Below are 57671 nucleotides of genomic sequence, written 5' to 3'. Positions count from 1 at the left end.
AACTTTTTCAATAAGTTTAATATTTCTAATTGGTGGGCCATATCTAAGTACGTTGTCGGTTCATCTAATACGAGTAATTCTGTCCCTTGTGCAAGGGCCATCGCAATCCATACACGTTGACGTTGCCCGCCTGATAACGCTTCTGCTGAACGATTTGCGAATTCTGTCATTCCCGTCACTTCAAGTGCCCAATGAATGTAACGATAATCCTCTTCTTTCAACGTTCCAAATCCTTTTTGATGAGGAAAACGTCCATATGAAACAAGTTCAAACACAGTAAGGCCAGTTGGCACTTCTGCAGTCTGTGGTAAAATTGCCATTTTCTTTGCGATTTCTTTCGTTGGCTGTTTCTCAATTGCTTTTCCGTCAAGATAAACAGTACCTTTTTTCGCCTTCAAAATACGAGAAGCTGTTTTTAATAATGTGGACTTCCCACAACCATTTGGTCCAATAATTGTTGTAATTTTCCCTTCCGGAATTTCAACTGTTAATCCATCAATAATTAACCCTTCATTATAGCCAACAGATACCGCATCAACTGCTAAAGTTGCCATACAAAAAGCCTCCCTTTATTTTGTCCTCATAAGTAAGTATATAAAATATGGTGCACCAATTACAGAAATAACAAGACCGACCGGTATTTCTGAAGTTGGTAACACACTTCTTGAAATTACGTCTGCGAATAAAAGTAAAAACGTCCCTATTAGTGCAGCAGTAGGCAGCATAATTTGATGTTTACCACCAACAAGGCGCCTCGCTAAATGTGGAGCCATTAAACCGATAAAACCAATTCCTCCAGCAACAGCGACAGATGCACCCGCTAAACAAACTGCAATAAATAATAATTTACGTCTTTCTTTTTCTACATTTACGCCAAGGCCAACAGCTGTAGAGTCGCCTAGGTTCATTACATTTAATATGTGCGCCTTACTAATAGCAAGTGGCAAGAATATAACCATCCATGGAAGTACACTTAGCACGAACTTCCAATCTGTACCCCACAGACTTCCTGCTAACCAAATCGTCGCAAAACGGAAATCGTTAGATGTCATCTTCATAGAAAAAATTAAACTAACAGCACCAAACCCAGCTGCAACAGCGATACCAACAAGTATCAATCGAGTAGATGAAACGCCGTCTTTCCATGCTAGTAAATAAATAATAACCGCTGCTAATATCGCACCAACTAACGCGAAGAATGGAAGGATAAATACAGATAAAAATGTACCAGTCCCAACTTTCCCGAAGAAAAAGTAGACGAATATAACAACTGTTAATCCCGCTCCAGCGTTAATACCGATAATACCTGGATCAGCAAGTGGGTTTCGCGATAATCCTTGCAAAATCGCACCTGACATCGCCAAAGCGGATCCAACTAATATAGCAATAACCATACGTGGCATACGGAATTCAAATAAAATAACAGACTGATCTTCAGCCCCAAGTCCAACCAATGATTTTAATACATCCATTGGTGGTATTTTAAATGTTCCTGTATTTAAACTTACTAAAAATACAGTGACGATTAATCCTACCAAAATTGTTAAAATAGAAACGTTCTTTTTTGTTAAGACACTTGTCCTCACATTTTTCCTCTCCCTTCGTTACGTGCTAAGTAGAGGAAGAATGGAACCCCAATTAGTGCTGTAATTGCTCCAATTGGCGTTTCAAACGGTGGGTTAATAACGCGAGATAACATATCTGCACATTCAATTAACAGCCCGCCTAAGACTGCAGAACATGGAATAACCCATCTATAGTCTGAGCCTACAAGGAAACGAGTCATATGTGGAATGACAAGTCCAACGAATCCAACCGATCCTGCCATAGAAACTGCAGAACCTGTTAACACAAGAACAAGTACTGTTCCGATAAATTTAATTAGTGTCGTATTTTGACCAAGTCCAATCGCAATTTCTTCACCAAAGCTCAAAATTGTAATATACCTTGACATCATAATTGCAATAAAAAGACACACAAGCCCAATCGGCACTAACATATTAATACTTTCCCACTTCACTCCAGCAACTCCGCCAGCATTCCACATGCTCACCTCTTGAGCAAGATTGAAATACAGCGCAATTCCAGATGAGATGGCCCCTAATAAAGCACTAATTGCTGCACCTGCTAAAGCTAATTTCACAGGTGTTAATCCACCTGGTGAAGAAGATCCAATTCCATATACAATGCTCGCCCCAAACGCAGCTCCAATAAAAGATGCGATGACAAACATTAAATAAGGTGAATTAGGAAAAAATGCATACATAATTGCAATCCCAAATACAGCCCCATCTGTAATTCCCATTAACGATGGAGAAGCAAGTGGATTTCGCGTCATACCTTGCATAATTGCTCCCGATACCGCTAAAAAGGCACCTGCTACTACGCCCCCTATTGCCCTAGGCATGCGAAGTTCTTGAATTACGTTATGATGCGTAATAGAACCGTCAAACTGAAACACAGCTTGCCATACAGTCTTTAAACTAATATCTGCAGCACCAAACGAAATAGACAATGCCATGCTTAAAGCTAACAAGACTGTACCTGCTACTAAAATAATAGAAGCAATGAGCGGCCTACTCTTAATCTCTTTAACATTCTCTTCTTGTTGTCCTATACTCCTTGCGCTCGCTTCCATCCCTCAACCATCCTAACCAACAACATATATTTAATAAAATGAAATTTATTCTCAAATAGTAATAAAAAAATTAGGTGAATTGACCTTCCCTGATAATGATTCTCAGAATCAGACACCTTCTATTCTACCTATCGCTTCCAAAGACTGTCAACTATTATTTTGAAATACAAATTTATCTAAATTGAAACCTTAATGAACAGGTAATGCCTATGTATCACTTACCATTATCCCTCAACAATTAAGCTTCCAAAGAATAATTCTTTCCTCTTATGGGCATAAAAAAAGAAGAGTAATCTGTTCACTCTTCTTTTTCTTATTTATTTAACTTTACTTCAATCTTTGTAATTAATTCATCTTCTGTTGGAGCCGCAACTGGACGATTATTTACAAATGCGAATGATTTTTTACGACCAGGGCCACAGTAAGACTGACATCCAACTTCAATCGTTGCACATGAATCTACTTTTTTTAACTTCGGAATCAACGTTTTAACGTTCGTTGCCTGACAATCATCACACACACGAAATTCGTTTCCCATTATACAACACTTCCTCTATTTTAAACTTTTCTCAAGTACATTTAAAAATAAACACTAAATGGTATTTTACCGCTCTTTGAAGCTCGTTGCAAGTTTCCTTACGACGCTCTTTCTTCATATAATGCTATATATTTATATGCTCTCCTACAGAAGCTCTCATCATTCATCGCAAAATTTTCACCTTTCATCGAAATCTACCATATTTTTAAAAGCTTTGTATAAAAGCTCATTTTTTTGCCCATTATAAAAATAGGAAGTTCATAAAAAGAAAGGGAGTTGAATCTATGAAAGTAAGACAAGATGCTTGGACGGATGAGGACGATTTATTACTTGCTGAAACTGTACTTCGTCACGTTCGAGAAGGAAGCACTCAATTAAATGCATTTGAAGAAGTAGGAGATCAATTAAATCGTACATCTGCTGCCTGTGGTTTCCGTTGGAATGCTGTTGTTCGCTATAGCTATGAACAAGCTCTTCAACTAGCAAAAAAACATCGTAAAGATAAAATGCGTGCTGCAAGCGGTGAACAAGCGAAAAAACGTTTACTTTATACACCACCAGCTTCAGATTCGATAACTGATTATGAAGAACTAGTACAAGAGGAATCAATTGTACAATATAAAGAAGCTATTCCCTATCAGGAATCTACTGTTCCTGCTGCGAAAGGCTCTATGACAATGCAAGATGTTATTTATTTTTTACAAACAGTCGGCTCTTCAAATATAAAAGTGACAGCTCTTGAAAACGAGAATACGAGATTGAAACAAGAAATTAGAGCACAAATCCTTCGAAATGAAGAACTAGAAAAGAAACTAGAAAAATTAGAACAACAATCTCATACTGTACAAGAAGATTACGAAACACTTATGAACATCATGAACCGAGCTCGTAAGTTAGCAGTCATGGATGACGAAGAACGTTCTCAAACATCTTTCCGAATGGATCGAAATGGTAACTTAGAAAAAATTGCAGAATAAAAAGGATGCATTACATGCATCCTTTTTATTATTTCACTTCCACCATATGTGCTTCTTCTACGTTAGAACCTCTCTTTATATCTGGGAAAATCTTTTCCTTTGGATTCTCTTTAAAAGCTGCTAATCCAATCGTTTTTACCGGTTCACTTATTTTTGCATATTCCGTATCACTAACAACCGCATACATATCTGTATATTTACGCGCATCACCAATTACTACATTACCTTCATACTTCATTTTCTTTCCATCAATTACTACATCTTTTTGTTCCTCTTTAGCAAATACAATTCCAGCTTCATCAGAAATAGCCGGCAATGCTTTAATTGGTTCTACATCTTCTTTCACTACTTTTTTCAGCATGTTTTCTTTTACCATCTTTTCAGCTGTTGTTTTATTCATAATTAAAACCTTTTTCTCATTAACAGTACCTAGTTTTGCTTCAAATTTATTTTGAGATTCAATTTTATCTTTATATTGATCCATTGTTTTTTGAACGCCTGTTTCATCTCCGTACATAACAACGCCCTTTGCTTGTGGTGCAATCATATCCATAATAGAACAGCCACTAAATACGGCAGCCGACATAATCGCTACGAGTCCTAATTTAACTTTTTTCATCTGTATTCCTCCTAAAATCATCATTGCATCTCTTAGTTTAACTGTCGCAGCTCGTTTAACCAATTCACTTTCCTTACGATAACCTTACAATTCAGTAAGATTCCCTCTTAAAAACTACTTTCATTATTTTTTGCTATAATAGAGATTGTCATTTTAAAGATAAGGGGTTAGTTATATGAGCAATTCCCGTTCCATTTTATCTCAGCCAGAGTGGCGTATTGTAGATCAGTCTAGCTTGGGACCAACATTCCATGCATTGCAGTCATTTGCAATGGACGACACATTATGCACAAGTATCGGAAAGGGCGAATCAGCTGCAACAATGCGCTCTTGGGTTCATCACAATACAATTGTCCTTGGCATTCAAGATTCACGCCTACCACACTTGGAAGAAGGTATTTCCTTTTTAAAAGAAAACAATTTCAATGTTATCGTTCGTAATTCTGGTGGACTTGCAGTTGCGCTTGATGAAGGTGTGTTAAACGTATCACTTTTATTCCAAGAAACAGAAAAAGGTATCGATATTGATCTTGGATACGATACAATGTGGCATTTAATTCAGGAAATGTTAAAAGATTACGACGTTACAATCGAGGCAAAAGAAATTGTTGGCTCTTACTGTCCTGGTAGCTATGACTTGAGTATTCGCGATCAAAAATTCGCTGGTATTTCACAGCGCCGTATTCGCGGTGGTGTCGCTGTCCAAATTTATCTCTGTGCTACAGGAAGTGGCTCTGAGCGTGCCGCACTCGTTCGTGATTTCTACAACCTAGCCATTCAAGGAGAAGAAACACGCTTTACGTACCCTGAAATTGTACCGAGTACGATGGCTTCACTTTCAGAACTACTTGGCGAAACCATTACAGTACAAGATTTAATGATGCGCCTTTTAAAAACACTGCAGCAATTCGCTCCAAAGTTAACACCATCTCCATTAACAGTAGATGAAATTCCTTTATATGAGACGAATTTACAACGTATCATTGATCGTAACAATAAAGCACTTGGCTTAGAAAAATAAAGACCGTCGCTATTATAGCGACGGTCTTTATTTCAATTCATTATAGAATTAAAGTGCTTGAGCTGCTGTAATTAAAGCTAACTTGTACACTTCTTCTTCGTTACATCCACGAGATAGGTCATTTACAGGCATGTTTAAACCTTGTAAGATTGGTCCTACTGCTTCGAAGTTACCTAAACGTTGAGCGATTTTGTAGCCAATATTACCAGCTTCTAAGCTTGGGAATACGAATACGTTAGCATCACCTTGAATTGTAGAACCTGGAGCTTTTTTCTCAGCTACAGATGGTACGAATGCAGCATCGAATTGGAATTCTCCATCTAAAGTTAGTTCTGGAGCCATTTCTTTTGCAATGCGAGTTGCTTCTACAACTTTTTCTGTTTCTGGAGATTTCGCAGAACCTTTTGTAGAGAAGCTTAACATAGCAACGCGTGGATCAATACCGAATAGTTCAGCAGTTTTCGCACTCTCGATACCAATTTCAGCTAAGTCTTGGCTGTTTGGTGCAATGTTAATTGCGCAATCAGCGAATACATATTTCTCTTCTTCACGTACCATAATGAATACGCCCGAAGTTTTTGTAACGCCTGGTTTTGTTTTAATGATTTGAAGTGCTGGACGAACTGTATCAGCTGTAGAGTGAGCTGCACCACTTACTAAACCGTGTGCTTTGCCCATGTATACAAGCATTGTACCGAAGTAGTTTTCGTCTTTAAGGATTTTGCGAGCGTCTTCTTCAGTTGCTTTACCTTTACGGCGTTCAACGAAAGATGCTACCATCGCATCCATTTCTTCGTATGTAGCTGGGTCATAAATATCAACGCCTGCTAATGTTAAATTCAAGCTAGCAGCTTTTGCGCTAATTTCTTCTTTATTACCAACTAAGATTGGTTTTACTAACTCTTCTTTTGCTAAACGCTCTGCAGCGCCTAAAATTCTTTCATCAGTTCCTTCAGGAAGTACGATAGAAATGCCTTTTCCTTGAACTTTTTCTTTTACTGTTGTAAATAAGTTGCTCACGAATAAACCCTCCTACATATGTTAAAAAAACTCTATCTTTAAGAATACTGCTTTTCCTCTATATTTTAAACTTATAGCTCCCAAAAAATAGATAAAATGAAAATGATTATATTTTCATAAAATTCAGCCTAGAAATAAAGCCCCTTTAATCCTTATCTTCTCCTATTTTCACATAAATTTAAATGTGACAATTTTATGCGCCAAGGTTTTATATAGATGATTTTAAAACTATATATGCTATAGTTAACGTGTAAAACTATCATTAACTGAGGTGAATAGAATGAGTGAAGCAACAACAACGTTAGATGGCTGGTATTGTTTACATGATTTACGTTCTATTGATTGGGCTGCATGGAAAACATTATCTAGCGACGAACGCGGACAGGCAGTGTCTGAATTTTTAAATGTCGTTGAAAAATGGAACGAAGTAGCTGCTGCAAAAAAAGGCAGTCATGCAATGTATACAGTTGTTGGCCAAAAAGCTGATATTATGCTTATGATTTTACGTCCAACAATGGAAGAGTTAAATGAAATTGAGACAGAATTGAATAAAACAACATTAGCTGAATATATGGTTCCTGCATACTCTTACGTATCTGTTGTTGAACTAAGCAACTACCTTCCAGCTGATGAAGATCCATACCAAAATCCACAAATCTTAGCTCGCTTATATCCAGAACTACCAAAAGCAAATCACATTTGCTTCTACCCAATGGACAAGCGTCGCCAAGGTGATGACAACTGGTACATGCTTCCTATGGAAGAGCGTAAAAAAATGATGTACAGTCATAGCAAAATTGGTCGTCAATACGCAGGTAAGGTACGTCAAGTCATTTCAGGATCTGTTGGATTCGACGATTTCGAATGGGGCGTAACATTATTTGCTGACGATGTTCTTCAATTTAAAAAACTTATATATGAAATGCGCTTCGATGAAGTAAGTGCTCGTTATGGTGAATTTGGAACATTCTTCGTTGGAAACATTTTACCAGATGAAAAAGTAGAGAAATTTTTACACATATAAATGGTGAAAAGGAACGAAATTCGTTCCTTTTTTTATTCTTCTCTATATTTATCCCCAAAAACCTCCTTTTCCCTGCAATTTTGAACAAAAATCGACAAATTCTTTTCAAATTTCGTGTGAAATTGTAACCTTTTCATATCCAAATTTATGCTAAAATGGGACAAGCTACATGCTAATAACGATGCGAAGGTGATAATCTATATGAAGAAAATCTTGTCTATTTTACTAGCACTTTTATTGTCAATTTCTTCCTTAGGAGTAACAACATCCCATGCGGAAGAAAAAATACATATTGAGGCAGCAGCTGCACTTCTATTTGATGCAGATACAGGAAAAATACTGCATGAACAAAATCCAGATGAATTACTAGCTATCGCTAGTATGTCAAAATTAATTATTGTTTATGCCGTATTAGAAGCAATTAAAGAGGGTAAAATCACTTGGGATACAAAGGTAAACATTTCTGATTACGCTTATGAAGTTTCACGTAATAATGAATTCTCTAACGTTCCATTCGAAAAGGGACGTCAATATACTGTAAGAGAATTATATCATTCTATCGTTATCTTCTCTGCAAACGGATCTAGTATTGCCTTAGCAGAACTTCTTGCAGGAAGTGAGAAAAACTTCTTAAATCTTGCAAATGAACATGCAAAAAAACTAGGGTTAAAGAAATATAAATTTGTAAACGCTACTGGGTTAAACAACGCTGACTTAAAGGGAAAACATCCTGAAGGAACTGATCCGAATGGAGAAAATTCCATGTCAGCTCGCGATATGGGTATGCTTTCAAAAGCAATGATTACAAAGTATCCAGAAATGCTAGAGGATACAAAACAAAGATTTAGAAACTTCCCAGATAATCATCCGAAACCAATTCGTATGGAAAACTGGAACTGGATGTTACCAGGTGCCGCTTTCTCTTATGAAGGAACAGACGGTTTAAAAACTGGTAGTTCTGATACTGCTGGATACGGATTCACTATTACAGCAAAACGTGGTGAATTACGCCTTATTTCAGTTATTATTAAAACAAAATCAATGGACGAGCGTTTCACTGAATCTCGTGCATTAATTGAATATGGATTTAATAACTTTGAAAAACAAAAATTAAAAATTGATAAAAACAATACAATCCCTGTAGTACAGGGGAAAGAAGATCAAGTAACAGTTGCACCCGAGAAAGAAATAACGGTGATTACGAAAAAAGGGAGCAAACCCACTTACAAAATTGGGACGGAAGCAAGTAAATCACTTGCTGAAGATGGCCATTTAGTTGCTCCTATTAAGAAAGATGCCAAAGTAGGCTCAATTACTTTAGAATCAACTGATAAATATGGTTTCTTAGACGGTAGTAAAAGTATGAAAGTTACTGCAAAAACGACAGAAGATGTTGAAAAAGCAAATTGGTTCGTATTAACAATGCGCTCTATCGGTGATTTCTTCTCAAACTTATGGTCTAAAGTATTTTAATGATGAAAAGCTAGCTCATGCTAGCTTTTTTTATTTTCCTCTCTCAATGTAAAACTTCGTTTGGTTGTCATATCTGAGTCCTTTTCCTCATACGTATGAACTAGTAATTGTTCCACACTTCATCTAGAAATAACCTCTTTCCAAAAGGTATTCCAAAAAGAGAGGTGACACATAATGGGTGTTATTGCTTATAACGAAGAAGATGTAAAGTTATTAGCTAGACTGATGCGTGCTGAAGCCGAAGGAGAAGGGCAACAAGGAATGTTAATGGTCGGAAACGTAGGTGTAAATCGTGTCCGCGGAAATTGTTTAGATTTTAAAAAAATACGTAATTTACGTCAAATGGTTTATCAAAATCCTGGCGGTTTTGAGGCAACGCAAAAAGGGTATTTTTATCAGCGTGCAAGAGAACAAGATATCGCATTAGCAAGGCGAACGATTCAAGGACAACGTTTTTGGCCTGCTAACTTTTCCTTGTGGTTTTTTAGACCTGAAGGCCCTTGTCCACCAACTTGGTATAATCAACAAAACTCTGGTCGCTTCAAAAAGCACTGCTTCTTCCAGCCATCTGGCGAGGATTGTCCTGGCGTATATTAAGGATTGATAATGAGGAGGGATTTTTGAATGGCACAGCAACAAAACCCGTATTACGGAACAGGTTTCTATCAACCATCTGGAACTTACGTACAACCGCAACAAATGACCCCACAGCAACAGCAACAACAGCAAGCGATGCAACAACAAGCTGCGCAAGCTCAATATGCTGTTTCTCAAGGCATGTTACCATTAGAACAGTCGTATATTGAAAATATTCTTCGTTTGAACAAGGGCAAGCAAGCCACAGTTGTAATGACTTATGAGCGTGGTAGCTCACTCGGTACACAATCGTATACAGGTATTATCGAAGCAGCTGGTCGTGATCATATCGTAATTAGTGAGCCACAATCAGGAAAACGTTATTTACTACTAATGATTTACTTAGATTATGTAGAATTCCCAGAAGAAATTATGTATTTACCTAGTCAACAAGCAACTTATGCTCCAAGACCATAAAAAAAAGCTGGCGTATGCCAGCTTTTGTTTTTTATAACCCTTTTACAACTGCAGTTCCGACTAAGATCCATGCCACGATAAACGCTACACCACCAAGAGGTGTAATTGGGCCAAAGAACTTAATACCTGTCGTACTTAATGCATACAAACTACCTGAAAACATAATAATCCCAGCTACCATAAGCCAGCCAGCAGTAGTTAAAAGTGATGATTGAATCTTATCCATTAATAAAGCAACTACGAATAGTCCACCTGCATGAAACATTTGATATGTAACACCAGTTTTCCAAACTTCTAACATTTTTGCAGAAACTTTATTTTCTAAACCGTGTGCTCCAAAAGCCCCTAACGCAACAGATAATCCCGCTGCAATACAACCTAGTAAAAAGAAAATTTTCATCTTAATTCCCCTTTTTTACCTTTATCATAAGCAATTTTTTCATATAAGCCAAACGATTTAATCATTAAAAATCAAATAATGAATTACCATTTGCACCTTCTTCTTTTATATACACAGGTTCTCCAGAAACTGGCATAACCGGTTGAACTGTCGTTATAGGCTGCGTTCCAATTACTTGCGATTGAATTTGCGGCTCTCTATACGTAGGAGATTCAGCCTGTTCATCTAATAGTAAATCACATAAAGCACGCACAACTAATAAATGATCTTTTGATTTTTGCCCTTCACTACTTTTTGCCTTTGCAATTTCATTCGCCATTTTATTTAAAATCTTATCGCTCGATATTTGCATTCCTTATCACCTCGTACTTTGTAGTTCTTTCTCAAATTGCCCCAGCTTCTCTACTGAACCAAATACTATTATCATATCATGTTCTTGCAATTTTTCCTGCCCCGTCGGATTATGTATAACATTCCCATTTCTCAAAATCGCTAAAATTGTTACATCAAATTGATTTCTCACATCACTCTCTAGTAACGATTTACTAGCTAACATAGAGCCTTTTCCGACTGCAATTTCTTCAATTACAAATGACTGATCCACGCCATACAATACTGTATCAATATAATGAACTGTTAGCGGATTCGCAATACCTTTTGCAATATGAATTCCTGCCATGCTAGATGGATTAATCACCTTATTTGCCCCAGCACGCCGTAATTTGTCTTCGGTTTCAGGTTTTTCCGCTCTTGCCACAATTTTAATTGCATCGTTTATTCCTCTTGCCGTTAATGTAATAAATACATTTTCGGCGTCATTGGCTACAATGGCAACTAGACCGGCTGCCTTTGAAATTCCAGCATGATGTAACACTTGGTCTTCCGTTGCATCCCCATGTACATACAAAAGTTTTTCCTTCTCCAATATACTTTCATCTTTATCCACGACGACAAATGGAATTTTCTTTTCTTGCAATTCATGTACAACTTGATGCCCCACTCTACCGCAACCACATACGATAATATGATTTTGTAACTGTGCTATTTGTTTATCCATCTTCTTCCTCCGTACTGCATGAAATAAATTCCCTTCAATAATCATAGCTGCCACTACACCAATTGCATACGTAACGATACCGACGCCAACCGGTATAATAAGAAGCGCAAAAACTTTTCCTGCATGTGTTACAGGAACGGCATCTCCATATCCAACAGTTAATACGGTAATCATCGTCATCCAAAATGCTTGAAACAAACTAATCTCTTCAATTGTCATAAATCCTAATGTTCCTAGAATTACAACAAAAGTCATGCATATAACTGCTATCCATAATTGCTTACGTGCATTCATATCGTGTTTCAACTCTTTTCTCTATCTACAATCTTTGCCAGTGGAAATGAAATACATATATACTAGATACGGAATCTATGAAAGAGGTTGATATAATGAAAACATTTCTTTCCGCCTTACAATGGGCGCTATTTATTTTAGCTGGGAGCCTTATTGTACCAATTAGCGTCGCAACTAGTTATGGCCTCGATGGAGCTGAAGCTATTGCATTCGTACAAAGAACATTATTTGTTCTTGGCTTTGCTGGTCTACTGCAAGCTATTTTTGGACATAAACTTCCTATTCAAGAAGGTCCTGCAGGCCTTTGGTGGGGGATTTTCTCCCTTTATGCAAGTTTAGGTGTCGTATTATTTGGATCAAGCAATGAAACGCTTAAAGTCCTTCAATACGCCTTCCTATTAAGTGGTATCATTTGTATTATTCTTAGTGTTTTCGGACTCATCGATAAGCTAGTTCGCTATTTTACACCGACAGTCATTGGAACATATTTATTTCTTCTTGTCGCACAACTTAGTGGTTCCTTCTTAAAGGGAATGTTTGGCCTTGACGGACAACATACAGAAGTACAAGCTGACGTATTTATTCTTTCACTCATTGTTATTTTACTATCCTTTTTCATTATGAAGCTACCTATTATTGGACAATATTCCGTTCTTTTCAGTATTGTCTGCGGCTGGATATTATTTGCATGCTTCGGATTATCTAATCCAGTAACGCCTGTGACAGATGTAATCCGTTTTCCATCCCTATTTGTTTTCGGAATGCCTCGCATTGAATGGAACATGGCAATTACGGTAGTTTTCGTTACACTATTACTTCTAACAAATATGTTAGCAAGTATTCGCGTTGTGCAAAAGATTGTCTCTAAGTATGAAGAAGGTGCCGCACCAGATCGTTTCAAACAAGCCGGCATTATAACAGGAATCAATCAATTACTAGGTGGTCTATTCTCAGCTATTGGACCTGTCGCCATTTCTGGATCAGCAGGGTTTATTGCAACGACTAATATTTATAAGCGACTCCCATTTATGTTAGGATCAAGCTTTATTATTGCTGTTAGTATATTCCCAAAGATTACTTCATTCTTTGCAGCAATCCCTGTTGCAGTCGGATATGCTGCTATCTATCCTGTATTTGCAAGTATGATTGGTCTAGCTTTCCGTGAATACGACACAGTACAAGATAAAGAACGATTATTTAAAGTAGCGGGTCTTTCCATCTTTACAGGAGTCGGAGTTATGTTCGTTCCAGCTGGAGCATTTTCTACGCTCCCACCATTTCTAGCATCATTTTTAAGTAACGGTCTCGTTCTTGGATCTGTAATGGCAATTTTGCTCGAAATACTATTTTCTCGTTCTACAGAAAAACAACTATCGTAAATTGGAAAACTTCCATTATTGCACTCTACCTTTAGAGTTGTTACGATAAATTATCATGGGCAATACGCTCATGGTAATTTATCTATTTCTTTCCGAAGAAGTTCGATGTCTTACTATTATTTCTTAATATCTTCATGAACATGTATTTCTATTTAAATAAAGAAGGGAATTTTCAATATGACTTATAAAATGATTGTTTTAGATTTAGATGATACTTTATTACGTGACGACCATACCATTTCACCTCGTACGAAAGAGGCTCTAATGACTGCACAAGAGCAAGGTGTAAAGGTTGTACTTGCTTCTGGACGTCCAACATTTGGTATGCGCAATGTAGCGAAAGAACTTCGTTTAGAAGAATACGGCAGTTTCATTCTATCTTTTAATGGTGCAAAAATTATTAACTGTAAAACAAACGAAGAAATCTTTAGTAGTACGCTATCTCCTGAAATCGTTCACAACCTATTTGAAATTAGTAAAACTGAAGATGTATGGATTCATACTTACATTGGCGATGATATCGTAACAGAAGAAAATAATCCTTATACTGAAATTGAGGGCGATATTACTGGTATGCCAATTGTTGTAGTAGATGACTTTAAAGCTGCTGTTAAAGAGCCTGTAGTAAAAGTATTAATGAATAAAGAAGCTGAACGCCTTGTTGTAGTAGAAAAGAAACTACAACAGCAACTAGAAGGCCAATTAAGCGTGATGCGTTCAAAACCATTCTTCTTAGAATTTACTGAAGCTGGTGTTACAAAAGGAACAAGCTTAAACCAACTAATCCAAAAGCTAGGCATTAAGCGTGAAGAAGTTATCGCAATGGGCGATAGCTATAATGATCAGGCGATGATCGAATTCGCTGGTCTTGGTGTTGCAATGGGCAATGCACCAGATGATATTAAAGAAATTGCAAACTACGTAACAGATACAAATATGAATGATGGCGTTGCAAAGGTTGTAGAGAAGTTCGTATTAAAAAGAGAAGCGCTTGTTTAATATTTTCACTCATAAAACCTATTTGAAGTCAAACACTTCAAATAGGTTTTTATTTAAATTGTCCTGCTTTTGTGAATATATTTTGAACTTTGCACTATTCTCGTAGTGTAAAGTTTCTTTTTGTATATAATGAAACAAACTAGACTATTTTATTTTGAAAAAGAATACAAATTTACTATAAACAAGCATACGTTTAAGGAGGCTACTTTACATGTTATCTACACCAATCGGACGATTAAGAGCAATCGGACTCATTGAGGGGATTTCTTTCCTACTACTATTATTTGTAGCAATGCCATTAAAATATTTCGCAGGATTTGCAACAGCTGTTAAAATCACAGGCATGGCTCATGGCGTTTTATTTATTCTATTCATCTTTGCAGTAATTCAAGTAACAATCGTACACCGTAAATCAATTTTATGGGCACTTGGGGCATTTGTTTCATCAATTATCCCATTCGGTACGTTTGTACTAGATGCAAAATTAAAGAACGAGCAACAATAGTAAAAAGGTAGTTAACGACTGTTAACTACCTTTTTTATTTACCCCGCATTAACGGGCAGTAAAACTCCCACTGATTAAAGTTTCACTTTACAAATTTGGAATTTCCCAATCAATTTCTCTCTCGCCCATATTTGCTAAAATCGTATTCACTTTAGAGTATGGCTTACTACCAAAGAAACCGCGTCTTGCTGACAATGGGCTTGGATGTACAGATTCAATAATGTGGTGCTTCGTATTCGTAATTAACTTTTTCTTCGCCTGTGCATGACGTCCCCACAATATGAAAATAACCGGTTTTTCACGTTCATTTAATAGCTCAATTACGCGATCTGTGAAGTGCTCCCATCCTTTTCCTTTATGAGAATTTGCTTCACCTTGTCGAACTGTTAATACAGTATTTAATAGTAGCACTCCTTGCTCTGCCCACTTTACTAAATAACCGTTATTTGGGATTTCACATCCATATTCATCTCGAAGCTCTTTATACATATTTAACAATGATGGTGGTGTTTTAATACCAGGTTGTACAGAAAAGCTTAAACCATGCGCTTGATTCGGTCCATGATATGGATCTTGCCCTAAAATAACGACCTTTGTATTTTCATAACTTGTATACTGAAGAGCATTAAATATATCTTCTACCTTCGGATAAATAACATGCGTACTGTACTCCTCTTTCAAAAAAACAGCTAGCGTACGATAATATTCTTTCTCAAATTCTGACGCCAATAATGGTCCCCAATCATTCTTCAAAACATTTTCCATGACTTCACTTCCTGTCCAATTAATTCACCATATCCTGCTTTGTAAATACTACAAATGAAATAATAAGAGATACGACCGCCCAAACCGTTAAATTCATTAAAGAAAATCCCATCGATAAACCTTGTAATGCAGGCAATTTCCCTGATAAATAATCTGTTAACGATAAGTTCACACTAAAAATATATTTCGCACCTTCCCAAGATGTTGCGAATGAACTTAAAATGCCTCCTGCAATTAACGTGGCTAACATAACACCCATTCCAGCCGGCGTATTGCGAATTAAAACGGAAACCATAAATGATATAGTTCCGACAACGATAGCAACAAACCAAGCTAATCCATACGCCATCAAGATGTATTGCCACTGCGGAATAAGATGTACGAAGTTTGTATTTAGGTTCTCTTTATCAATAACAAACCCTGTTAAAACCGGTAAATTCCATCCCGAGTATCCAAATACAAGCCCGGATAATCCGTAAGCAAATACACCTACCAGAAGCAGTATGAGTGAAATAAAAAATAACATCGTCACGTACTTACTAAGGAGTATTTTCCAGCGCCGAATCGGCCGCGTGAGCAACATTTTCATCGTTCCATCACTTCTTTCTCCTGAAACAATGTCAATAGCGACAATCATGACAAGAAGCGGAATAAACAATGTAATTCCTTGCTCAATAAACGCCCTTACAAAAGTTGGTGCGCCCGGTGCCATCGGGTTAATATCATGATCTAAATAATATTGTTGCTGCTCCACTCTTACCTTTAGCCAATCACGCCATTCTTCTGGTAATCTAGAGTTGTTCAAGCGGTTTTGAGAATCAACAATTTGTTGTTGTAATGAAACTTTCCAATCCGTTGTACCTAGTCTTTTCTGTGTCGTTTCTACTTCACGATACTGCGCATACACGAAAAGTGGAATCAAGATTGCTAAAATAAGCATGACAACAAAAATACGTTTCTTACGATAAATTTTTTCCGATTCATTTAAGACTAGATTCGCAAATTCACGCATGCTGCTCACCCCTTGTGAGTTCAATAAATAAATCTTCTAGCGTAAATACAAGCTCCTTAACACTATGCACATCTATCCCATTTTCTACAAAGTGTCTATTCCAACTACTTATAGATGAGATATCCATGCGGCATAGTAATCGGTCACCTTCTATACTCACTTCTCTTACTTCTTCAGCATCTTCTAGCATATCTTTTGCCTTAGAAATCGGTGTAACAATCCATTCTACACGATCACTTGCTGTTTTAATTAACTCTTCAACCTTGGCAACTGTTATCATTTTTCCTTTATGAATAATCGCAACCCGATCGCATATCATTTGTACTTCACTTAGCAAGTGACTTGAAATAAACACACTCATATTTTCTTCTTTCACAAGCTTATGTATAAATTCCCTAAGTTCTCTAATTCCAGCTGGGTCTAAACCATTTGTTGGCTCATCTAATATGAGCAATTTTGGGTTTCCAAGAAGCGCTTGCGCAATGCCAAGGCGCTGTTTCATACCAAGTGAGTATGTTTTTACCTTATCGTGAATTCTTTCATCCAAATGAACCATTTGAGCAATTTCAATAATACGTTCATCTGATATATCACCCAGCATACGGGCAAATTGTTTTAAATTTTCCCATCCCGTTAAATATGTATACAGTTCTGGGTTTTCAACGATACTCCCAATTTGACGCATCGCTTCTCTGAAATTTTCCTTAATAGAATAACCACCGATAGAAATCGTACCTTCTGTTTCTTTAATCAATCCAACTAACATTCGAATGGTAGTCGTTTTCCCTGCGCCATTCGGTCCTAGGAAGCCAAACACTTCTCCTTGTTTTACATCGAAGGAAATATTCTCTACAATTGTCTTCTTTCCAATTACCTTCTTCACGTCTCGTACGGAAAGTATCGTCGTCATTTTACCCCTCCTTGTTCTAGTTTTAATTTACTCGTAACATTTTGAACTAATCGGTCCGCCATATATGTATACCCTACTTCATTCGGATGGAAATGATCGGAGTATAATAAATCTTTCCCTCGGTTTTGGAATAAATCAAATGTCGGTGTAATATACACATTTTTATTATTTATCGCCAATTTTTCTAAAGATGCATTCCAATCTACAACAATGTTTGAAGACCCTTTTAAATCTTCTACATCTTCAAAAGGATTATATAAACCTAGCCAAAAAATAGAGCTATCTGTATTTAACTTACGAATTTCTTCTATAATTTTCTTCGCTTCATTCTGGAATGTTTCTGTATCAGGACGGTATGTTTCTAAATCTATCTTTCCAAGCGATTCCCAACCTGGAAATAAATCATTTCCTCCAATCGTTAAAACGATTACATCTGCTTGCTTAATTGAATATTGAGCGCCACTACTCTCCATTTGTTTTAATAAATCAGGCATTTTCGCACCACTAACAGCTAAGTTCGTTAAGGCAACCTTTTGCTTATAATCTTTTTGTAAATCTTCTTTCACCCGTCCAATATAGCCAATTCCTTCTTTATCACCAACACCACGTGTTAATGAATCACCTAAACTAACGATTTGTAACGTTCCCGTTTTCTTTTTCTCTTTTGCCACTACATCGGTCTTTTTAATTAAATTTGAAGCTTTCGGATTTAATACATCATTTACACCTGAAACAAAGCCATATGCAAATAAACAGAAAGATGCAATTGTAATGAATAGAATTACTTTTACTACTTTTGATCTCATATCAAAACCCCTTTTAGCCCTTATAGATTGTCCATAATTATACCAAACGCAATTTTGAAAAGCGATTTTCACACCTTATCTATTATGTTGTTTCCCTATGTACTAATTCTGGCAATAACTCTACGTGCTTTACATCTATTTTCTCATCATTAATCTTTTCATATAATAATTCAAATGCCTTCACGCCTACATTTTTACTAGAATGTGAAATCGTCGTAATGCCTAAAATATCTGCCACATCTTGATCATCACAGCCGATAATCGTAATATCTTCTGGAATACGAATTCCTTGTTTTTTCGCCTCTGTTACCATACCCGCTGCAATATGGTTGCAAGATACAAGAAACGCCGTCGGTTTTACAGACATACGAGCCCATTCTCTGACTACATTACGCCCATCTTCCACCGTAAAACAGCCCTTAAACTTCCAGGCCTCTATCGGTGTTATAGCAACCTGTTGAAGCGAATCCTCATATGCTTGTTTTCTTCTCTGACTATTAATACTATTATTTCTTCCAATACAATACCCAATACTTGTATGGCCAGCATCTATTAAGCTCTTCATCCCGCGCGAAAAGACTTTATAGTAATCAATATGCACACTCGAAATGAAATTCGATTCTATTTCTTCACACATAACAATTGGACCAAATTTCGTATATTCTTCAAGCTTTTCCTTACTATTTGCCCGGGAACATATAATAACCCCATCAAGCTTTTTCATTTTTAACATATTCAAAATTTCTAATTCTCTTTCCTCACTATAATTCGTCTGACAAAGCATCATATTATAATTATTTTTTGCTGTTTCCTTTGATATTCCCTCGATAATAGCGCTATAATATTGATCATTTACGTGCGGTAATAAAACGCCAATGACATTCGTTTTTCCTTTCACTAAATGAATTGCATTCACATTTTGCGTATAATTTAATTCTTCTATAATTGCTAAAATTTCTTTTCGTTTCTGTTCATTCACATATGGATGATTATTCAGTACACGTGAAACAGTTGAAACAGATACCCCAGCAAGTTCAGCAATCTTTCTTATATTCGTCATCTCATTTTCCCCTTCTCGCAAAAATTCTCCCTTGACCTGGTAAGCTTTCCACAATATATCCTTTCCTAGCAAATACATTTTGAAAGGATATACAACTATGCTTCGATTCAAATTAGAATATATATTTTTCATTGGTGGTCTACTTATTCTCGCCATCGGTATTAATATGATGACGACAATTACTTCCTTTGGACTTAGCCCTTATGATTCCTTCTTTATTGCACTATATCAAAATTTTGGGATAAGTATCGGTTTTTGGATTTTCATGATTAATTTTGCATTTACACTTATCGTACTCTTTTGGAATAAAAAACAAATAACAATTGGTACAATTGTGACGATGGTTCTTATTTCGCTTTTTGTTGATTGGATTGGTTCCATTACAACTATTATGGACGCTATCCGCTCTCTTCCAAAATATATAACACTTATTTGTGGAAATCTATTTGTTGGAGCTGGAATCGGTCTTTACGTCTCTACAAACCTTTGCGCGGCGCCTCAAGAAGCTTTCGTTTTAACCGTTGCTGAGAAAAAGAAGTGGACGTTTAGAAGAACAGAAATTTCATTAGCGTTTTTATTTTTAACATTAAGCTTTTTATTGGATGGACCTATCTATTTTGGAACAATCATCTTATCCTTTACAACAGGCTGGATTATCCAAGCATTTATTCAAATTGGCACGCAGATTTTAAATAGAAAAAAACCTATTAAGCAAGCTGCTTAATAGGTTTTTTATTAGAGGAGATACTACTTAGCATCCCCTTCAATTCGATAGTTTGCTTTCAAACAATCTATTTCTTCATACCCTTGCAATGTATGTAGAATGTACTCGTAATCAGCAAGAGACGCACGATGCGTTACAATTACAATTTCAGCTTTTCCTTTCTCTTCAAGCGGCATTTGAATTATCTTTTCAAAACTAACACCACGCTCAGAGAACAATGAAGTAATTTTTGCAAATACACCAATTTCATCTTTTACATGAAGTCTTAAAAACTTCTTCACAACAATTTCGTCTGGCTCTTTTAATACCTTTTTATACTGCGGGGATACCGCACTATTTCCGTTTACACCTAATCGAATATTTTGCATTACAGCTACTAAATCTGAAACAACAGCTGTTGCTGTTGGTAAACTTCCTGCACCTGGTCCATAAAACATCGTTTCCCCGACCGCTTCACCGTACACATATACAGCGTTATATTCATTTTGCACGGCCGCAAGAGGATGTGTATTTGGAAGTAGCGTCGGTTCAACTGTAACCTCTAATTTTTCACCATCCCGCTTCGCAAGACCGATTAATTTAATCGTGTATCCTAAACTCTTACTGTATTCAATATCTTCCTCTGTAATAGAAGTAATCCCTTTTACCTTCACATCTCCAAGCTCTACATTTGTAGAGAAACCAAGGGTAGCCAAAATTGTCATTTTTCTTGCCGCATCTAAACCTTCCACATCTGATGTTGGATCTGCTTCTGCAAATCCAAGTTGCTGAGCTTCTTTTAACACGTCGTTATATGCTCTCCCTTCATCTGACATTTTCGTCAAAATAAAATTTGTCGTTCCATTTACAATTCCCATTACTTTCGTAATAAGATCGGAAGAAAGTCCTTCTACGATACTTCGTAAAATCGGAATCCCTCCAGCTACACTTGCTTCATAAAACAAATCAGCTTTATTATCTTTTGCTACCGCTAAGAGTTCCGCACCATGTAACGCCATTAAATCTTTATTGGCAGTCACAACATGCTTCCCACTTTGTAAAGCTTGCAAAATATATACTTTTGCATCATCAATGCCACCCATCACTTCAATGACAACGTCAATATTCGGATTATCTAAAATTTCATTTGCATCTTGTGTTAATAGAGTAGAAGGTACCTCTACCTCTCTCTCTTTTTCAATATTTTGTACTAGTACTTTCGTTACTTTTACAGGACAACCTACTTGGTGTATAAGTCGCTCTTGATGATCTGTAATGATACGAACTACACCACTACCAACTGTCCCAAGACCTAATAAACCAACTTGAATTTCTTTCATAATACTGTCCACCCCTCAAAAATTGTGTTTAGATGAAATTATATGAGTAAAAAATCTGAAAAACAATGTTTTTTGAACATTCGGAAAAATATAAGCTGATCTTTACAAAGAAAACGTTACCACGTGTTACACAATCTTTTTATAGTACATAAGGGGTTTCTTGATACACGTAATAATTCAGCCAATTAGAGAATAATAGATTCCCATGGCTCCTCCACCTTACAAGTGGTTTCTCATTTGGATTATTATGCTTAAAATAATTTTTCGGCACATCAATATTTAACCCTTTTTGGCGGTCCCGTTCATATTCTTGCTTTAACGTATCACAACTATATTCACTATGCCCGAGCGCAAACACTTGTCTTCCTTCTTGCCCAATAACAAGGTGCACACCCGCTTCCTCAGAGTTTGCTAATAATGTTAATTCTTTCACCTCTCTAATATCACTCTCTCGTACTTCTGTATGACGAGAATGCGGGGCGAAAAACAATTCATCAAACCCTTGTAACAATTTCACATGTTGCTCACGGACTTCATGTTCAAATACACCGAACATTTTTTCCTTAAGAGGATACTTTGGAACGCCGTAATGATGATATAAACCAGCCTGTGCCCCCCAGCAAATATGAAGCGTAGATGTTACATTCTCTTTTGAATACTCCATAATACGTTTAAGCTCTTCCCAATAATCTACTTCTTCAAAAGAAAGAGTTTCAACTGGTGCTCCCGTAATAATAAGTCCATCAAATTTCTCATTCTCAATATCACGAAATGTTTTATAGAAACTCGTTAAATGTTCCTGTGCTACATTACGGGACAAATGCGATTCCATATGAAGCAAATGAACATCTAATTGCAACGGTGTGTTGCCAATTAAACGAAGTAATTGCGCCTCTGTTTCTTGCTTTGTAGGCATTAAATTTAATATAGCAATTTTCAATGCCCGGATATCTTGTGTTTCTGCTCGCTCCTTCGTCATTACAAAAATATTTTCCTTCTGCAACACTTTGCGAGCTGGTAAATCTTTATCAATTATGATCGGCATGTTCTTTGCCTCCGACTAGCGCTGCTTCTAAATCTGCAATAATATCAGAAACATCTTCTATACCGACCGATAAACGAATTAAATCTGATGTGACGCCAGCTAAACGCTGATCCTCAGCACTTAATTGTCTATGCGTTGTGCTAGCAGGATGTATGACGCAAGTTCGCGCATCAGCTACATGCGTTACGAGAGTTGCTAGTTTTACATTTGCGATAAATTCTTTCGCTGCTTCTAATCCCCCTTTAATGCCGAATGTTAAAACACCACTAGCACCTTTCTTCAAATACGTTTGTGCTAACGAGTAATTTTCATTACTATCTAATCCCGGATAATTCACCCATTCAATACGTTCATGGTTAGCAAGCCACTTAGCAACTGCGAGAGCATTTTCACTATGACGCTCCATTCTTAAATGCAGCGTTTCTAAGCCGATATTGCTAATATACGCATTGAATGGGCTCATACAGTTTCCGTAGTCTCTTAATAATTGAACACGTGCCTTCACAATATAAGCTGCTGCACCAAAATTTTGAACGTAACTTACGCCGTGATAACTTGGATCCGGTTCAACAAGTTCAGGATATTTCCCATTTGTCCAATCGAAGTTCCCTCCGTCAATAACAATGCCACCTAAAGAACTTGCATGACCATCAATATATTTCGTCGTAGAATGAACGATAATATTTGCTCCATGTTCAAATGCTTGGCATAAATAAGGAGTTGCTAATGTATTATCCACGATAAAAGGTACTTCCAACTCTTTCGCTGCATCTGAAAATTCTTTGAAATTTAGAACATTCATCGCTGGATTTCCTAACGATTCTGCATAAACAAGTTTCGTCTTATCATTAGCAAGGGCCACAATTTCATCAGCAGTTAAATTCGGATTAAAGAACGTAACATCAATACCAAGCTTACGCAAACTCACTCCAAATAAATTAAACGTTCCGCCATAAACTGTTGAAGAACAAAGCAAGTGGTCTCCGCTACTACAAATATTTAAAACGGCAAGCATAATAGCAGCCTGCCCAGAAGCCGTTGCAACAGCTCCTACACCACCCTCTAAATCCGCTAACTTTTGCTCAAATGCAGCTAAAGTAGGATTTCCAATACGCGTGTAGATATATCCTTCTGCCTCTAAATTAAATAGCGCCGCTAAATCATCCGAAGTATCGTATTTATACGTTGTACTTTGATAAAGCGGTAAAACACGCGGTTCACCATTCTTTGGTGTATAGCCACCTTGCACACAAATTGTTCCTTTTCCCCATGATTCTCCCATCTCTCATTCTCCTTTCTTTTATACAAAATAAAAAAACTGCTCCTTTCCTGAAAACAAGAAAGGAGCAGTTTGAAAACACGCTCTAAAGGCTCTTTCTTATCTTTCAGGATTATTACCTGCAGGATTTGGCACAATTCCGTTATACGGCTGTTGCCAAGGTTTCATCGGGCCTGTCCCTCCACCTTTTCTTGATAAGACTATGCAATTACCGTTGATTTTATAGCAATAATTTCCTAATGTCAATTGGTTTTTCTGAATGTTCAAAATTAATTACAAATAAGTTTACATGCATAACAAAAGAAATATATTCCATATTCATTTGAAAAAGACCTTTTAAAACCCCCGATTAATATATAGAATTAAATACGTAGTTTAACTGTATACATTCCAAATTCTCACGAGACCTCAATATATTGAATAAGCCAACCTCTCAAAAAGATACTATACATATTCATCTCATTTCGCAGTAGTATATTTAATCCTTTCGACATTAAAACTTACATAACGGAGGTATCACATGACAAATACAAAAGACATGCACTATATGCTCGTCCTATACGGCATTCTTTTAGGCTCTATAGTAGGAGCAACAGTCTGGTTATTTTTAGTTACAATAAATATCGGCATTCACTTTATTTGGGGATACTTACCTACTATTTTCTCTTCTCCCGCTTATTACACTATTTGTGTAACAACTATCGGTGGGATTCTCGTTGGTTTAACCCAAAAATACTTCGGCACATATCCACGTCTTATGCCGGAAGTAATGGGTGAATATAAAAAAACAGGTAGAATTGAATACCGTTTTGTACATAAAGCTACTTTAACTGCGATTATCGTTTTAATATTTGGAGCTAGCTTAGGTCCCGAAGCAGCACTTGTTGGAATTATCGGTGGACTTTGTACATGGGTAGGCGATCGCTTTACATTCGCCTTAAAAGGAATGAATGAACTAACAGAGGTTGGAATCGGTGCTACTTTAAGTGTAATTTTTAACGCGCCATTATTCGGTTATTTAGCTCCAAATGAAAATGAGGGTGAGCAAATTAACGAATTTTCTAAAGGAAAAAAAGCAATTGTATATTTAGCTACCACTTTCGCTGGTTTTTCCGTTTATTTATTACTTAGTAAATTTGATAATCGTGGATCCTTTATCGTTGATTTTGGGGAGGGTTCCCTATCTCTTAATGAATGGATTGCCTTTCTACCACTTGCTAGTATTGGTGCTATAGTTGGATTCTTTTATTTCAAATTAGAATTCACATTAGAGAAATTAATCCATCCCTTAAAAGAATATAAACTATCACTTGGAATTATCGGTGGTATTTTATTAGGAATTACAGGAACTTTTCTCCCGTACACGTTATTCTCCGGAGAACATCAATTAAAAGATTTAGTCGTTGAATGGAGCCATTTATCCTTCTGGGTACTACTTCTTTCAGGGATTTTAAAATTATGTATTACTGCTGTTTGTTTAAATACAGGTTGGCGTGGCGGGCATATTTTCCCGATTATATTTGCTGGATCTAGTATCGGATATGCTATAGCTTCCATTATCCCTATAGATCCAATCGCTTCGGTAGCCATCGTAACAACAGCAATTTCAAGCTATGCATTAAGAAAACCAATTGCTATAACATTACTATTGCTCATGTTTTTCCCGCTCAACTTACTATTCCCGATGCTTGGAGCGGCAGCGATTGGTAATGCATTTCCACTTCCTAAAAACAACGAAACTACAAGCTAATACAAATAGGCAGTAGGGACAAAAGTTCCACTGCCTATTTTCATTACACACGCTGCTTCAATATTGCATATAACTCTTCAAAATTTTGTACTTCATATGTTGGCACAATCTCGCTATTATTTGATTTCTTTTCTGGATTAAACCAACAAGTGTCAATTCCCGCTACATATCCACCTTTAATATCAGCGCTTAACGAATCCCCAATAATGAGCCCTTCTTCAGGAGCAAAATTAGGAATTCGTTCAAAAACATAATCAAAATACTCTTTCATCGGCTTTTGGAATCCTGTATCTTCGGAAACGAAAACATCTTGAAACAAGGTATGTAATCCTGCATTACGTAAACGTTTATCTTGCGTCTTAGAAATACCATTTGTCACTATATATAAATCGTACTCACTTTGAATTTGACTTATAAATTCAAACGCGCCTTGTATAAGTTGATTCCCTTCTTCTAAGTAACTGCGATAATTATTTTCGAATAATATCCCATCTACTTCTTCCCCGTATTCTTTAAACAAAATCGAAAACCGTGTATTTACAACTTCATCACGGTTCATTTTACCTTCTTCAAAAGCATCCCAAAGACTTTTATTAATTGTTTTATACTGCACTTCAACCTCGCTAGTTAGAGGAATCCCTTTCTCTTCAAAAAGCATACGTAACGCCATTTTCTCTGCCTTCTGAAAATCTAACAATGTATCATCTACATCAAATAATAGTGTTTTATATTTTTTCATAGGCCCCTCACACTCTCTTTTCTACAAAAACAAATTTACATAAATCGTATCATTCTTTCTTGTAAAAATAATAGGAGATATCTCATACTAAACATGAGGTGAAAATATGAAAGTCAGCAAAAATAGCAAAGAAATCTCTCATTCCATACAAAATTACAACTTCCACACTCTTTTTTCTTTTGATGTCTTACCGTATGCTGAACTACATTCCTTTCAAAAGAAAGAAAAGATATGTACTGAAGGGGTTGATGTTCCTTATCTTTATTACTTAATTTCCGGGAAGGCAAAAATATATATGAGTCACAAAAACGGAAGGGTCTCCTTAATTAACTTTATTCAAGCACCTTCGTTCATTGGAGAATTAGGGCTAATTGGCGTAGAATCCGTTACGAAAACGGTAGAAGTAATTGAAGATTGTATATGCTTAGCGCTTCCTCTTAAAGATTGCCAGCATCTTTTATTGCAAGATGCTATCTTTCTACAGAAACTATGCAAATTTATCGGCGAAAAAACAATTACCCGAACAGAAAGTTACGCCAAAAACAATAGTTATCCGTTCGAAAACCGGTTAGCAGCCTTTATTCTATTAACAGAACAAAGTAACAGTTATACCGAAAAACATACCGAGGCTTCAGAATACTTAAATGTCAGCTACCGTCATCTTTTATATGTGTTAAACCAGTTTTGCCAGCAAAATTATTTAAAAAAGGATGGAAGAATCTATTACATACAAGATCGAATTCAATTAGAAACACTGGCTGACGAACTTAAAATATAAAAAAAGTAGCATTAACGTTTACATGTTAATGCTACTTTTTTCGAGTGACGATTCTATTTTTAATTAAAATTTGCTTGCTACTTTAGCTGCTTCTTCAAGACCAGCTGTAATAATCTCTTCTGCTTTATCCGGGAATTGATTATGCCCTTCAATAACTACTGTTTCCATATTTGTTGCACCGAAGAAGCCCATCATGCTTGCTACATATTTAACAGCCATTTCTACTGCAGCTGCTGGGCCTTCAGAATATACACCACCGCGCGCGTTTAATAATGCAATCTTCTTATCTCCAATTAGACCAACTGGACCTTCTGGCGTATATTTAAACGTTTTACCAGCACGGTTTAAATAATCGATATATGTGTGTAGTACTGCTGGAATCGTTAAGTTCCATAATGGGAAACCGAAAACAACTTTATCAGCTTCTAGGAATTGATTTAAGTACTTATCAGCAACTGCTACTGCTTTTGCTTCTTCTTCTGTTAAATCAAATCCTTTACCTGCTTTGAATGTACCATTAATCATGTCTACGCCTACGTATGGTAATTCTTCTTTATATAAATCAAGTTCTACTACTGTATCATTTGGATGTGCTTCTTTGTAATTTGCTAAAAATGCCTCATATAATTTCACACTAACTGCTTGTTCCGCTGGGCGGTTGTTTGCTTTTACAAATAAAACTGTTGCCATTGTTTTTCCTCCTAGTACTCACTCTTTTGTTGTTATATGCTTTCAAAAAGGTATCCCTTGTAATTGTTGTTTTGTTGCTTACAAACATATTTTATCTTTATATCAAGACGATTTCGTCCTCACATAGACGTATTTTTCCATAAAAAAAGTCCACCTTCTAAAGGCGAACTAGGTCTTACGACTTTCGTCTTATACAACCCCATTTCTCACTGCATATAATGCTGCTTGCGTGCGATCGGATAAGTTTAATTTACTCAAAATACTACTTACATGCGCTTTTACCGTTTTTTCTGTAATAACTAAAACAGAAGCTATTTCTTTATTACTCATTCCTTTCGCTAATAGCTGCAACACTTCATTTTCTCTCGCTGTTAGCACATCCACTTGAATAGAAGGTTCTTCTTCTTTTTCTTCCACAGGTAATGTTTGAGAGAGAAGGGCATTTGCTATATCCGGATGTAATTGAATATTACCTTTATATGCGCTTCGAATAGCTTCAACAAGCTGATCCGGTTCTACATCTTTTAAAATATAGCCGCTCGCTCCCGCCCTTAACGCTGGTAAAACATGCGCCTGATCAGAAAAACTAGTTAATACAATTACTTTCACATCCGGATATTCTTTTTTGATACACGCTGTCGCCTCAACACCATCCATTTCGGGCATATATAAATCCATTAGTACAACATCAGGATTTGTCTCCCCTACTTTCACTAATGCTTCTTTCCCATTATTTGCTTCTCCAACTAATTCTAAATCTTCCTGTGTACTTAAGAAAAATGCTAATCCTTTTAAAACGACTGTATGATCATCAACTAACAATACTTTTATTTTCACAAACTTCCCTCATTTTCACATCATAATGGTACGTTTACTTTTACACTTGTTCTTTTCTTATCACTTACAATTTTAATTGTTCCACCAACTAATTCTACTCTTTCCCGCATCGTAGTCATGCCGAGTGATTTCTTCTTTTGTATGTCCTTTTCTATAAACCCATTACCGTGATCTACTATTTCTAATGATACATTTTTCTCAGTTATTTTAACGTAAACTGTCGCTTCTTTTACACCCGCATGCTTACTTACATTGTTTAGCGCTTCTTGTCCAATGCGCCATAATGATTCTTCTACTACACGTGGTAAATCACGAACACCCGTAACTTGTTCCCTAATTTTCAGTCCCAAGTTTTCACCGTACTGCTTTAAAGCTGGTAATAAGCCTTTTTCTAATCCTGCCGGACGAAGCTGCCAAATTAATGTTCTCATTTCCTTTAAAGCTCCTTGCGCTAGTTCACGCATCTCATGCAAAGATTGATCTACCTTTTCATTTTGACCTTTTAAAACTGCTTCAGCACCTTTTGTCATAAAGGTTAATGAAAATAATTTTTGCGAAACAGAATCATGTAAATCTCTCGCTAATCGGTTTCTTTCTTCCATTCGTACGAGTTCACGGCGCTGTTCGTTTAACCTTAAATTCTCTATTATTAATGAAACGTGGTTCGATAATGCTTGAATTACATCTATTGTATTAACATCAAATTCTCCATTATTTAAACTAACACATAAAACACCAAACATATGATTTTGAATATGTATTGGCGTAGTAATAACAGCTCCATTTAGATGTTTTACTAGAACTGGCTCATCTTGTTCTAACGCCTTCTTTGCCGCTTCTTTTACACCCTCTTGTAACTCTCCCTGACCATAAGAAGCTCGCAAAGATAATTCTTTTTCTTCCCTAATAAAAAATGCCACTTGATTCCATTGAAATACTTCACCTACGTAATTTACCACCTTTTCAGGTAATACATTAAACTTATGAATCGTTTTTAAAGCTTGAATAAAACGCTCCAATTTCACATAATAATGTGCTCTTCGCTTTTCGTTTTCATATAATTTTGTTCGCTTTAAAGCCGTCCCAATTTGGAAGGCAACCGATTGGAGCAATACTAATTCTTCTTCTGAAAAATGTGTTTTACCTGGGCTTGCTACATTTAAAACACCAAATTTTTCTCCTCCAGCTTTTAAAGGTACCGTAGCATGATGAAGAATCCCCTCTGTATCTCCCCAATTGTATTCAATTGCATTATTAATTCTTTTACATTCAATAATATTAACTGCTCGCTCTAATTTTCCATCTACAAAACCACGTAAACACCAACATTCACCTTCACACATCGGGCGTTTGTTTTCATATGTAAGTGCCTCTGGTAACTGGTAATCAATCAACTTTGTATACTTCCCGTTTTCATCCGCAAGAAAAATCCATCCTGTCGTTAAACCTGTTACATTGAGCAATTTTTCTAACACTGCTTGCAATACATGATATGTATCATTTGATGTATTTAGCGTTTCTGCAATTTCTTTTAATATAACTAATTCATTTGTACGGTTATCTCGAAACATCCTCAGTCTCCCACATACAAGATTTTAAATCGCCTCTCAAGTAAATCATCTACTTTTCACTTTGTACTTATTCGTAACATTGATATAATGGTGAAAACATAGTTTTCATTATATCACTTGAGGGGGCTTTCATAATGACATTAAATAAAGCACTTACTATCGCTGGTTCTGATACAAGTGGCGGTGCTGGTATACAAGCAGATTTAAAAACATTCCAAGAACTTGGTGTATACGGAATGACATCTCTTACGACAATTGTAACGATGGATCCACATAAAGGTTGGGCACATAACGTATTCCCAATCCCAGCTTCTACATTAAAACCACAATTAGAAACAACAATTGAAGGTGTTGGAGTAGATGCTTTAAAAACAGGCATGCTTGGATCAGTAGAAATTATTGAAATGGTTGCAGAAACAATCGAAAAACATAATTTCAAAAATGTAGTGGTTGACCCTGTTATGGTATGTAAAGGTGCAGATGAAGCATTACATCCTGAAACGAATGATTGCTTACGTGACGTTCTTGTTCCAAAAGCATTAGTTGTAACACCAAACTTATTTGAAGCTTACCAATTAAGTGGCGTAAAGATTAATTCTCTTGAGGACATGAAAGAAGCAGCGAAGAAAATCCACGCTTTAGGTGCGAAATACGTCCTAATTAAAGGTGGTAGCAAACTTGGTACGGAAACTGCAATCGACGTCCTATATGATGGAGAAACATTTGATCTTCTAGAATCAGAAAAAATCGATACGACAAATACACATGGCGCAGGTTGTACATATTCTGCTGCAATCACAGCAGAACTTGCAAAAGGAAAATCTGTGAAAGAAGCAGTAAAAACAGCTAAAGAATTTATCACAGCTGCTATCCGTTATTCATTCAAGATCAACGAATACGTAGGCCCAACACATCACGGTGCATATCATAAATTCGTTGCATCGAAAGAACTTGTCTAACATATAAATGAAAACACCCACAGAGGGAATATATTCCCTCTGTGGGTGTTTTTTAATAACCTTTATATCTTCCGGTCATCTTATCTTTACGATGCAGAGCTTACCTGATTTCTACCATTTCGTTTCGAGTAATATAACGCATCATCCGCCGCTTGAATAAATTGCTCCGGTGATTCTTCGTATTCTGAAACCCCTACCGAAACTGTAATCTTTATTTTCGTTCCATCTAACAATTGAAATGAATGTTTTTCAACAGCTGTACGAATTTGTTCGCCCATACGAATTCCATAAGCTAATCCCTTCTTTGGTATCAAAAGTGCAAACTCCTCTCCGCCCTTTCGAAAAACCAAATCTGGAAATGTTGAAATTTCCCGTAAAATACGCCCTACTTGTTTTAACACTTCATCTCCTGCAGGATGCCCATACGTATCATTTACATGCTTAAAGTAGTCAATATCTATAAGTAATAAACAAAGTGAATCATTTTTCATGTTCTTATTACCAATATGACGATTCATCTCTAAATCAAAATGTCTTACATTTCCGAGTCCTGTTAAAGCATCTATCGTTGCATACTGTTTCATCGTTTGGAATAATTCATTAGATTGCAATACATATTTTGCACTTAAAAATGTGATATAGCCTGTAACAATACTAGAAAATAAATATAATCCCACTATGTGAGTATCTTTAATTAACCATATATATAGCGAGGGGATTAGAATAGATAAAATATATGTATGTAACCATACCCACTTTTCTCCTAAGGAAATCTTCATGTGTGAAATAAAGATACTACCTATCCCTATCGCAATGAGTGTATAAAAAGCCACTTGAGAAGCTAAGGAATAATCCATAAATAATAGCCTAGTTACTAAAATCATACCTACTGTTATAGTACTGGCTATTGGTCCTCCAATTATAACGGCTAGAATGACAGCTAAGTAGCGTAAATCCAATAGGATATTACCAATATGAACACCGAAATACATTAGTAATATACCTAATATTCCAGTAAAAACACCTATTACACATTTCCTCCAAAAAGAGAATCCTTCTTTTAACGGCTTATCTCTTAAAAGCTGACCTCCCATAAAAATAAAGGAAAGAATAATTGTTGTGTTTACAAATAAATCCCTTAACATAAAATAATCTCCCTACTTTTTCGTCTATACCTTTCCTTATTTTATTGTATACGAAATCCCTATAATTCCCAAAGCTTTTTATTTTTTCTGTTCCACGTGAAACAGAAAAAATAAAAAAGGGACGAAATTTCGTCCCTTTTTTATTAACAACAACGTGATATTTTTCCGCCCTTTGCATTAAATCTAGCTTCTTGCGCTTCTGCAAAAAATTGTTTTTGACATACAACTTCTTCTTCTGGATGATGCTTTTTCATGTGCTCTACATATGTTTCATAGCTTGGTACCCCAACAAGTAAACTAATAAAGTGTTTCCTTTGTCCCCATACTTGCCGCAATTTTTTAAGCATAGTTCCTCGACTCACTTTCATCTCTAGGGATATATGGTGCCTCTTTTAGCGGCATCGGCTTATTTCTTAATACTTGAATCCAAATTCGAATTGCAGAAATTAATACAGCGATTACAACTATCATAAAAATCCCGCAAAGTGCCGCATCAATATAATCATTGAAAATAATTTGTTTCATTTGAGCGACATTTTTAGCTGGCGCTAACACTTTCCCCTCATCTAGTGCTCCCTGAAACACCTTTGCGTGGGATAGAAATCCTATTTTAGGATTTTCATGAAATAGCTTTTGATAACCCGCCGTCATCGTTACAATAAGCAATCCGACAGTTGGAATAAGCGTCACCCAAACATATGCCTTTTTCCCCATTTTGAACAAAATTGTTGTTCCAAGTAATAATGCAATACCTGCTAACATTTGATTTGCAATACCGAACAGTGGCCATAATGTATTAATTCCACCAAGCGGATCTACTACCCCTTGATATAAGAAATAACCCCATCCTAATACACATAACGTTGTAGCTATTACATTCGCTAATGTAGAATCCGTTTTCGCAAATGGCTTATATACATGCCCTAAAATATCTTGAATCATAAATCGGCCTACACGCGTTCCAGCATCAATCGTTGTTAAGATGAATAGCGCTTCAAAGAGAATCGCAAAATGATACCAAAATGCCATCATGGCCGTTCCACCTATTACTTGTGAGAAAATATATGCCATACCTATCGCTAACGTTGGCGCACCACCTGTACGTGATAAAATTGTTTGCTCCCCAACGTTTACAGCAAGATCTTTTAGTTCATTTGGTGTAATAGCAAATCCCCATGAAGAAATAACTTGAGCTGCCTGCGAGACATCCGTACCAATAAGTGCTGCGGGACTATTAATCGCAAAATAAGTTCCCGGCGTTAATACACAAGCTGCAATCATCGCCATCGCCGCTACAAATGACTCCATTAACATTGCTCCATAACCGATCGGCTGTGCGTGTCCCTCTTGTTCAATCATTTTTGGCGTCGTACCTGATGAAACGAGAGCATGGAAGCCAGACACCGCACCACAAGCAATTGTAATAAATAAGAACGGGAATAAGTTTCCAGAGAAAACAGGACCTGTTCCATCGATAAATTTCGAAACTGCTGGCATTTGTAAATCTGGTGCTACAATTAAAATACCGATTGCTAATCCAACAATTGTTCCGACTTTTAAAAATGTACTTAAATAATCACGTGGTGCTAAAAGCATCCAAACTGGTAATGCCGATGCGATAAATCCATATACAATCAGCATAATAGCAATCGTTTCACCGCTAAACGTGAACATATTTGCAAGCGTTGGATTTTCCGCCACATACTGTCCTCCAATAAGAGACAGTATAAGTAGAACAATTCCGATTACTGACCCTTCCCCAACCCGTCCAGGCCTAATGTAGCGCATGTACACTCCCATTAAAATAGCAATAGGAATCGTTGCTGCTATCGTAAACATTCCCCACGGACTTCCGACAAGTGCCTTTACTACTACTAATGCTAATACCGCTAATAAAATAATCATAATGCCTAAAATACCTATCATTGCAATAAGCCCTGTAACAGGACCAATCTCATCTTTAATCATTTCTCCTAAAGATTTACCATTCCGTCTCATCGAAGCAAATAAAATGACAAAATCTTGCACAGCTCCAGCGACAACTACCCCAACAATAATCCATATTGTCCCTGGTAAATATCCCATTTGTGCCGCCAAAATTGGTCCTACTAAAGGCCCTGCCCCAGCAATTGCTGCAAAATGGTGCCCAAATAATACCCACTTATTTGTCGGAACATAATCTTTTCCATCGTTTAATGTATGGGCTGGCGTTTGCCGATTATTATCTAAACCGAATACCTTTCTCGCTATAAATCTACTATAAAAGCGATAAGCCACTGCATACACACATACCGCAGCTACTAGGAGCCACACGGCATTAATAGTTTCACCTTGTGATAAAGCTATTACACCAAAAGCACCTGCTCCTACTGCTGCAATAACTCCCCATAGTAAAATCGACTTCAATGTTTTCACATACAATCCCCCCAATACTATTGCTTAGTGGGATTGTACTAAATTTTCTGAATATTTAATTTGAATCCTCCTTATCATGAAGGATTTTTAGTTTATCATGTTAAAAAATTCGCATTATCTGCTATAATTCAATTTTATTTCGAAGTCGTTTCACATAATTACGACTAACTGGAATCGGTTGCTCATCATATTTATCTAAATACAGATTATATGTGCCATTATAATAAGGTTTTAGTTCTTGTACATATGACATATTAATTAAATAACTTTTATGCACGCGTAAAAAATCATATATATTTAGCTTATTCTCTAGCTCCTGAAGTGTATATGTTGAAATATACTGATTATTCGTTGTATAAATGGAAACCGTTTTGTTTTCCTTATTTTTGCTTACATATACAATATCTTCAGGAAAAATATATCTAATCCCCTCTTGACCTTCTATCGGTAGTTTTCGCAAATAGCTCTTTGCTTTCTCGCCTTGCTCTTTACCCATTCTATATAAAAGGAATTGCAAATCTTCTTCGCGAAATGGGCGTAGTAAATAATATAATGCTTGAAAACGAAATGCCGTAATGGACTCTTCTATATCTTCACCCATAAAAATAAATTTCGTATAACAATTTACTTCCCGTAATAAACTCGCATATTCAAAGCCAGTTCCATCTAGTAATTTTGAATTTAAAAAAACAAAATCTGGAGTATGCTTTTTCATAATAAATAATGATTCTGTTCCCGTATTCGCTTCAAAACATTCTACATTCCTTATATTTTCAGTAAATTTTTCAGCTAAACTTCTTCGCTCTTCTGCTTCTTCCATGATCAGTAAAATTTTCATTTCTTCAACCACCTAATTCTTTTGTCCGTATGTCCTGTTGTATACATTCGCTTTTATAAGGAACATTCCCTTTTTCTTACTATACCATTATTTATCTAAAAAAACAGAAAAAAGGGAACCACCACGGTTCCCCCAAAAATACAATTGGTACGGGCCAATAATTAGCAATGGATAGATCCCTCACTGATTAAAGTTTCACCTTATACTAATTCTCGTTGCTTCGTTTCTTGCCCAAGTACAATTACAGCAACCACGCCAATTAAAATTGATCCACAGAAAATCGTAAATATTAATGATAGTGAAGCCTGTGAAGCAACTAAATATCCTACTAATAGCGGCCCAAGAATACCACCAATACGACCGAATGCCGCTGCCATACCTGCACCTGTACCACGAATAACTGTTGGATACTGTTCAGGTGTATAGGCGTATAATGCACCCCAAGCCCCTAAATTAAAGAAGGATAGTAACATGCCTGCTACGATTAATACTGTTAACGACTCCGCCACTCCAAACAAGTAAGCGCTGCACGCTGTACCGATTAAATACGTAACTAAAACAAACTTACGACCAAGACGTTCAATAAACCAAGCAGCTGTGAAATACCCTGGCAATTGAGCTAACGTCATAATAAGTACGTATTGGAAACTTTTTATTAAACTAAATCCTTTTAATACCATTACGCTAGGTAACCAAAGGAACATCCCATAATAGGAAAAGACAACACAAAACCATAGAATCCATAACATAATTGTTGCCTTACGATATTCCCCAGACCAAACTGACTTTATATTTTCGATAACGGACGGTCTTTTTTCAACCTTTTGGAATCTCGGAGAATCCGGTAAATTCCATCTTAAATATAAAGCATATAGTGCTGGAACCGCACTCAATACCATTGCAACTTCCCAACCATATTTCGGAATAACAAAATACGAGATAAGAGCTGCAATTAGCCATCCACCTGCCCAAAAACTTTCTAATAGCACAACTATTTTGCCACGTTCATGTGCTTCAACGCTCTCTGATACTAATGTAGAAGCAACTGGAAGCTCTCCGCCAAGTCCCATACCAATTAAAAATCGTAAAACAAGGAACATCGCAAGTGTCGTCGTTAAAGCAGTTAAACCACTACCGATAGAAAATAGTAATAATGTAATAATAAAGACTGATTTCCGCCCTATTTTATCTGATAGTATTCCAAAAACGAGCGCTCCGACTGCCATACCAATTGAATTAATGCTGCCTATCCAGCCCATTTCTTGCGTACTTAATCCCCAATCTTTTTGCAGTGCTACCATTACAAATGAAAGCATACCAACATCCATTGCATCAAATAGCCACCCAAGCCCTGCTATACCAAGTAGCTTTCGCTTCGAAATTCCCTTCACCTTGCCCACAAGAAGTCCTCCTTACACAGCTGTCTTTACACATCATTTTACATGTGTGAATTGCATAAGTAAAATACTTTTGTTTAAAAAATTCTCCTTCATCATTCCCAAAAAATAAAATACTTATCCCGCCTCAAAATTCACCTGGAGCAAAAGAGTTAGATTGAAGATCAACTGCCAGTAAATGTCCGATTGGTGAAGACTAACAATCAGTAGGAGATGAACAAAACCTCACTGATTAAAGTTGCATTTTATCAAAAATGGCCAAATAAAAAAGTAGCGATATTCCGCTACTTTTTCGAACGCATAACTTCTTTTAAAAATTCCGCTAATACTAACTGACGACGCCAGCGCGTTGGATTGCTACACAATCTATAAAACCACTCTAAATGAATCGATTGAATCCATTTTGGTGCACGTTTTACCTCTCCAGCCCATACGTCTAAACTTCCACCTACTCCAACAGCCATTTTCGTTTCTAAACGATGCTTATTAGTTTGGATAAAGTTCTCTTGTCTCGGGAAACCAAGTGCGACAAGTAATAGATCTGGTTTTGCTTCTTGAATACGAGAAATGATATTTTCTTCGTCCTCTTGTTTAAAATACCCATCTTGTATACCCACAATAGATACCGCTGAATACGTCTTCGTTAAATGATCTGCTGCAGCTTGTACAACATGTGGTTTTGCACCAAGTAAGAAAACAGATACCGGTTTATTCTCTTGTGATAGCTTCGCAAATAAATTACACATTAAATCAAAACCTGCTACACGTTCCTTTACAGGTGTACCTAACATACCACTTGCTTTTACAACTCCAATACCATCAGGTGTAATTAAATCTGTATTTAATAATGTTTGATGGAATGCTTCATCCTTTTTTGCACACATAACAATTTCAGGATTCGCTGTTACTACCTGAAAAGTATGCGTTCGCTCCAATTCTAGTTGCCCCTTCAAATATTGGACTGTTTCATCCATTGTCATTGTAGAAAAAGGAACACCTAGAATATCAACCGTTTTTACTTCCATGATTAACTATCCTCTCTATTTCAGTAAAAGTTTTTTATATGCATTATAAGTATCTTCATACAAATTTTTTAGCGAGAACTGAGTAGATGCATGATTATATAAACGATTTCCCATCGCTTCTAATTCACCATTCAACCATTTTTCGTAAGCATTCTCTAATGCGCTTGCTAACGAGTCTGCATCACCAATTGGTACAATCCATCCATACGTATCATCAACTATTAACTTTTTCATATCACCTACATTTGTTGCAATAGATGTTAAGCGTTGATTAGCCGCTTCCAATAAAACGAGAGGGAAACTTTCGCTATAAGAGGTTAACAAATTAATGTGTGCAGATGCATATAATTCTTTGGAATCTGTACGAAAACCTAGAAACATCACCTTATCCTCTAAGCCCTTTTGTTTTACCATCTCTTTTAATTCTGCTTCTATGGGCCCATCACCAAGCAAGAGCACCTTTATATTTGGAATTTTAATTTTTTGTAACGCTTCAAATAAAATATCATGACCTTTAACAGGATGAAGACGCGCTACTTGAATGGCTGTAAATACTCCTTCATCGATGCCAAATTCACTCTTATCATACGGTTTTGCCGGAGTATTATCATACTCAATTCCATTATAAACCGTACAGATTTTCTCTTCTGGTACACCTAGTTTTATTATGTTTCTCTTAAAGTTCTCCGTAATTGCAAAGAACAAATCTACCTTCCTGAAAGAACGTAAATTTAACTTCGTAAATACCCATCCTTTTAATCCCCTCTTCATAAAATCCAAAGTTGGATCACTGTGGACAGTCATTATCCATTTCGCTTTTATACCTTTTTTCAAGAGGGAGAGATAGAAATTTGCTCGTGCGCCATGTGTATGCACAATGTCAAATTGATTTTCATTAATAAATGCTTTTATTTTTGAAAGAATTGATAGGTCGTACCGAGATGATTGGGTAAAAACATGCACTTGAATACCAAGGTTTCTCGCCTCTCTAGCAATCGCACCTTCTTCAAATACCATTAATTCCACTTCTTCCTTTGAAAATTGAGATAAAAGTGAAATAATATGTGTTTTCCCCCCACCTTCTTCTGCACCAGCATTCATATGCAACACTTTCATTTCTTACATCCCCCATTTTTTCTTTTTATTTACTATAACAAAATAAAAGCTAACATATGCTAGCTTTTATTTTTCTATCATTCAATTTCCAAGTCAACTATTAAATATGCCATGAGTAATACTAAGTAGAAACTCACTCCTGGTGCAATTAAAATATGACCAGCCATGAATGAGATACCTAATCCGAGAAGTATCGCTGCAATCACCATTGCATATTTCACTGTGAATACTTGTTTAAATTTAGTAAATATACATGCAATAAATTTAATACCAAAGTATAAGAATGGAATTACAAGTAAAATGAACCCTATGATTCCGAAAGAATAGAACCAATCATGGAAGTCACGTTCAATTAATTTCGGCTGTTCTTTATAGTTACCAGCATAACCCATTCCTAATAATTTTTGAGACATTGGGGCTTCATTATAGAAATCTTTATACATCTGTTCAAATAATTGACGCCCACTAAAGATAAGTGCTTGCGTTTCTTCTTTTTTCTCAGCTACTTTCTCTTTTGCTTTCTCTTTCTCTTTTTCTTGCTCTGTCACAGGAGGTTTGTGCTCTTTAGCTTCCTCCTTCTTTTTCTCTTCCTTTTTCGCACTCTGTTCTTGTTCAATCAATTGGAAATGGAATCCCATATTTTTCATAAATGGTGAAAAAGGTGTATATGCCAATATGCCTACAAATACAGTTATTGCAAGAAAACCATTTAATAAATAGGCATGTTTCTTCCCGTCTTTACGCTGTGTAAATGCTTGAATAAAGCACATAACAACTGCTATAGCCATTGATCCAAAGATTGCTCCTACGCCAACCTTTGTCCCAATTGCAAATAATGAGTAAACAACTAAAATTGAAGGAATCCAATAGTATGCTTTACCTATACTTTTTGTTTTTTCAATTGAGTACAAAATAACAATTGGACACATGATGGCTAAAATAGATCCTAGTTCGTTACCTGCATAAAACCAACCGCGTGACCCTAACTTTACCCATTCATAACTATTATAATCTGTACCAGTAGTAATCGAAGCTACCATGACTACTCCTATAATTAACGATGCATACGTAATATAGTCGCGCATTTTTGAATGGCTTTTTTCTTTTAAAGACTTAAACACAAACACATAACAAGTAAGCATAACAAATGGATATAAAGCTTTTGCTATAAACTTAATTTCTTCTGTAAGTACCATAGGGTTTTTTGTAAGCTTGTTATTTACCAATCCGATGGTGAAGACTATTCCTACTAATATTATATACAATATATATTTTATATTTCCTTGTTTCTTCGTTTGAATTAAAATATATATCCCGCTTAGGAACATAACGAATAAGCGTGTAATAACTCCAATGGTCGTATCAATTTTTAAAACCATGATACAGAACGCTGTAAGTAAATCTAAAATCGGTTGCAACAAAATAAAGATTAGTAGAAAATTTTCAAATTTATTACTTTTACTATTTTCGCTTAACATCTAGAACCTCCATAACTATTACCTAATTTCAATCTATACAGTTAATATTTTTTTCTTATCTCAAATATTTATTATAACATATATTTTTTAATTAAACGTCTCACATTTCTCCCCAATCTTACCTTATAGAAAAAAGCATATTTGCATTTTCAAGCGCTTTCTTTCCTCATTCTTTCTTTTTTTCTACATGTAACGAAAATGCATTGTTATTTACATAACTTTAGTGTATATTTTTTCTCTGGAACATCTTTAGGAGGAAGGGATTACAGCAATGTTATTAATCGACATATTTACGTTTCTTGGCATTATCGCCGCTGCTATTTCTGGTACATTAGTTGGTTTAAAAAAAGATTTAGATTTATTCGGTGTCCTTTGTTTAGCTGTAGCTACAGCTCTCGGCGGCGGTATTATTCGTGATATTATGATCGGTAACCTGCCTCCTGTCGCATTTGTTAAACCCATTTACTTTTTCGTAAGTGTATTATCAGCATTATTTACTTGTATGTTTTTTGAGCGTATCAATAAACTACAAGTCGTTATCATGCTTTCTGATGCTGTTGGCTTAGGTGTTTTTACGGCTATTGGTGCAAATGCGGCAATGTCACATCATGTTGACGCCTCATTTTTAGTTGTTTCAATGGGAGTCATTACAGGTATTGGAGGCGGTATTTTGCGTGACATTTGCGCTCAAGATATCCCCTACGTATTCCGAAAAGAGATTTACGCAATCGCTTCTATCTTAGGAGCAATTAGTTTCCTAATCACATATGCAATGGGGGCACACGTATTAGCTTTCTATGTTTGTTTATTAGTAACATTCATTATTCGTGTTGTCACTGTAATATATAATGTACATTTCCCAGTTTTCTTTAAAACACATGCTAAAATTAATAAAGGCCATTAAGAGAATTCTACATAGAATTCTCTTAATTTATATACTATTCTACACACTAATGTAGAGTAATTGTATATAAAAATATATAATTATATAAGAAACAAAAATGAAAACGCTTTATACACAGGGGGAAGAACGATGCTCGGGGTTTTTAAAAAACATACAAATAAAACAAACGCCAGTATACTTGAATTAAGTAAGGAGCAACAAATCACTTTTAACGTGCCTACTAATTCTGAACTGAAAATTCAAATGGACATGCTACATATTTCAAAAGAAGATTTACAAACCGTAAAGGTACTGCAGCCCTTTATTTATGAAGAAATTGATTGGATTACGGAAAAATTCTATGCCAATATTACAAAACAGCCTAATTTAATTACTGTTATTGAACGTTATAGCTCTATTCCAAAACTAAAGCAAACTTTAAAAACGCATATAAAAGAATTATTCAGCGGAGATATGCATGAAGATTTTATTGACCAACGCGTTAGAATTGCAAAAAGGCATGTACAAATTGGGTTACATAGAAAGTGGTATACAGCTGCTTATCAAGAATTATTCCGCTCTATCATGAAGATTTTAAAAACGAAAATTACAACAATTGATGATTTTTCTTATTCCATAAATGTTATAAACAAATTATTCACTCTTGAGCAAGAACTCGTTCTTGCAGCTTATGAATCTGAATATGAAAGAATGCAAAAAGAACTTGAAAAAGAAAAAGAAATAACAGCTATGACCATTACGCATATTGCAACAGAACTAGCATCTGTATCTGAAAAAACGAGTTCTTCTATTCAACAATTAACCGCTAAATCTGAAACTATTGTAGAAATTGCCAAAACAGGTACATCATTAGCTACAACATCAGAAGAAAAAGCGAATAAAGGGAAAGAACAATTAAATCAGCAAAATAAACGAATGGAATACATTCAAACGAACATGGAAACGATCATTACAGATACTCATGAACTTCTCGATATTTCTAACAAAATTAACGAAATTATAGATATTGTAAAATCCATTGCAGAGCAAACAAATTTACTCGCACTAAATGCTGCGATTGAATCTGCACGTGCTGGGGAATTTGGCAAAGGCTTTTCTGTTGTAGCTGGAGAAATTCGAAAGTTATCCGAGCAAACGAAAGAATCTATATTCAACGTTACAAAGCTCGTTGAAAAAACAAATGAACAAATTATTCGTGTCTCTTCTTCTGTGAAACAAATTAGCTCCCTCGTATCTGAAGGAACGGATAGTATGTCTGCAACAGATCAATACTTCCAAGAAATTGTGAAAGACATGTCTAACTCGAAAGAACAGAATAAAAAAATTGAGAATGAGTTAGAAACCATTTCACAAGTAATGAAAGGAATTCAAGACGATTCCTCAAAAATGGCTCTAACAGCTGATAGTTTACAACTGGAACTGAACCGATAGAGTGAAGCTTATGTCAGTAGAGATTCTTTATCTCTGCTGACGGCTAATCCTCACCATCCATCAATAAAAAAAGAATCCAAAGTGGATTCTTTTTATTTTCTGAAGAATATTTTTTGACAATACACATAGCTCATATAAACACCAAAGCTTTGCAAAATAAACAATGCTGGCACAATAAGATTGTAATATGCCATATTTACTTGGAAGAGTCTTAACAATACGTATCCGCTAATTAACAATAAGAACAACATATACCCTTCATTTTGTTGTTGTTTAATAAGAAAGTGTAATAAAGCAATAGACATAAACAATGTTACCGCTATATATATAAGTTTTTCACATTTAAATAGAATAGAATGTATTCCCTCATCTGAGAATTGATTAATTACTGGCTTTAAAAGTTTAAATCTTTCTTCTTCAATCTCTTTTAGCTTTTGATCAATATGCTCTGTTACGCTTTGATTCTTAGTTGTTTTTTCCTCATTTTTCTCTTTTCCAATTAAAACAGATTGAACATACGTCTCATTTGAAATCGTATATTGTGACATTCCCATTGTCTGAATTCCATAACTCACACCAAAATGAGCACTATAAAATAAAATCAGTATCCCTATCATCTTTAATAGTACTTTTTTCTTCATTGCTGATTGAAAGAGTTCAATTAACAACACATATACAGCAATAAAAATAGGAAGAAATACCCCCATTGGAAACATCATATTACTACATGCAAATAAAATTGCTGAAAGCACCCACATATAAGGATGATCTAAACCTTTATATAAAAGTATGTAACAAGCCAAATAAAATAAAAATATTGCGAGCGATTCTGATGTTAATAAGGAACTCATAAATATATTTGGAATATATAAAGCGTAAAATACAGACGCAATACGCCCGCACTCTTCTCCAAAAACCATTGCTGCAATACGATAAATGAAAAATGCAGTCCCTGTGCAAAATAAAACATTAAATAACTGCAATGCGAATACTGTATCGCCAAATACACGAATAATAATTGATTCATAAATAATAAAAGGTAACTGCGCTACATTCTCTACGCTATTACCAATTGCAATCTGCTTTGCAGACTCAAACATCGCGTTCATATCACCGATAATCGGAACATCTACAAATAAAACCATACTAAGTCTCACAACTATAGATGTACTAATAAGAAAAACAAGAAATTGTTTATCTGTAAAACGATACTGTAAAATCGATGCCATTAACAGCATGAGAATAACAAAAATAACCAATACGATTGTTACACTTGTTGTACTGTCGCCAAAAAATTGTTTACTTGTTTCAAACGCAGACCAACAACTATAAACAAAAAATGCGAGCATCGCACCAATCATTATTTTACTGAAAAAAGACGAAAAATTTGTTTGTATATGATTCATATGTCCATTGCACCTCTATTTCCATTCATAACAAAACGATTCTATCATGAATAGGTACACAGCTGATAGGGAATTTCTATGACAAATACAGGGTCCGAATTTTTTCACTTGCAATGTAAGCGAATCCTCTTTTACACTACACTTTATATAGTGATAAATTTTCTTTCAGTTACATGAATACAAATACAGAAGTTTTACTAACCCTCTTCTGGAATTCTTTACTTCATTAAATATCTATTGATTTTTAATATTTTTGTACTCCACTTACAATACATGTCATTCTGATTGAAAACAGAAAATAGGGGCTGACCATATGGAAAAGAAATTCATGCGAGAATCCAAAGCAATTAAAACAACACGTGTTTTTCCGAATGATTTAAATAATCATCAAACACTTTTCGGAGGAAAATTATTAGCAGAAATTGATAGTATTGCTTCAATTGCAGCTGCAAGACATAGCCGTAAACATTGCGTAACAGCATCTATCGATTCTGTTGATTTTTTAACTCCCATTCACCAAGCAGATTCTGTTTGTTACGAAGCATTCGTATGTTATACAGGAAAATCTTCGATGGAAGTGTTCGTAAAAGTAATTGCGGAGAATTTATTAGCAGGCGAACGTAGAATAGCTGCAACATGTTTCATTACATTCGTTGCATTAAAAGATGGAAAACCTTCATCTGTTCCACAAGTACTACCGGAAACTGAAGAAGAACATTGGCTACACACAACTGGTTCTGAGCGTGCAGAAAGTAGAAAAAAAGGGCGTGTAAAAAGCAAGGAAATGGCTGAAGTTTTAACTTTAAGTAAACCTTGGAGTATATAGACCTCCACCATTAAAACATCTTCTGAGCGAATAGCTATCACATATTCGCTCATTTTTTATAAACAATTCCATACCTTCATACAACCATTACTCCTTTTCACACATATTATGTAATATTTTTATACATACCCGCTCGCTATTAACTTTTTCTAATTGATAAAATCTCATTTATCCCGCTATTTTCGGGCTGTAAACTCCCATCTTAAAATTCGGCTGGAGCAAAGACGTTAGGCAGGAGCCCCGCTGCCCGTAAATGCCCGATTGGTGAGGGCTGATAATCAACGCGGGATGAACAAAACCCCACTGATTAAAGTTTCACTTTATAATACGCTTCTATCCCATCAACAGTTGCTTTACAAAGTTTATGTAGGGTACACTTATACGGGTGGTCAACAAAACAATTTAAGGATTTGTAAACAGTGTAGAAAACACCTTACACTTCATTATATTGAGAAAATTAACTCTAGCAAAAAAACTTACTATGACATAGCAAGTATTTTAATGAAACTGGATTATTTTAATGGAAAGGTGAAATTATGCAGAAATCAATTGCTTCAAATATTTTTTACAAAATACTGCTCAACACGTTTAATATTATACTTCCAATTTTAGTTGGTCCTTACGCATATCGAACATTAGGAGCAAATTCAATCGGAACCGTTAACGTTGCTGAAACTTTTTTCAATTACTTCTTCGTGTTCGCCGTATTTGGTGTATATCAATATGGCTTACGTGAAATTAGCTTAATTAAAAACGATAAAAAGAAAGTTTCTAAGTTATTTACAAGTCTCTATGTAATTAATTTCACAACTAGTATTTTGGCTTTATCAGGCTTTGTGCTCTTTAGTTATATTGGATACGGACATGAAAGTCTATTTCCTGTTCTTCTAATTTTCGGTTTTAATTTTATATCTAACATGTTTTATGTGGAATGGTTCAATGAGGCATATGAAAATTATGACTTCATCACTAAAAAAACCGTTATCGTTCGATTAATCTATGTCGTACTTCTTTTCTCTTTCATTCATGGGGTCGACGATTACAAAACATATGCTGGTTTATTAGTCTTATCGACATTTTTAAACCACTCTATTAGCTTTATATATGTGAAACGCCAAGTGAAATTTGATTTTTCCGACTTAACGATTATTCCTCATTTAAAACCGTTACTATTAGTCTTGATTTTTTCAAATGCTAATATTTTATATACTCAATTAGATCGTCTTGTTTTAGGGGTATATATTGGAAAAGAAGAAGTTGCATATTACGTAATGGCTTTTCAAATTATGATGATTATTAATACACTTATGTTAAGTGTTGTACAAGTAACCGTTCCAAGACTGTCTTACTTATCAGGGAACGCATCTGAAATGGAATACGAATCATTATTAAACAAAATTTCAAAAGTATATTTCATTACCCTATTCCCTGCCTCAATTGGTCTAATGCTCATTGCTCATGGAGCTGTTGTTATTTACGGTGGACAACAATTTGCTGAGGCTGGTAATACATTAATTGTTTTCGCTTTCTATATGATTACAGTCGGTATTGAGTCCATTTTATCGAATCAAATTATTTATGTGAAAAAGAAAGAAAGCATTTTAGTGCGATTTTTATTCATTTGCGGATTTATCAACTTAGCATCCAATATTGCACTAATATACTTCCATGTACTTACACCAACAACCGCAATTTTCACAACAACAATTGCGAATTGTTTCTTAATCACATTTGAATATATTTATGTGAAAAAGAAATTAAAAGTGAACTATACTTTATTCGATATACAAAAACTTAAATATCTATTTTATTCACTAACATTTGTCCCGATAGCATTCGTTATTGATATGCTCGTATCTGGACAAATACTACAAGTTATCCTAGTAATAATAACGTGTGGATTAACATATGCCCTTATCCTCTTTATAACAAAGGATGAAATTCTCTTTTCACTACTTGAAAAGATATTAGGACGATTCAAAAAGGCTTAAACGCAATCTCTAAAAGGAGCTGTTAAACTTGAAATTTTCTTTAATCATGGCTACTTGTGGCAGACGTGATGATATTCTTGACTTACTAAAATCACTTGAACAACAAACTTACAAAAACTTTGAACTTATCGTAGTAGATCAAAATGATACGCCAATCTCTGATTTATTTGATGAATATAAAGAAAAATTTTCAATTCATTACATTTATACACCTATTAAAGGACTATCGAGAGCTCGAAATGCAGGCTTAAAAGTAGCAGATGGTGATTTCATCGCTTTTCCAGATGATGATTGTATTTATGAAACAAATGTTTTAGAGAGTATATTAGAAACTTTCAACTCTAATAAAGATGTTCATTTCATCTCAACAAACACTACAAATGTGGAAGGCACAGGTTCTTTAATACACGCACCGAATTCAGACATTATTTTAAATAATAAATATGGATTCATGGGACCTTCTTTCACACTATTCTTCACAAAACAATTTGTACAAGATGTAGGTACATTTGATGAAGATTTAGGTGTTGGTTCTGGCACGATTTATGGAGCTGGTGAAGAAACTGACTTTGTACTACGTGGTATGAAACAAAATTATACTGGTTTATTTAGAAAAGATCTGTTCGTATACCATCCTGTAAAAGAGGAAATTATTAATGAACAATCATTAAAACGTGCCGTTTCTTATGCTGGTGGTTTTGGTAGGGTTATTCGCTTACACTATGGATTTCCTTATTTCTTACGTGCTGTCGCTGCGGCAACATTCCGTATGACACAAAATATTTCTAATGATAAGCGCAAATTCCATGCAAATCGCTTACGTGGAATTGTTCGTGGATATTTAAAATAAAAAACAAGGTGTAACTACTTTTATTAAATGGTTACACTTTGTTTTTTATTTCTCTTGTATCACTTATTTCTTACAATGTAACCCATCATTCTTTTATAATCGCATCCCCCCGCTGATCAATTACATTATATATTTTTGAAATGATAGCATTATATCCAAGAATTTAGTATCATGATTCAAGACACTATTTAGAAATGAACGGAGGACATTATGAGCTTATTAACTGTTGAAAAATTAGGCCATACATTTGGTGATCGTACATTATTTAGAGACGTATCCATGCGCTTACTTGCAGGAGAACACGTTGGATTAGTTGGAGCAAACGGTGTTGGTAAATCAACATTTATGAATATAATTACTGGTCAGCTTATCCATGACGAAGGCCGTGTAGAATGGACACCTGGTACAAATTATGGTTACTTAGACCAACATACCATTTTAACACCTGGTCGCACGATTCGTGACGTATTAGCAGATGCGTTTTTACCTTTATTTGAAAAAGAAAAAGCTTTAAATGAAGTTGCAGAAAAAATGGGAACCGCTACACCGGAAGAATTAGAGGAACTTCTTGAACAAATGGCAGAAATTCAAGATGCCCTTGAAGCAGGTGGGTTCTATTTATTAGATATTAAAATTGAAGAAGCAGCACGCGGCCTTGGAATTGATGCAATTGGTCTAGATCGTGATGTTGCGGCATTAAGTGGTGGACAACGTACAAAAGTATTACTTGCAAAGTTACTACTTGAGCAACCAGAAGTATTACTATTAGATGAGCCTACCAACTATTTAGACGTTGAACATATTCATTGGTTAACAAATTATTTAAAAGAATATCCACATGCATTCCTATTAATTTCCCATGATACGGAATTTATGAATAAATGTGTCGATGTTATTTTCCATCTAGAATTCACAAAAATGACGCGTTATACAGCAACATATGAGAAATTCCTAGAGCTGGCAGAAATCAATAAAAACCAACATATTAACGCTTATGAAAAGCAACGTGAGTTTATTAAAAAGCAAGAAGATTTTATTGCAAAAAATAAAGCCCGTTACTCAACGACAGGCCGTGCAAAGAGCCGTCAAAAACAACTTGATCGCATGGAGCGTATCGATCGTCCTGAAACAGCTATTAAGCCTGAGTTCTCCTTTAAAGAAAGCCGTGCAAGTAGTCGCTTTGTCTTCGAAGGGGAAAATGTAGAGATCGGATATACACATCCGTTATTACCGAAATTAACAATGACAATTGAACGTGGTGAAAAAATTGCAATTGTTGGATGTAATGGTGTCGGTAAATCAACGCTATTAAAAACGATTTTAGGTAAAATTAAACCATTAAGCGGAAAAACAAGTCTTGGTGACTTCTTAAACCCATCATACTTCGAGCAAGAAGTAAAAGCTGATAATATAACACCAATTGATGATGTTTGGAATACATTCCCTAGCTTAGACCAACATCAAGTACGTGCAATGTTAGCAAAATGCGGTTTAAAAAACGAACATATCTCTCGTCCACTGAATCAATTAAGCGGTGGCGAACAAGCAAAAGTTCGTTTATGTAAACTAATGGGTGAAGAAAGTAACTGGCTACTCTTTGATGAGCCAACAAACCACCTTGATGTTACAGCAAAAGAAGAGTTGAAGAAAGCGATGAAAGCATACAAAGGGACAATTCTTCTTGTATGCCACGAACCAGACTTTTATGAAGATTGGATAACAAAAACTTGGGATGTAGAAAAATGGGCCCAAGAAAATTCTTAATCCCCTAACAACATCCCTTTACACTAATATTTAATGTGTAAAGGGATTTCGTTTTAAAATAACCATGCAATTTGATAAGGAGTTTTTAGTGATGCAACGCACAATCCCCCTAAAACTTAATACATTTTTTGTAAAGTGCTTATTAGTACTATGTCTAATTATTTCTGCTGCTATAACGTGGCAATCGATAGTGGTAATCCAAGAAAAAACCGACACACAGTCCTTTATTATAATCCCAATTATTATTATAATAGGTCTTCTATTTTTACTTATTGGGTATATTTTTAATACGTATATGTCTACATTTACATTTACCGTTTCACTTATTATTTTAGCTTTTTCTGTTCGATTAATTTGGGTTCTCAACGTTCCTACTCCTATCGAATCAGATTTTTCAGTGATGTACAATAGTGCTATTCAAGCCACTAAAGGCGATTTTAGTTTTGCACAAGATGACTATTATACTTCATGGGTTTATCAACTTGGATTTACAATGTACCAAGCACTCATTATTAAGTTATTCGGTGAAGGCCCTTTCCTTCTAAAACTTTTAAATATAATGTATTGCACAGGAACAACATGGCTAATTTACAAAATAACTTCATATGTTTTTAATGAGTGGTCTGGAAGAATGGCTGGATTGCTATATGCATTATATATCCCAAGCATTGTATTAAGCTCATTACTAACGAATCAACACATTGCCACATTTCTATTTTATCTTGGGTTTTATTTATTAATTACAAAAGGCCTAACCCATAAATATATGTGGATTTTTATAGGGATCTGCCTAGCTTTAGGAGATATTATGCGTCCACTTGGCGCTTTAGTTTTGATTGCAGTAGCCCTTTATGTCTTTTTACAAGGTATATTAGGAAAATCAAAACAGGATATTTTAACTTCTATAAAAAAATTATCTGGGATTTTCATCATTTTTTACCTTGTTCATTACATTATAAGTTCTTCATTTATATCTGCCGGAATTACCCAATATCCGCTATCTAACAGGGATCCTCTCTGGAAATTCACAGTAGGACTTAATCACGAAACAAGAGGTGGATATTCTTCAGCAGATGTAGACTATGTTATGTCCTTTAAACTTGGAAAAGAACGAGAAGCCGTTGAGAAGAAATTAATTCAAGAACGACTAGCTGATCCACAAAAGGTTTTATCTTTATTTGGTGATAAATTCACAATTATGTGGGCAGATTATGATTCCGCTCCAGTATGGAGTCTGGCAACACTAAGTAACACAGAGAATGATATGATTACCTTACAAGAAGACCTTAAGATATACGATAAATATATATATATTACAACTATGTTATTTGGTACGTTAGCAACTTTTTATCTCTTATTAACTAAGCAAAATAACACACATTACACACTATTTTTATTATTAATAATTGGTTATATAACGATTCACTTCTTAATTGAATATCAAACAAGATATCGATACTTTATCATCCCTAGCTTTACAATCATTCAAAGTGCTGGACTATATGTAGTTTATCGTCTCGTGTCTAAAAGAAAGGCCAAATAAAAAAGGCATGAGCTCAGTGCAATACTGAGCTCATGCCTTTTTATTTATACTCTTTTTCTATTGTAAATGTGACTAATACCAAAAGCAGCTAAAAAGATCATAGGTATTGTAGCCGAATAATGATATCTCGGTGCTACTTCTACTATCATTTGTGCCATTGTTAGCCCAATCACATATAAACAAATAATTAAAAGTGAAGATTTATTTTTATTTTTTATAGCTACTAACGCTCCGAACAGTGAAGTAACTAGTAAAAAGTAATAGAAAACATTAGAAATTATAGTATAGCGTACTTTATGGTCCATAATTGGATCTGCATATTTAACAGCTTGATCATCATTCCCTAAAAAGATAATAAATTTATCATACATTAGTTTCCCGAAATCTATATCATCATTTTTGATTCTCTTTTTCGCCTCTTCAAGCATTTGCTTTTGAACGTCCTGAGCACTCCATCCTGGTTGACCACTATAATGATATAGTAATGCTGAATCTCCTGGATTCCATGTTCCTGAGGCTCCCTTATTAAATCCTACATGAATATTGTATCCCGGCACTGTTGCTATCTCTTCACCTAAACGTAATGTTACATAATGATTTACCGCCGAAGACATCATTAAATATCCAATAATGATAACCCCTACATATGCCACCTTATTAATAAGTAGCTTTTTATTTCCGATATGCTTTGTATCTATGATAAACATCCATATCGCTAAGGCTATAATTGGCACTGCTGCAATTGGTCTTGCCATATTTATTAATACAAGTAATGCAGCTAATAGAATTGAATACATCAGAACCTTTGCAATCGTTATATTTTCAAGTTTATCATAAACAATTATCATAATTGCCCAGGCTAATAATAGTATTGTACAATACAACGGTTCTGAAAGTGCAAACATGTTATACATCGTTTGTGATGGCAAGAGAATCCATAAAACACTTGCTGTTATCGCTGTTCTCACTCCACCAATTCTTCTAGCTATAAAATATATTAATCCCATCGAAATTGTAGTTAAAACAACATTAATAATTGGTGGAATCATAAAGTTTGCCCCAAATATTTTTAGGAAGATACTTAAGAATGAAGCATAACCAAAAATATGTGGAAATAATGCAACATATCTATCATGAATAACAAAGTTGTCACCTAATGCTTTTGCTGTATTAAAAAAGGCTTCATAATCACCAATTGGATCAATCTTATATGTAAGAATCCACGCTGTTTTCACTGCTAGACAAATAATTAACAGTGCAAAAAAGCACATTTTTTCATTTAATCTTTCAAGATATAGCGATCCGCTACTAAGTATAAAGTTTCCAATTGTACATAAAAGTAAGAATCCAACTACTATCATTACATAATTGTATTTTTGAGTATCCGAAAAATAATCAAAAATTAATATCGCAACGAAAAAGCTATAAATGCCGTATATGGCACGTGTAGAAAAGGTTGAAAACAATCCAGAAAAACGTTCCAAAAAACTCACTCCTTAAAATCTTTATACGGGAAAACATTATATTTCCTAAAAAAAATACACTCCCAGCTACTATACATTAATATTACCATGATTTCCATGTTTGCTTTCATATTGCCCATTATACCAATTTAAAGTAACCTTTTTTATTATTGACAGATTTATTCTATATCCTAAAATGATATCCACTCAAAACATATAACATCTTAGCATAAACTATGCTATAATTGATAGTTGTTATGTATGAATAACCTTTCTACATTTCCTATTTTGTTTATATATTTTATAAAGATGAGGATACTATTATGGAGAAACTCTTAAAGTTTGGTTTAGTAGGAATCTTTAATACGCTCATTACAATTATTAGCTTTTGGATATTATTAAAATTCGGGATGAACTACCTTATTGCGAATACAATTGCCTATTTAATTGGTGTTGCCAATAGCTACTATTGGAACAAAAATTGGGTGTTTAAACCTAATAATAAAAGTACGTCAATGTTCTTTAAATTTCTAACTGTAAATTTAATTGTATTGGCTTTTAATACATTATGTTTATTTATATTAGTAGATAAACTTACCTTTAATGCATTAATTGCACAAATCTTCGCAATTGGTGTCGGAATGGTTATAAATTTTGTCCTTAATAAAATTTGGACATTCAACCAAACTGAAAAGACTACTAATTAAACTTGAACAACTTATTAAAACTACGGAGGATACAACATGCAAAAATTAATTTCGGTTGTAGTTCCTATGTACTTCGAGGAAGAAGTAGCACAGGAATGTTATAACCGTTTAAAGTCCGTTATGCTTCAAAATGATATTAATTACGAATTTGTCTTTGTGAACGACGGTAGTACAGACCGTACAATGGAAATCTTATCTGAGATTGCAGCAAATGATTACCGTACAAAAATCGTTAATTTCGCACGTAACTTTGGACACCAAGTAGCAGTTACAGCTGGTATTGCTGCTGCAAAAGGTGACGCTATTGTAATTATAGATGCAGACTTACAAGATCCACCTGAAGTTATTCCTGAACTTATTGCAAAATGGGAAGAAGGATATGAGGTTGTTTATGCAAAACGTAAACAACGTAAAGGTGAAACTTGGTTTAAACTTTTAACAGCTAAATATTTCTATAAATTCTTAAACTACATGTCTGATATCGATATCCCAAAAGATACTGGTGATTTCCGAATCATCGATCGCAAAGTAGCTGATGTTTTCAATCAAATGACTGAGCGAAATCGCTTCATCCGTGGTATGATGTCTTGGGTTGGCTTCCGCCAAACGTATGTTGAATATGAACGTGATGAGCGCTTTGCTGGTGAAACAAAATATCCATTAAAGAAAATGATTAAATTTGCATCAGATGGCATTATTGCATTTTCAACAAAACCGTTACGTATCGTTATGACTTTAGGATTATTATCAGTTCTCGTTTCAATAATTGTCTTACTATATACAATTACTGTAAAAATCATTGGCACTGGTACGCAAACAGGTTGGGCATCTATTATGGTTGCTATTACATTCTTTAGCGGTATTCAGTTACTTGGTCTTGGCATCGTTGGCCAATATATTGCTCGTATTTATGACGAGAGTAAAAACCGTCCAATTTATATCGTAAAAGAGACAATCAATATTGAGCAAGAAGAGACTACACAAACAAAAGAAAAAGTGAATGCATAATAAAAAAGGTAACAATGAAAGCTATCATTGTTACCTTTTTATATTGTAATACCCCATAAGCCTCAAACGAAATTCTTTTAAATTTGGATATATATCTAAATTAGATAGCATCCCTTGAATGACCGGGATCCTTGGATTTTGCAATCTCATTTCTGCCTCCAAAACATCTAATGTAACAAGCAATTCCTCATCTTCTAATTGATCAGCTAATGTACGCTTAAACACAATAATTTCTTTTAAAAAATGTTCCTTAACCTGCTCCTTAATAAGCTCTGATTTGCAAAGAAATTCTCCAAGCTTTTCTTCATGTAACACGGGTTCTTCCGAAGATTTTACCAATCCGTCTACTAAATCGTCCACTCTTTTCAAAATAAAAGCAGAGACATAAGATAAGTCAATTTCTGGAGCTTGTAAAATGATCAATTCTAAATATCCACGGCATATGCCTTCTACCATAATTACAAAATCTAATAAATATGGCATAACCTTATCACCATAAATAGACAGTAAACTATTCCTATAAAATGCGTGAGACTCTAACTTCATCCGCATCATAAACTCTTCCACTTCTTTATTAAAAGGAATAGCATTTTCTCTCGCATGCATAATAATAAATTCCTTATGCTTTTGTATATCGTTAAACTGGCAATACAATTGTTTTGCAAATTTTTCACGTGGTAATAATGATTCTTTATCAATATCCATCATTTTATTTTGAATCTTGTCATAGTAATATCGAAGTGTTGCTAATAAAAGCTCATCTTTCGATTTAAAATATAAATAGAAAGCTCCCTTAGATATGCCACATGCTGTCACAATTTCCTGCACTGATGTCGCATTTACACCCTTAGTCGCAAATAACTTCATAGCCATCTCTATAATTAAGCGCTCTTTTTCTTTCATATCGTCTCTCCTAAATTCAATCTCGCATCTTATTATGAATTTATCCCACTATTCGCTAGGCAGTAAGGCTCCCACCTCAAAATTCAGCAAATGCAAGAAAGATAGGTGGGAGATAACTTAACTGCCCGTAAAAGCCCGATTGGTGAAGGCTAATAATCAGTGGGTGATGAACAAAACCCCCACTGATTAAAGTTCCACTTTATTATACCATCCCTTTTCATTGACGACTGACCAACCAGTCAGTTATATTATGTATTAGACTGACCAGTTGGTCAATATGATAAAAAGGGAGCGCAAACATGAACAAAATCATTAATTTCTCATTAAAAAATAAGTTCGCAGTTTGGCTACTAACCATTATTGTTACCATTGCAGGTATTTATTCTGGGCTGAATATGAAGCTGGAAACAATTCCTGATATTACAACACCGGTTGTAACAGTAACTACGGTTTACCCTGGTGCTACACCAGAAGAAGTAGCTGACAAAGTTTCCAAACCGATGGAGGAGCAACTGCAAAATTTAAGTGGTGTAAACGTTGTTAGTTCATCCTCTTTTCAAAACGCATCTTCTATTCAGGTAGAATATGATTTTGATAAAAATATGGAAAAGGCTGAAACAGAAATTAAAGAAGCTCTCGCAAATGTGAAACTGCCTGAAGGCGTAAAGGATCCAAAAGTTTCACGTGTAAACTTCAATGCCTTCCCAGTTATTTCGTTAAGCGTAGCAAGTAAAAATGAATCTTTAGCTGCCTTAACTGAAAATGTAGAAAAAAATGTTGTTCCAGGATTAAAAGGACTTGATGGGGTCGCATCTGTCCAAATTTCAGGTCAACAAGTAGATGAAGTACAACTTGTCTTCAAGAAAGATAAGATGAAAGAATTAGGTTTAAGTGAAGATACTGTAAAAAATGTAATTAAAGGATCGGACGTATCTTTACCACTTGGCTTATATACATTTAAAGACACGGAAAAATCAGTTGTTGTAGATGGAAATATTACAACAATGAAAGCATTAAAAGAACTAAAAATCCCAGCTATTCCTTCATCACCGAGCGGTCAAGGTAGTCAAAATGCTGGAGCTGGTGCACAAACACCACAAATGAATCCAGCTGCTATGAACGGGATTCCGACAGTTACATTAGAAGAAATTGCTGACATTAAAGAAGTCGGAAAAGCAGAATCTATTTCTCGAACAAATGGAAAAGAAGCAATTGGAATTCAAATTGTGAAAGCTGCTGATGCGAATACAGTTGATGTTGTAAATGCAGTGAAAGATAAAGTAAAAGACCTTGAGAAAAAATATAAAGACTTAGAGATCATTTCAACATTCGACCAAGGTGCACCTATTGAGAAATCAGTCGAAACAATGCTGAGCAAAGCAATTTTTGGTGCTATCTTTGCGATTGTTATTATTATGCTGTTCCTACGAAATATCCGAACAACATTAATCTCTGTCGTTTCTATACCTCTTTCTTTATTAATTGCTGTACTAGTCATAAAACAAATGGATATTACGCTTAACATTATGACACTCGGAGCAATGACAGTCGCTATTGGACGCGTCGTCGATGACTCCATTGTTGTTATTGAAAATATTTACCGACGTATGTCGTTATCAGAAGAGAAACTGCGCGGGAAAGATTTAATTCGTGAAGCGACGAAAGAAATGTTTATCCCAATTATGTCTTCTACCATTGTAACAATTGCTGTATTCTTACCTCTTGGACTAGTAAAAGGTATGATTGGTGAAATGTTCTTACCATTCGCCTTAACTATCGTCTTTGCTTTATTAGCATCGTTACTAGTAGCGGTTACAATTGTACCAATGCTAGCTCATTCCTTATTTAAGAGAGAAAGCATGAGGGAAAAAGAAGTACATCATGAAGAAAAACCAAGTAAATTAGCAAACATTTATAAACGCATACTTGCATGGGCTTTAAATCATAAAATCATTACATCCAGTGTCGCTGTCCTTCTATTAGTAGGTAGTCTTGCACTTGTACCAATTATCGGTGTAAGTTTCTTACCATCTGAAGAAGAAAAAATGATTATTACAACGTACAACCCTGAACCAGGTCAAACGTTAGAAGACGTTGAAAAAATTGCAACGAAGGCTGAAAAGCACTTCCAAGATAATAAAAATGTCAAAACAATTCAATTCTCATTAGGTGGCGAAAACCCAATGAGTCCTGGTCAATCAAACCAAGCAATGTTCTTCG

55 protein-coding genes, 1 pseudogene and 1 riboswitch (2 of these 57 cut by a window edge) are annotated in these 57671 nt (G+C 35.3%); of the genes and pseudogenes, 24 read left to right on the top strand and 32 right to left on the bottom strand.

Annotation, left to right across the window (positions count from 1 at the left end; all coding sequences use genetic code 11):
• The 4 genes from QCI44_RS00565 to QCI44_RS00550 all read right to left on the bottom strand — a co-directional run.
• Window positions 1–554 carry the 5' portion of an ABC transporter ATP-binding protein gene (locus tag QCI44_RS00565; RefSeq protein ID WP_016136117.1) on the bottom strand. Its footprint begins 259 nt before the window's first position, so 554 of the gene's 813 nt are visible here — the first part of the coding sequence; it begins with the start codon at window positions 552–554; its stop codon lies off the left edge, out of view.
• Between the two features lie 15 nt (window positions 555–569).
• On the bottom strand, window positions 570–1586 hold the full coding sequence (locus tag QCI44_RS00560; protein ID WP_016085423.1) for a FecCD family ABC transporter permease: 1017 nt from the start codon (window positions 1584–1586) through the stop codon (window positions 570–572).
• Complete coding sequence (locus QCI44_RS00555; RefSeq protein WP_016085422.1) at window positions 1583–2638, bottom strand: FecCD family ABC transporter permease; 1056 nt, start codon at window positions 2636–2638, stop codon at window positions 1583–1585. The genes QCI44_RS00560 and QCI44_RS00555 overlap by 4 nt, the downstream gene beginning before the upstream one ends.
• A gap of 313 nt (window positions 2639–2951) precedes the next feature.
• Window positions 2952–3176 carry a YuzB family protein gene (locus tag QCI44_RS00550; RefSeq protein WP_000526076.1) on the bottom strand — a complete coding sequence of 75 codons (225 nt, stop codon included), beginning with the start codon at window positions 3174–3176 and terminating at the stop codon, window positions 2952–2954.
• 284 nt (window positions 3177–3460) lie between these two features.
• Between QCI44_RS00550 and QCI44_RS00545 the strand changes: the two genes are divergently transcribed.
• Window positions 3461–4153 carry an RsfA family transcriptional regulator gene (locus tag QCI44_RS00545; RefSeq protein ID WP_016085421.1) on the top strand — a complete coding sequence of 231 codons (693 nt, stop codon included), beginning with the start codon at window positions 3461–3463 and terminating at the stop codon, window positions 4151–4153.
• A 28-nt stretch (window positions 4154–4181) separates the two neighbouring features.
• Here QCI44_RS00545 and QCI44_RS00540 read toward each other — a convergent pair whose 3' ends face one another.
• The gene (locus tag QCI44_RS00540) at window positions 4182–4772 is read right to left on the bottom strand and encodes a lipoprotein BA_5634 family protein (protein ID WP_033659979.1); all 591 of its coding nucleotides are present in this window, start codon (window positions 4770–4772) and stop codon (window positions 4182–4184) included.
• Window positions 4773–4947: 175 nt separating this feature from the next.
• On the opposite strand from QCI44_RS00540, the gene lipL reads away from it, so the two are divergent.
• Window positions 4948–5793, top strand: coding sequence for an octanoyl-[GcvH]:protein N-octanoyltransferase (gene lipL / locus QCI44_RS00535; RefSeq protein WP_016136119.1), 846 nt, complete (start codon window positions 4948–4950; stop codon window positions 5791–5793).
• A 48-nt stretch (window positions 5794–5841) separates the two neighbouring features.
• Here lipL and pta read toward each other — a convergent pair whose 3' ends face one another.
• Window positions 5842–6813, bottom strand: coding sequence for a phosphate acetyltransferase (gene pta / locus QCI44_RS00530; RefSeq protein ID WP_016085418.1), 972 nt, complete (start codon window positions 6811–6813; stop codon window positions 5842–5844).
• Window positions 6814–7093: 280 nt separating this feature from the next.
• On the opposite strand from pta, the gene hemQ reads away from it, so the two are divergent.
• The 4 genes from hemQ to gerQ all read left to right on the top strand — a co-directional run bounded on the left by hemQ (window position 7094) and on the right by gerQ (window position 10363).
• Entirely contained in the window at window positions 7094–7837 is a 744-nt protein-coding gene (gene hemQ / locus QCI44_RS00525; protein WP_016085417.1) for a hydrogen peroxide-dependent heme synthase, read from the top strand.
• A 201-nt stretch (window positions 7838–8038) separates the two neighbouring features.
• Window positions 8039–9310, top strand: a complete 1272-nt coding sequence (locus tag QCI44_RS00520; protein WP_016136120.1) for a serine hydrolase — start codon at window positions 8039–8041, stop codon at window positions 9308–9310.
• 174 nt (window positions 9311–9484) lie between these two features.
• Window positions 9485–9907, top strand: coding sequence for a cell wall hydrolase CwlJ (gene cwlJ, locus QCI44_RS00515; protein ID WP_000538163.1), 423 nt, complete (start codon window positions 9485–9487; stop codon window positions 9905–9907).
• A gap of 27 nt (window positions 9908–9934) precedes the next feature.
• Window positions 9935–10363, top strand: coding sequence for a spore coat protein GerQ (gene gerQ, locus QCI44_RS00510; RefSeq protein WP_016085415.1), 429 nt, complete (start codon window positions 9935–9937; stop codon window positions 10361–10363).
• Window positions 10364–10394: 31 nt separating this feature from the next.
• Here gerQ and QCI44_RS00505 read toward each other — a convergent pair whose 3' ends face one another.
• The 3 genes from QCI44_RS00505 to QCI44_RS00495 form a co-directional block, all read right to left on the bottom strand.
• Window positions 10395–10763 carry a DUF423 domain-containing protein gene (locus QCI44_RS00505; protein ID WP_000688322.1) on the bottom strand — a complete coding sequence of 123 codons (369 nt, stop codon included), beginning with the start codon at window positions 10761–10763 and terminating at the stop codon, window positions 10395–10397.
• A gap of 64 nt (window positions 10764–10827) precedes the next feature.
• Complete coding sequence (locus QCI44_RS00500) at window positions 10828–11115, bottom strand: YwdI family protein (protein WP_016085414.1); 288 nt, start codon at window positions 11113–11115, stop codon at window positions 10828–10830.
• Between the two features lie 6 nt (window positions 11116–11121).
• The gene (locus tag QCI44_RS00495; RefSeq protein WP_016136122.1) at window positions 11122–12114 is read right to left on the bottom strand and encodes a potassium channel family protein; all 993 of its coding nucleotides are present in this window, start codon (window positions 12112–12114) and stop codon (window positions 11122–11124) included.
• 95 nt (window positions 12115–12209) lie between these two features.
• On the opposite strand from QCI44_RS00495, the gene QCI44_RS00490 reads away from it, so the two are divergent.
• The 3 genes from QCI44_RS00490 (at window position 12210) to QCI44_RS00480 (ending at window position 14997) form a co-directional block, all read left to right on the top strand.
• Complete coding sequence (locus QCI44_RS00490; RefSeq protein WP_016085412.1) at window positions 12210–13493, top strand: purine/pyrimidine permease; 1284 nt, start codon at window positions 12210–12212, stop codon at window positions 13491–13493.
• A 177-nt stretch (window positions 13494–13670) separates the two neighbouring features.
• Window positions 13671–14492 carry a Cof-type HAD-IIB family hydrolase gene (locus QCI44_RS00485; protein WP_016085411.1) on the top strand — a complete coding sequence of 274 codons (822 nt, stop codon included), beginning with the start codon at window positions 13671–13673 and terminating at the stop codon, window positions 14490–14492.
• Between the two features lie 211 nt (window positions 14493–14703).
• Window positions 14704–14997, top strand: coding sequence for a DUF3817 domain-containing protein (locus tag QCI44_RS00480; RefSeq protein WP_016085410.1), 294 nt, complete (start codon window positions 14704–14706; stop codon window positions 14995–14997).
• 87 nt (window positions 14998–15084) lie between these two features.
• Here the strand turns inward: QCI44_RS00480 and QCI44_RS00475 are convergent, their stop codons facing one another.
• From QCI44_RS00475 to QCI44_RS00455, 5 genes are read right to left on the bottom strand one after another with little or no spacing between them, the layout of a single operon-like run.
• A complete protein-coding gene (locus QCI44_RS00475; RefSeq protein ID WP_016136123.1) occupies window positions 15085–15762 on the bottom strand; it encodes a uracil-DNA glycosylase in 678 nt (225 codons plus the stop codon).
• 19 nt (window positions 15763–15781) lie between these two features.
• Entirely contained in the window at window positions 15782–16774 is a 993-nt protein-coding gene (locus QCI44_RS00470) for an ABC transporter permease subunit (protein ID WP_353810963.1), read from the bottom strand.
• Entirely contained in the window at window positions 16767–17684 is a 918-nt protein-coding gene (locus QCI44_RS00465; protein WP_000207734.1) for an ABC transporter ATP-binding protein, read from the bottom strand. The genes QCI44_RS00470 and QCI44_RS00465 overlap by 8 nt, the downstream gene beginning before the upstream one ends.
• Window positions 17681–18562, bottom strand: coding sequence for an SGNH/GDSL hydrolase family protein (locus QCI44_RS00460; protein WP_116349204.1), 882 nt, complete (start codon window positions 18560–18562; stop codon window positions 17681–17683). The genes QCI44_RS00465 and QCI44_RS00460 overlap by 4 nt, the downstream gene beginning before the upstream one ends.
• Window positions 18563–18572: 10 nt before the next feature.
• The gene (locus QCI44_RS00455) at window positions 18573–19550 is read right to left on the bottom strand and encodes a LacI family DNA-binding transcriptional regulator (RefSeq protein WP_098985814.1); all 978 of its coding nucleotides are present in this window, start codon (window positions 19548–19550) and stop codon (window positions 18573–18575) included.
• A 97-nt stretch (window positions 19551–19647) separates the two neighbouring features.
• Between QCI44_RS00455 and QCI44_RS00450 the strand changes: the two genes are divergently transcribed.
• Window positions 19648–20274 (top strand): YczE/YyaS/YitT family protein, encoded by a 627-nt coding sequence (locus QCI44_RS00450; protein WP_016085405.1) that lies wholly within the window; start codon window positions 19648–19650, stop codon window positions 20272–20274.
• Window positions 20275–20297: 23 nt separating this feature from the next.
• Here the strand turns inward: QCI44_RS00450 and QCI44_RS00445 are convergent, their stop codons facing one another.
• The 3 genes from QCI44_RS00445 to QCI44_RS00435 form a co-directional block, all read right to left on the bottom strand.
• Window positions 20298–21593 carry a homoserine dehydrogenase gene (locus tag QCI44_RS00445; RefSeq protein WP_016085404.1) on the bottom strand — a complete coding sequence of 432 codons (1296 nt, stop codon included), beginning with the start codon at window positions 21591–21593 and terminating at the stop codon, window positions 20298–20300.
• A 139-nt stretch (window positions 21594–21732) separates the two neighbouring features.
• On the bottom strand, window positions 21733–22638 hold the full coding sequence (metA, locus tag QCI44_RS00440) for a homoserine O-acetyltransferase MetA (RefSeq protein WP_016085403.1): 906 nt from the start codon (window positions 22636–22638) through the stop codon (window positions 21733–21735).
• Window positions 22622–23920, bottom strand: a complete 1299-nt coding sequence (locus tag QCI44_RS00435) for a bifunctional O-acetylhomoserine aminocarboxypropyltransferase/cysteine synthase (protein ID WP_016085402.1) — start codon at window positions 23918–23920, stop codon at window positions 22622–22624. Before QCI44_RS00435 ends, metA begins: the two co-directional genes overlap by 17 nt.
• 93 nt (window positions 23921–24013) lie before the next feature.
• Window positions 24014–24118, bottom strand: a riboswitch (SAM riboswitch).
• A 319-nt stretch (window positions 24119–24437) separates the two neighbouring features.
• Between QCI44_RS00435 and QCI44_RS00430 the strand changes: the two genes are divergently transcribed.
• The gene (locus QCI44_RS00430; protein ID WP_016136127.1) at window positions 24438–25667 is read left to right on the top strand and encodes a chloride channel protein; all 1230 of its coding nucleotides are present in this window, start codon (window positions 24438–24440) and stop codon (window positions 25665–25667) included.
• Window positions 25668–25710: 43 nt separating this feature from the next.
• On the opposite strand, the gene QCI44_RS00425 is transcribed toward QCI44_RS00430, so the two are convergent.
• The gene (locus QCI44_RS00425; RefSeq protein ID WP_016085399.1) at window positions 25711–26406 is read right to left on the bottom strand and encodes a YjjG family noncanonical pyrimidine nucleotidase; all 696 of its coding nucleotides are present in this window, start codon (window positions 26404–26406) and stop codon (window positions 25711–25713) included.
• Between the two features lie 106 nt (window positions 26407–26512).
• On the opposite strand from QCI44_RS00425, the gene QCI44_RS00420 reads away from it, so the two are divergent.
• Window positions 26513–27184 carry a transcriptional regulator YeiL gene (locus tag QCI44_RS00420; RefSeq protein WP_016085398.1) on the top strand — a complete coding sequence of 224 codons (672 nt, stop codon included), beginning with the start codon at window positions 26513–26515 and terminating at the stop codon, window positions 27182–27184.
• A 63-nt stretch (window positions 27185–27247) separates the two neighbouring features.
• Here QCI44_RS00420 and QCI44_RS00415 read toward each other — a convergent pair whose 3' ends face one another.
• From QCI44_RS00415 to QCI44_RS00405, 3 genes are all read right to left on the bottom strand, one after another.
• Window positions 27248–27874 carry an FMN-dependent NADH-azoreductase gene (locus tag QCI44_RS00415; protein WP_016085397.1) on the bottom strand — a complete coding sequence of 209 codons (627 nt, stop codon included), beginning with the start codon at window positions 27872–27874 and terminating at the stop codon, window positions 27248–27250.
• A 189-nt stretch (window positions 27875–28063) separates the two neighbouring features.
• Entirely contained in the window at window positions 28064–28711 is a 648-nt protein-coding gene (locus tag QCI44_RS00410; protein ID WP_016085396.1) for a response regulator, read from the bottom strand.
• Between the two features lie 20 nt (window positions 28712–28731).
• Window positions 28732–30282, bottom strand: a complete 1551-nt coding sequence (locus tag QCI44_RS00405; protein ID WP_016085395.1) for a GAF domain-containing sensor histidine kinase — start codon at window positions 30280–30282, stop codon at window positions 28732–28734.
• A 134-nt stretch (window positions 30283–30416) separates the two neighbouring features.
• On the opposite strand from QCI44_RS00405, the gene pdxK reads away from it, so the two are divergent.
• Complete coding sequence (gene pdxK / locus QCI44_RS00400) at window positions 30417–31241, top strand: pyridoxine/pyridoxal/pyridoxamine kinase (protein WP_098985813.1); 825 nt, start codon at window positions 30417–30419, stop codon at window positions 31239–31241.
• Between the two features lie 86 nt (window positions 31242–31327).
• On the opposite strand, the gene QCI44_RS00395 is transcribed toward pdxK, so the two are convergent.
• From QCI44_RS00395 to QCI44_RS00360, 8 genes are all read right to left on the bottom strand, one after another.
• Complete coding sequence (locus QCI44_RS00395) at window positions 31328–32386, bottom strand: GGDEF domain-containing protein (protein WP_098405307.1); 1059 nt, start codon at window positions 32384–32386, stop codon at window positions 31328–31330.
• 143 nt (window positions 32387–32529) lie between these two features.
• Window positions 32530–32733: a YbdD/YjiX family protein gene (locus QCI44_RS00390; RefSeq protein ID WP_016085393.1), complete on the bottom strand. Its 204-nt coding sequence runs from the start codon at window positions 32731–32733 to the stop codon at window positions 32530–32532.
• On the bottom strand, window positions 32726–34801 hold the full coding sequence (gene cstA / locus QCI44_RS00385; RefSeq protein WP_016136131.1) for a carbon starvation protein CstA: 2076 nt from the start codon (window positions 34799–34801) through the stop codon (window positions 32726–32728). Before cstA ends, QCI44_RS00390 begins: the two co-directional genes overlap by 8 nt.
• A gap of 121 nt (window positions 34802–34922) precedes the next feature.
• A complete protein-coding gene (locus QCI44_RS00380) occupies window positions 34923–35639 on the bottom strand; it encodes a LytR/AlgR family response regulator transcription factor (protein ID WP_016085391.1) in 717 nt (238 codons plus the stop codon).
• A 200-nt stretch (window positions 35640–35839) separates the two neighbouring features.
• Window positions 35840–37039, bottom strand: a complete 1200-nt coding sequence (locus QCI44_RS00375; RefSeq protein WP_016136132.1) for an MFS transporter — start codon at window positions 37037–37039, stop codon at window positions 35840–35842.
• A gap of 281 nt (window positions 37040–37320) precedes the next feature.
• Complete coding sequence (locus tag QCI44_RS00370; RefSeq protein ID WP_016085389.1) at window positions 37321–38061, bottom strand: WecB/TagA/CpsF family glycosyltransferase; 741 nt, start codon at window positions 38059–38061, stop codon at window positions 37321–37323.
• Between the two features lie 15 nt (window positions 38062–38076).
• Window positions 38077–39177 carry a glycosyltransferase family 4 protein gene (locus QCI44_RS00365; RefSeq protein WP_016085388.1) on the bottom strand — a complete coding sequence of 367 codons (1101 nt, stop codon included), beginning with the start codon at window positions 39175–39177 and terminating at the stop codon, window positions 38077–38079.
• A gap of 77 nt (window positions 39178–39254) precedes the next feature.
• On the bottom strand, window positions 39255–40655 hold the full coding sequence (locus QCI44_RS00360; protein WP_016136133.1) for an O-antigen ligase family protein: 1401 nt from the start codon (window positions 40653–40655) through the stop codon (window positions 39255–39257).
• Between the two features lie 271 nt (window positions 40656–40926).
• Here QCI44_RS00360 and QCI44_RS00355 point away from each other — a divergent pair, with 271 nt between their 5' ends.
• The 3 genes and pseudogenes from QCI44_RS00355 to QCI44_RS30595 all read left to right on the top strand — a co-directional run bounded on the left by QCI44_RS00355 (window position 40927) and on the right by QCI44_RS30595 (window position 42990).
• A complete protein-coding gene (locus QCI44_RS00355) occupies window positions 40927–41559 on the top strand; it encodes a trimeric intracellular cation channel family protein (RefSeq protein WP_000924376.1) in 633 nt (210 codons plus the stop codon).
• 129 nt (window positions 41560–41688) lie between these two features.
• A pseudogene (locus QCI44_RS30600) lies at window positions 41689–42186 on the top strand (protoglobin family protein); the annotation flags it as partial.
• A gap of 63 nt (window positions 42187–42249) precedes the next feature.
• Window positions 42250–42990, top strand: a complete 741-nt coding sequence (locus QCI44_RS30595; protein WP_431154533.1) for a methyl-accepting chemotaxis protein — start codon at window positions 42250–42252, stop codon at window positions 42988–42990.
• A 92-nt stretch (window positions 42991–43082) separates the two neighbouring features.
• Here the strand turns inward: QCI44_RS30595 and QCI44_RS00345 are convergent, their stop codons facing one another.
• Complete coding sequence (locus QCI44_RS00345) at window positions 43083–44396, bottom strand: ArnT family glycosyltransferase (protein WP_098985812.1); 1314 nt, start codon at window positions 44394–44396, stop codon at window positions 43083–43085.
• Window positions 44397–44709: 313 nt separating this feature from the next.
• Between QCI44_RS00345 and QCI44_RS00340 the strand changes: the two genes are divergently transcribed.
• The 5 genes from QCI44_RS00340 to QCI44_RS00320 all read left to right on the top strand — a co-directional run bounded on the left by QCI44_RS00340 (window position 44710) and on the right by QCI44_RS00320 (window position 51370).
• Window positions 44710–45222 (top strand): acyl-CoA thioesterase, encoded by a 513-nt coding sequence (locus QCI44_RS00340; RefSeq protein WP_000412135.1) that lies wholly within the window; start codon window positions 44710–44712, stop codon window positions 45220–45222.
• A 536-nt stretch (window positions 45223–45758) separates the two neighbouring features.
• Entirely contained in the window at window positions 45759–47213 is a 1455-nt protein-coding gene (locus tag QCI44_RS00335) for an oligosaccharide flippase family protein (RefSeq protein WP_098560605.1), read from the top strand.
• A gap of 28 nt (window positions 47214–47241) precedes the next feature.
• The gene (locus tag QCI44_RS00330; protein WP_016085383.1) at window positions 47242–48063 is read left to right on the top strand and encodes a glycosyltransferase family 2 protein; all 822 of its coding nucleotides are present in this window, start codon (window positions 47242–47244) and stop codon (window positions 48061–48063) included.
• Between the two features lie 210 nt (window positions 48064–48273).
• Window positions 48274–49827 carry an ABC-F family ATP-binding cassette domain-containing protein gene (locus QCI44_RS00325; RefSeq protein WP_016085382.1) on the top strand — a complete coding sequence of 518 codons (1554 nt, stop codon included), beginning with the start codon at window positions 48274–48276 and terminating at the stop codon, window positions 49825–49827.
• A gap of 91 nt (window positions 49828–49918) precedes the next feature.
• On the top strand, window positions 49919–51370 hold the full coding sequence (locus tag QCI44_RS00320) for an ArnT family glycosyltransferase (RefSeq protein ID WP_016085381.1): 1452 nt from the start codon (window positions 49919–49921) through the stop codon (window positions 51368–51370).
• 44 nt (window positions 51371–51414) lie between these two features.
• On the opposite strand, the gene QCI44_RS00315 is transcribed toward QCI44_RS00320, so the two are convergent.
• The gene (locus tag QCI44_RS00315; RefSeq protein ID WP_098985811.1) at window positions 51415–52854 is read right to left on the bottom strand and encodes a glycosyltransferase family protein; all 1440 of its coding nucleotides are present in this window, start codon (window positions 52852–52854) and stop codon (window positions 51415–51417) included.
• A gap of 302 nt (window positions 52855–53156) precedes the next feature.
• Here QCI44_RS00315 and QCI44_RS00310 point away from each other — a divergent pair, with 302 nt between their 5' ends.
• Window positions 53157–53540: a GtrA family protein gene (locus QCI44_RS00310; protein WP_016085379.1), complete on the top strand. Its 384-nt coding sequence runs from the start codon at window positions 53157–53159 to the stop codon at window positions 53538–53540.
• A gap of 36 nt (window positions 53541–53576) precedes the next feature.
• Window positions 53577–54548, top strand: coding sequence for a glycosyltransferase family 2 protein (locus tag QCI44_RS00305; RefSeq protein WP_016085378.1), 972 nt, complete (start codon window positions 53577–53579; stop codon window positions 54546–54548).
• Between the two features lie 30 nt (window positions 54549–54578).
• On the opposite strand, the gene QCI44_RS00300 is transcribed toward QCI44_RS00305, so the two are convergent.
• Window positions 54579–55451 (bottom strand): TetR/AcrR family transcriptional regulator, encoded by an 873-nt coding sequence (locus tag QCI44_RS00300; RefSeq protein ID WP_098985810.1) that lies wholly within the window; start codon window positions 55449–55451, stop codon window positions 54579–54581.
• Between the two features lie 299 nt (window positions 55452–55750).
• On the opposite strand from QCI44_RS00300, the gene QCI44_RS00295 reads away from it, so the two are divergent.
• Window positions 55751–57671: the 5' portion of an efflux RND transporter permease subunit gene (locus QCI44_RS00295; RefSeq protein WP_016085376.1), read on the top strand. 1196 nt of this gene lie beyond the right edge of the window; the window shows 1921 of its 3117 coding nt (coding positions 1–1921); it begins with the start codon at window positions 55751–55753; its stop codon lies beyond the right edge, outside the window.

This window comes from Bacillus cereus group sp. RP37 (assembly GCF_040459695.1).
Lineage (GTDB): Bacteria > Bacillota > Bacilli > Bacillales > Bacillaceae_G > Bacillus_A.
This window is presented reverse-complemented; position numbering and strand designations above follow the sequence as displayed.

Bases quoted from the DNA above. Each gene is read 5' to 3' on its own strand.
- QCI44_RS00320 (WP_016085381.1), top strand. From the start codon at position 49,919: ATGCAACGCACAATCCCCCTAAAACTTAATACATTTTTTGTAAAGTGC.
- QCI44_RS00540 (WP_033659979.1), bottom strand. From the start codon at position 4,772: ATGAAAAAAGTTAAATTAGGACTCGTAGCGATTATGTCGGCTGCCGTA.
- QCI44_RS00345 (WP_098985812.1), bottom strand. From the start codon at position 44,396: ATGAATCATATACAAACAAATTTTTCGTCTTTTTTCAGTAAAATAATG.
- QCI44_RS00370 (WP_016085389.1), bottom strand. From the start codon at position 38,061: ATGGAAGTAAAAACGGTTGATATTCTAGGTGTTCCTTTTTCTACAATG.
- QCI44_RS00455 (WP_098985814.1), bottom strand. From the start codon at position 19,550: ATGACGAATATAAGAAAGATTGCTGAACTTGCTGGGGTATCTGTTTCA.
- cwlJ (WP_000538163.1), top strand. From the start codon at position 9,485: ATGGGTGTTATTGCTTATAACGAAGAAGATGTAAAGTTATTAGCTAGA.
- QCI44_RS00435 (WP_016085402.1), bottom strand. From the start codon at position 23,920: ATGGGAGAATCATGGGGAAAAGGAACAATTTGTGTGCAAGGTGGCTAT.
- QCI44_RS00420 (WP_016085398.1), top strand. From the start codon at position 26,513: ATGAAAGTCAGCAAAAATAGCAAAGAAATCTCTCATTCCATACAAAAT.
- QCI44_RS00380 (WP_016085391.1), bottom strand. From the start codon at position 35,639: ATGAAAATTTTACTGATCATGGAAGAAGCAGAAGAGCGAAGAAGTTTA.
- QCI44_RS00490 (WP_016085412.1), top strand. From the start codon at position 12,210: ATGAAAACATTTCTTTCCGCCTTACAATGGGCGCTATTTATTTTAGCT.
- QCI44_RS00520 (WP_016136120.1), top strand. From the start codon at position 8,039: ATGAAGAAAATCTTGTCTATTTTACTAGCACTTTTATTGTCAATTTCT.
- QCI44_RS00390 (WP_016085393.1), bottom strand. From the start codon at position 32,733: ATGCTTAAAAAATTGCGGCAAGTATGGGGACAAAGGAAACACTTTATT.
- QCI44_RS00480 (WP_016085410.1), top strand. From the start codon at position 14,704: ATGTTATCTACACCAATCGGACGATTAAGAGCAATCGGACTCATTGAG.
- QCI44_RS00465 (WP_000207734.1), bottom strand. From the start codon at position 17,684: ATGACGACGATACTTTCCGTACGAGACGTGAAGAAGGTAATTGGAAAG.
- QCI44_RS00355 (WP_000924376.1), top strand. From the start codon at position 40,927: ATGTTATTAATCGACATATTTACGTTTCTTGGCATTATCGCCGCTGCT.
- QCI44_RS00555 (WP_016085422.1), bottom strand. From the start codon at position 2,638: ATGGAAGCGAGCGCAAGGAGTATAGGACAACAAGAAGAGAATGTTAAA.
- QCI44_RS00470 (WP_353810963.1), bottom strand. From the start codon at position 16,774: ATGCGTGAATTTGCGAATCTAGTCTTAAATGAATCGGAAAAAATTTAT.
- QCI44_RS00495 (WP_016136122.1), bottom strand. From the start codon at position 12,114: ATGAATGCACGTAAGCAATTATGGATAGCAGTTATATGCATGACTTTT.
- QCI44_RS00360 (WP_016136133.1), bottom strand. From the start codon at position 40,655: ATGTTAAGCGAAAATAGTAAAAGTAATAAATTTGAAAATTTTCTACTA.
- lipL (WP_016136119.1), top strand. From the start codon at position 4,948: ATGAGCAATTCCCGTTCCATTTTATCTCAGCCAGAGTGGCGTATTGTA.
- QCI44_RS00425 (WP_016085399.1), bottom strand. From the start codon at position 26,406: ATGAAAAAATATAAAACACTATTATTTGATGTAGATGATACATTGTTA.
- QCI44_RS00430 (WP_016136127.1), top strand. From the start codon at position 24,438: ATGACAAATACAAAAGACATGCACTATATGCTCGTCCTATACGGCATT.
- gerQ (WP_016085415.1), top strand. From the start codon at position 9,935: ATGGCACAGCAACAAAACCCGTATTACGGAACAGGTTTCTATCAACCA.
- QCI44_RS30595 (WP_431154533.1), top strand. From the start codon at position 42,250: ATGCAAAAAGAACTTGAAAAAGAAAAAGAAATAACAGCTATGACCATT.
- QCI44_RS00310 (WP_016085379.1), top strand. From the start codon at position 53,157: ATGGAGAAACTCTTAAAGTTTGGTTTAGTAGGAATCTTTAATACGCTC.
- QCI44_RS00405 (WP_016085395.1), bottom strand. From the start codon at position 30,282: ATGTTTCGAGATAACCGTACAAATGAATTAGTTATATTAAAAGAAATT.
- QCI44_RS00450 (WP_016085405.1), top strand. From the start codon at position 19,648: ATGCTTCGATTCAAATTAGAATATATATTTTTCATTGGTGGTCTACTT.
- QCI44_RS00445 (WP_016085404.1), bottom strand. From the start codon at position 21,593: ATGAAAGAAATTCAAGTTGGTTTATTAGGTCTTGGGACAGTTGGTAGT.
- metA (WP_016085403.1), bottom strand. From the start codon at position 22,638: ATGCCGATCATAATTGATAAAGATTTACCAGCTCGCAAAGTGTTGCAG.
- QCI44_RS00475 (WP_016136123.1), bottom strand. From the start codon at position 15,762: ATGGAAAATGTTTTGAAGAATGATTGGGGACCATTATTGGCGTCAGAA.
- pdxK (WP_098985813.1), top strand. From the start codon at position 30,417: ATGACATTAAATAAAGCACTTACTATCGCTGGTTCTGATACAAGTGGC.
- QCI44_RS00485 (WP_016085411.1), top strand. From the start codon at position 13,671: ATGACTTATAAAATGATTGTTTTAGATTTAGATGATACTTTATTACGT.
- QCI44_RS00335 (WP_098560605.1), top strand. From the start codon at position 45,759: ATGCAGAAATCAATTGCTTCAAATATTTTTTACAAAATACTGCTCAAC.
- QCI44_RS00395 (WP_098405307.1), bottom strand. From the start codon at position 32,386: ATGTTAAGGGATTTATTTGTAAACACAACAATTATTCTTTCCTTTATT.
- QCI44_RS00545 (WP_016085421.1), top strand. From the start codon at position 3,461: ATGAAAGTAAGACAAGATGCTTGGACGGATGAGGACGATTTATTACTT.
- QCI44_RS00505 (WP_000688322.1), bottom strand. From the start codon at position 10,763: ATGAAAATTTTCTTTTTACTAGGTTGTATTGCAGCGGGATTATCTGTT.
- QCI44_RS00365 (WP_016085388.1), bottom strand. From the start codon at position 39,177: ATGAAAGTGTTGCATATGAATGCTGGTGCAGAAGAAGGTGGGGGGAAA.
- QCI44_RS00550 (WP_000526076.1), bottom strand. From the start codon at position 3,176: ATGGGAAACGAATTTCGTGTGTGTGATGATTGTCAGGCAACGAACGTT.
- QCI44_RS00415 (WP_016085397.1), bottom strand. From the start codon at position 27,874: ATGGCAACAGTTTTATTTGTAAAAGCAAACAACCGCCCAGCGGAACAA.
- hemQ (WP_016085417.1), top strand. From the start codon at position 7,094: ATGAGTGAAGCAACAACAACGTTAGATGGCTGGTATTGTTTACATGAT.
- QCI44_RS00300 (WP_098985810.1), bottom strand. From the start codon at position 55,451: ATGAAAGAAAAAGAGCGCTTAATTATAGAGATGGCTATGAAGTTATTT.
- QCI44_RS00340 (WP_000412135.1), top strand. From the start codon at position 44,710: ATGGAAAAGAAATTCATGCGAGAATCCAAAGCAATTAAAACAACACGT.
- QCI44_RS00500 (WP_016085414.1), bottom strand. From the start codon at position 11,115: ATGCAAATATCGAGCGATAAGATTTTAAATAAAATGGCGAATGAAATT.
- QCI44_RS00305 (WP_016085378.1), top strand. From the start codon at position 53,577: ATGCAAAAATTAATTTCGGTTGTAGTTCCTATGTACTTCGAGGAAGAA.
- QCI44_RS00325 (WP_016085382.1), top strand. From the start codon at position 48,274: ATGAGCTTATTAACTGTTGAAAAATTAGGCCATACATTTGGTGATCGT.